Here is a 56467-nt window from a genome sequence, read left to right as displayed (position 1 = left end):
TTGAATTTCTTTCACGTAAGCTGAAGCTTTGGTCATAGTGCATTACCTCCTTTAAGATATTTTCTATTTTAAAGAAATTTTCTGAAATTGCACGCTTTTTTTTAGAATTGTCAGAATTTTTTATCATTCGAAAAAAATCGCCCTCTCCTTTCAGCAGTCATAGGCGATGTGTTACAATCCCAAAGAGGTGAGAAGAATGGAAAAAACCTATGATGTCATCGTTGTTGGTGCAGGTACGAGCGGTATGATGGCTGCGATCACCGCTGCCAAACAAGGTGCTAGGGTCTTATTAATCGAAAAAAACAAAAAAATCGGCAAGAAACTATTGATGACTGGCGGCGGACGCTGCAATGTAACCAATAATCGGCCGGTAGATGATTTAGTTGCTCATATTCCAGGAAACGGCAAGTTTTTGTATAGTACGTTTTCCCAATTCAATAACTATGATGTAATGGCGTTTTTCGCAGACTTAGGTGTCGTCTTAAAAGAAGAAGACCACGGACGGATGTTCCCTGTGACGAACAAATCAAAAACCATCGTCGAAGCGCTGCTTCAAGCAATCAACGATCATCACGTCACCCTGTTGACGAATACGGTCGTAACCAAGCTGATCCATGATGGCAGCCAAATACGCGGCGTACGAACCGAAACCGATGAGTTCTCTGCCCCAAGCGTGATTTTGACGACGGGTGGCCGCACCTATCCTTCCACGGGCGCGACGGGGGACGGCTATAAGATGGCGAAAAAAGTCGGGCATACCATTACGCCGCTTTATCCAACCGAATCGCCGCTTGTTTCAGAAGAATCTTTTATTCAAGAACGGACCTTGCAGGGCATTTCCTTACAAGACATCACCTTGAGCGTCTTGGATCAAAAAGGAAAGCCCATCGTCGCCCATACCATGGATCTTTTGTTTACCCACTTTGGGTTATCTGGTCCAGCTGCTTTGCGCTGTTCCTCTTTTGTGAACCAAGAATTGAAAAAGCAGCAACCAGTGACGGTTGTTCTGGATTGTCTGCCGACGAAAGCCCAGGAAGCCTTGACCCAAGAATTAATTCAGTCTGCGGCTTCGAAGAAACAATTGCCGAATGCTTTAGCTGGCTTTTTGCCTGAGCGCTTGATGACCTTCTTTTTGCAGCAGCTAGACTTGCATGAGCTGGTTGCTGAAAAAGCCTCACCGGAACAGTTGACGGCGCTCGCTTCCTTGATCAAAGGCTTTTCAATCACCATTGTCCGCACGTTCCCATTAGAAAAGTCCTTCGTGACGGGCGGCGGGGTCCATCTGAAAGAAATCAACCCTAAGACCATGGAAAGTAAGAAAATCAATGGCTTGTATTTTGCCGGTGAATTGCTGGATATCAATGGTTATACAGGTGGTTTCAACATCACCGCTGCGTTTTGCACGGGTCATGTTTCTGGAAAAAACGCAGCAGAAACAGCTAGTTATTTCAATTATTGATCGACGACCCGGGTGTTCGCAGCAATATCCTGGCCTGTAGCTGCGAACACCTGGTTCTCCCCCTCTTTTTGCTTATTAGTTGGGTTTTTCTCAAAGTAGGCGTAGACTAAAGATAGCAAGATCGAGGGAGGTTTTTTTTATGAAACGAATTTCAAGAGGTAAATTTGAACGAATGCAAAAACTTTCAAATGAGGACGGTGTGATTGCCGCACTAGCGATCGACCAACGTGGTTCCATGAAAAAAATGATGAATGCGGCAACTGGACCGGATGACTTTACGATGGAACACATTTATGAATTCAAACAGTTGGTTTCCCAAGAACTGACCAAATATGTCAGCAGTATTCTGTTAGATGAGGAATATGGCTTCTTAGGGATCGAAGCAAAGAATCCCAATGCTGGCTTGATCCTTTCCTATGAAAAAACAGGCTATGATGTCAACACGCCGGGTCGTTTGCCAGAGATTTTACCCAATGAATCGTTGCAGCGCTTGGTGAAAAAAGGTGCGGATGCTGCAAAAGTCTTGGTTTATTATAATCCAGATGAACCCCAAGAGATTTTAGATACCAAACATGCGTTTTTGGAGCGTTTAGGTACGGAGGCACAGGCGGCCGATATTCCCTTATTTGTGGAACCGATCGTCTATGATGATGAGATCACAGATGACAAATCACCTGCTTTTGCCAAGATCAAACCGAGCAAGGTCATCCGAACCATTCAGGAATTGACGAAAGATCACTACCATATCGATATTTTGAAAGTCGAAGTACCGGTTCAGTTCGACTTAGTGGAAGGCTTCCAAAAAGAAGGCTTAGAGGCCGTCTATACGCAAGAAGAAGCAGCCAATTACTTCAAAGAAGCCAGTGACGCCGCGACTCGGCCATTTATCTATTTGAGTGCGGGAGTTCCAGCGAATGTCTTTCGCGATGAATTGACCTTTGCTGGTCAACACGGTGCTAAATTCTCAGGAATCTTAGGTGGGCGAGCAACTTGGCGCGATAGTGTGGAAATTTATGGGAAACAAGGTGCCAAAGCGTTGTTGGAATGGCTGGACACCCAAGGGAAAGAAAATGTTGAAGAATTAAACGCCATTCTAAAACAATATGCCACTCCATGGTTTGACTTTTATGGTGGTTTAGAAAATATTGAGGTTTTCGATATTGAAGTAATGGAATAAAATAGTACAAAATAATCCCCGTGAACGGCATTTCAAGATGGTTCACGGGGATTTTTTATTCGTGTTCAGGTGCCAACAAATCGGCAAAGATCGCCCTAGTCAATTGTTGTAACGCTTGTGGGGCAAGCCCCATCTGCAACCCGCGCTTTCCTGCAGAAACCACGATTTCTTCCAGTGTCTGCGCCCCACGATCAATATAAGTAGGAAAGAGCTTTTTCATCCCGATCGGCGAACAGCCGCCGCGAATATAGCCAGTCGTTTCTTCTAAATCTCTCAGATGCAGCATCTCTACTTTTTTGTTTCCACTGACTTTGGCTAACTTTTTCAGATCCACTTCTCTGTTTCCAGGAATCACAGCCACTAGCGGACCTGTTTTGTTGCCCACTGCCACCAGCGTTTTGTAGATGGCTTGCGGGCGTGCTAGTTGCACAGCGACGGATTGCGCATCGAGATGGTCTTCCGACCACTCATAGGTGTATTCGTTATAAGCGATTTTCTGTTGTTCTACTTGACGGATCGCATTGGTTTTTTGTTTCTTCTTCGCCATTTTATCCCTCTTTTGTTTTGGTTTCTTTTAAGAGAAGGCCTTGGCTGGTCTTACTCATTGAGTGAAAATTCTTGTAAGTAGTTGGTCATTCGTTCGATCGGTATTTGTCCAGGTGCTGAAGCACCTTGCAACGAAGCAAAAGTAAAGACCGAACCAGTCAATGCCCCACTAACCCGGCTGATTTTCCCCAGCTCCCCCATCGACATGATCGCCAACGGCAGTTGGTTGAAGCCACGCGCTTTAGTAATGATCCCCATCAAACGTAAAACATCTTGGACTTGCTTGGGCATCATCGCTAACTTGCCAACATCGGCACCAAATTGATTCATTACGCCGATCTTTAAAATCAACACAGCATCTTCTGGCGTTTTCTCAAAATCATGATTGCTCAATATCAGCTTTACCTGTGCCTTTTTGATTTCTTGAATAAAGGCTCGACCTAAAAATTCAGCTTTCTCTAATTCGACATCGATCCAATCGATCAAGCCTGAATCAGCAGCAGCTAAACACAATTCTTTGTACTGGGTCAATGTGAACGCCCGCTCGCCCCCTTCTTCCAAGGTTCGAAAAGTGAAGAGCAGCTCTTTGTGCTTTAATGTCGTGCGAATATGTGATAACGCATCTAAGACCGCTTGCTGGTCTTCGACATGTTTGTAATGATCAACACGCCATTCGACGATCTGTGCCTCTGATTCCTCAGCAGCAATGGCTTGTTTCAAGATCTCTTCATTGGTTTTCCCAATCAATGGCACACAAATCAACGGTGTTTTCCCGTCTAACGTTACTGGTTTTGATCGGCTCATCTACTTCACTCCTTTTTCATTTGATAAAAGAATACTTTCAGATAGTTCCCTTCGGAAAAATGCTTATCTACCGCAAAATCAGCTGGTAGACGATAACTTTGAATACATTCATAAGCAACGTGTGCTTTCTCTAAGGATGCTTCGATCATTTCTTGAAACTTCCTCGGTGAAAGATTGGCCGCATTCGTTGAGGCGATCAACAAGCCATCAGGCGCTAAAATCGCCAAACTATCAGTGACTAAGTCGCCATAATTTTTCGCAACCGAGAAGACCTTTTTCTTGTTGCGGGCAAAACTCGGCGGATCTAAAACGATCACATCAAAGCGCAAGTCTTTTTTGCTGGCATAATTGAAGTAATTGAAAACATCCATGACATGGATACGCTGGGTATCTGGATCAATGCCGTTGACTGCAAATTGTTCGCGGGTCTTTTCTAGACTGCGTTTTGCCAAATCGACGCTCGTTGTTTGAGCAGCGCCACCGACAGCAGCAGCGACAGAAAACGCCCCCGTATAACTGAACATATTTAAAACCGTCTTGCCAGCTGCCAAGCCATCAACAAGTTGCCCACGAACTTCTTTTTGATCCAAAAAGATGCCCGTCATTAGTCCTTCGTTCAAATACGTCGCATACGTGACGCCATTTTCCTTCACCAGTAAGGGTTCAGGTGCCGTTTTTCCATAGACCCATGCTGATTCAGGCAGCTCAGACGTAAAGCGGATTTTTTCATAAGCCCCTTTGATCTCGGGAAAGATTTGACGAAAAGCCGCCACGATCGCTTTTTTATGTTGATAAAGGGTGGCATTGTACCAAGAAAAAACGACATACTCGCCATACAAATCTACGGTAAGTCCCCCCAATTGATCCCCCTCGCCATTAAACAGACGAAAGGCATCTGTCAGGTCATCTTGATAGTAAGCAATGCGTTTGCCTTTTGCTTTCGCAAAGCGTTGCGCAAAGAATGCTTGGTCGATCACTGTTTCTTCAAAGGATACGACCCATCCGATCCCTTTATTTTGTTCCCCAAGATAGCCGACACCTAAGAAATGGTTGGCCTGATCAATAAAGGTGACCCACTCCTTCGTCTCGATTGCTTGTTGAAGATCTTCTCGTTGGATCAACGGATTCTTTTTGCGAAGCTTCGCTGATCCTTGCTTCGTTAGTTTTATTTTCATGTTCATCTGCTCCATTCATTCTCCTTTTTAGTATAGCAAAAAGCGACAGTATTGTCTGTATCCTTGAAAGTAAAGAAATACTTAATTCCGCGTCATGACAAGGAATTCATTTGACACGTCTTTCACAGCCTAGTAAAATGTACTGTGATGTAAAATCGTAATTTACCGGTTATACTGGAAAAAGAGAGGACGATTCCTTTGAAAAAAAATAAAGTATCCACCTTTGTGAATACAAGAATGGGCTTTTTTTTCCTATTAGCCCTATTATTTTGGCTAAAAAATATCTTTGCCTATATGGTGGACTTCCACCTAGGTATTGAAAGCAGCATTCAGTACTTCATCTTATTCATCAATCCGATCGCAACGACTTTGTTGTTGCTGTCGATCGCATTGTACGTAAGAAGAACCAAAGCAGCTTATATCACGATGCTTGTGATCTATTTCTTGATGACTCTGCTGTTGTTCTCTAATGTTTCGTACTATCGAGAATTCACTGACTTTATCACCATCAACACGATGCTCGGTGTAGGAAAAGTGGCAAGTGGTCTAGGAGAAAGCGCAATTCGCTTGTTCCGTCCCTACGATGTGTTGTACTTCATTGACTTTATCGTGCTGATTGCAGCCTTTTCAATGAAAAAAATCAAAATGGACACTCGTCCTGTGCGGGCACGGATGGCTTTTGCGATCTCAACCTTAGCTGTCATGGTCTTTTCTGCCAATCTTTTCTTAGCAGAAGCGGATCGTCCTGAACTGCTTACTCGAACGTTTTCTCGTGACTATTTAGTGAAATACCTTGGGATCAACGCCTTTACGGTTTATGATGGGATACAAACTTATCAAGCTTCGCAAGTACGTGCCGAAGCGAGTCCCAACGACATGAACGAAGTAGAGAGCTATGTTAAAGAACATTACGCAGAACCAAATGATGATCTGTTCGGTATCGCAAAAGGCAAGAATGTCATTTATATTCACTTAGAAAGTGTTCAGCAATTCTTGATCGATTATAAATTGAAAGATGAAGATGGCGTGGAACATGAAGTCATGCCGTTTATCAATAGTTTATACCATAGCGATAGTACCTTTAGTTTTGATAATTTCTTCCACCAAGTAAAAGCTGGGAAGACCAGTGATGCCGAAACATTATTCGAAAATTCCCTGTTTGGATTGAATCAAGGAGCGTTATTCACTCAACTGGGTGGGAAAAATACCTTTGAGGCAGCTCCAGATATTTTAGGTCAAACGCAAGGCTATACCAGTGCTGTTTTCCACGGAAATACCGGTACCTTCTGGAACCGAAATGAAACCTACAAACGGTTTGGCTATGATTATTTCTTCGACGCATCTTATTATGATGTCAATGATGAAAATTCATTCCAATACGGCCTACATGACAAACCATTCTTTGAACAATCCGTACAATACTTAGAACGTCTGCAACAACCGTTCTATTCAAAATTCATTGCGGTTTCTAACCACTACCCATATTCTGAATTTACCAATGAGGAAGGCGGCTTCCCGCTAGCGAACACTTCTGATCAAACGATCAATGGCTATTTCGCAACCGCGAATTATTTGGATAAAGCCGTGGAAGAGTTCTTCAATTACTTGAAAGAAAGTGGCTTATACGAAAACTCAGTCATCGTTTTATATGGTGACCATTACGGAATTTCCAATTCTCGTAACCGTAACTTAGCAGAATTGCTTGGAAAAACAAGTTCTACATGGACAAACTTTGACAATGCCTCGTTACAACGTGTGCCTTATATGATTCATATTCCAGGACAATCAAACGGCGGCATCAATCATACGTATGGTGGCCAAGTCGATGCCTTGCCAACCCTATTGCACTTACTGGGTGTGGATACATCAAACTATATCCAATTAGGACAAGATTTATTCTCTGATCAAAACGAACAACTGGTTGCTTTCCGCGATGGCGACTTTGTGACACCAGACTACACCTACTACAGCAGTACATTGTATGACAATCGTACCGGCATGCCGATCAACGATCCATCCGATGAATTGCAAGCCAAAGTCGATGAATGGAAAGCCAAAGTCGACAAGCAGCTTTCGGTTTCTGATCAGATCAATAATGGTGACCTTTTACGATTCTACGCGAAAAGCGGTCTAGAAGAAGTTGATCCTTCGACCTATAACTACAAAGACGCCCTTCAGCAAATGATGGACATTGAAAAGAATCTAGGCAGTGATTCAACTAGTGCCTTTTCTCAAAATGGCAATCAATCGACCGTCGATCTGTATCAAACAAAAACCTTCCAAGAATACCAGCAGATGACGGAACAAGATAGCGGCGAGTAAAGTAAGAACAACCAATAATCAATCCAGTAAGGCACCTGCCTTGCTGGATTTTTTTGCACTATTTGATAGGAAAAAGTCGAACTTTCTTGCCACTTTTTTAGCTTCGATATTTTACTACAAGAACTTCATACTTTATTCAAACTCCCCTTTTATACTATGTACTAGGATGAGGTGACTTAGATGAAAACTATACATTTTGCGATTGCCAGCATTTTTTATCATAAAAAAGCCATGGTGCTTTATACGCTTGTATCCTTCTTTGCCGTGATTGGCTTGATCGTGACGTTTGCCTTGATCTATTCGATGGATCAAGTGATCGCTCAAACAAGAGATCTCTTGGCGACAGAAGATCTGCAAACGAAAGTAGCCGAAGAGATCCAACCAGTCACGACAATCTATCATCAACTGTTCTATTTGATTTTTAGTGCCTTTACACTGGTCTTTATTGGCTTTCAAGTTTACTATCAATTATATAAACGCTCGGAATACACAGCTTGGTTAGCAAGTGGCGCCACCACCAGACAATGGGTAGCGATGCAGATCATTGAAATGCTCTTGCCGCTCTTAGCAGCCGCTGTGATCGCCTTTGTCTTATTGCTACTCTTCCAGCCTTATTTCCAGCGGGAATTACTCAGTGGGCATATCATTGCCCTTGATCGAGAGCGTGCTTCTGATAACTTTTGGGAGGCTGTACAAAGTCTTCCTGGACAAGAATTCGCCATTACGATTCCGCAGAATAGTCAAATTCTGGTCCAAAATGTCGATTTGAACAGCACCACTTGGCTTGCTATTTTATTTGAAAGCACACGCCACACACTTGTCGTCTTACTTGCCGCTGTTACCAGTTTTACTGGTTTGATTGCCAGCGGACATAGTCTGTATTGGAGGAAAAAACAATGGAAAAACCAACTCAGCTAACGAAACCAATTGGTTTCTATTATGTTTCGAAAGACAATGAAACAAAAACTTCTGAATTAAGTTTGCTGCTTTCACAAAAAAAAGCCATCTTGATTCGTGCTCAATGGCCTTCCGTTCCCTTTTTATCCGTCATGGACAATGTATCTCTTGCAAATAAAAAAGGGGGCGATTTAGAGGGTGTTCTGCCTTATGTTCAGCTTCCCTTATCGGCTTTGAAAAAAGAGCGGACAGAATTAGGCCCCTTTGAGGAGATCAAAATTCAGCTGCTCTTAGCGTTACTTTCAGAAAGAGAAACCCTTTTAATCGAAAATGTCTTGAGCACGTTAACAACAGAAGAGGTCCAAATCCTGCTACCTTTGTGCCAAGAAATCGCCGAACAATTTGCTGTTGCCATCTATTTGATCCATGAAGACGAATGCTTTGCCCATACGCCCTATACCACTTATCTATAGTTTACATAGCCCTCATACAAAAAGGCTTGCTTGCAAAAGCAAGTCTTTTTGTTTGGGCTGCTGCCAATGAACCGCAAAAAAATCGACCGGCTAAGCGAATTGCTGCCGGTCGATTCCTTATTCTTCATTTAAGTCGATATCTGGAAAAGAGATTTTAAAGGTCGTGCCTTTGCCAAGTTCACTTTCTACACTGATCTTTCCTTTGTGCAGGCGTACGAGCTGTTCAACGATTGATAAGCCTAGACCTGATTCGCCAAATTGACGGTTTTTACGGGACGGATCGACTTTGTAGTAACGATCCCAAATATTTTTGACTTGTTCTTCAGACATACCGATCCCCGTATCACTGATTTCGATAATCGTTTCTAAATAGCCTTTTTCTATTCGGACCCGAATTTCTCCATCTTCCGTAAACTGGATCGCATTTTGTAAAATATTGACCATGATCTGGACGAAACGATCATAATCCGCGTAGACATCGATTGGCTCGGTTGTTTCTAAAATCAGCACATCTTTGGCAATTTCTGCCTTGCTCTCCAGTTGCGTCAACAGATTTTTGATGGTTTGCGTCGCATCAAATTTTTTGATGACCATCGAGATTTGGTTGGTTCGGATTTTTTCGTAGTCAAGGTTTTCGTTGACAAGACGAATCAAGCGATTGGTTTCATTTTTCATCAAGCGGATCGCATTGTCTTTTTGATTCTCAGGAATTGCGTTGTACTCTAAGCCCTCCAATAAGCCATTGATGGTCGTCAACGGGGTACGCATCTCATGAGAAGCATCCGCCATAAATTGCCGACGACGTTCTTCTTGCCGTTCAATTTCTTCTTGGGATTCTTTTAAGGATTTCGTCATTAAATTAAAATCTTCGGCTAATTCATCAAATTCATCCCGATTATGCACCGGCAAGAAAATATCAAAATTGCCATTAGTAATTTCTTTGGTTGCTCGTTTCATTCGATTGATCCGTCTTACTTGGAACGTAGCGAAAAGGTAACTGATCAATAATGAGACAACGATCGAGATCAAACAAACTTTAAACAAGTTTTGATTAAAAGCACTGACAAGATTCAAAATACTGCTTGCCGATTGCGAAACCACCATTACACCGTAAAAATCCGTGCGATTGACAGAAAAAGGTATCAACACATAGGAAGTCAGTTCTTTTTCCCCGTATAAATTTGTGGCGGAAGTCAGTTGTAGACGCGCCCCATTTTCTAAGGATTGCCAGTCTTTTTCAGAGATCGGAAAATCAACAGCATGAGCGGTATCTAGTGGATAAATAATGTCATCAGGACTTTTAAAGAAAGCAAAGGAGATATCTTGGTTGCTCAAAATATTCTCAGCCAAACGCAAGGAATACTGTAGATAGCCATCCCGGGTCATATTTTGCTGTAAATATTCTGAATCACTGATTTGCGAAATCGTCGCGACCGACGAAGCATACCCCATTAACTGCTCATAATTCCGTTCTTGTAACGTTTGGCGTGTCATTTGAGTAAACGCAATACCAATCGTCATCAAGATCACGAAGATCACCACGAAAAATGCAATCAGCTGTTGATACAGGTAGCGCATCAAGCAGCACCCGCATCATCAAATTTGTACCCAACGCCCCAGACGGTTTGAATGATCTGTGGCCCCACTTTTTCAATTTTTTGTCTTAGTTTTTTGATGTGTGCATCAACGGTCCGTTCATCGCCAAAGTATTGGTAATCCCAAACCAGTTCTAACAGCTGTTCTCTCGAAAACACTTGTCGCGGTTTTTTTGCTAACGTATAAAGCAAATCAAATTCTTTCGGCGTCAACCCATCGATGGGTTTGCCATTTAAATAGGCTTCCCTTGTTTTTGTGTTCATTTTGAAATGATCGGTGACGATATCAAAGGTAGCATCGGAAGCTTCAGGTGTTGTTTTTTCAACCAATTCACTGCGGCGGTGTAATGCCTTGATCCGTGCAATCAAGGTCAATGGACTAAAGGGTTTCGTCACATAGTCGTCCGCCCCCATCTCTAACCCGATGACTTGGTCGCTTTCCGAATCACGGGCCGTCAACATAATAATAGGAACTGTACTAGAGATTTTACGAATTTCGCGCGCCACCATCATGCCGTCCATGGAAGGAAGATTCAAGTCAAGGGTGATCATATCCCACTTGTCTGGTTCAGCAGCAAAGGCCTCTAGTCCTTCTTTGCCATCGTATTTAAATACTGCTTCCCATCCTTCATTCAAGAAAAACATTTGCATCATTTCAGAAACAGATTCATTGTCTTCAATCATTAATATATTCATTTTCTTCACCTCTATGTTCTTTATCAAATCGTTGCAGATTTTCTTCGATCAGGCCAAAGATCGGCACGATGAACCAAGGGATCACGATCATTTCAACTAGAAAAAAATTGGTCCATTCTTGCCATTTCAAGACAAACCCAATGAGCGCCATGATTCCGCCAAAAAGCAGAAAGAATCGGGCAGATAGTTTTTGGGCCTGTCGCCAATTGCGTTCATTTTGTTTTGCTAGATAGGAACGGTATCCATAAATAAGGTTCATTTTTTTTGATGGAAAAAGAAAAAAAGTGAGACCAATCAAGAAAAAAATGCTGCCAATTACTAAAAAAATCATCGTTTCACTCCATTCTTCCTATAGTATACTCGAATTTCTTTCTTCTACCAACAACTTCACCGATTATTCATAAAGGTTTGCCTTTTTTTCAATCTTTGATAAGATTGTGAGTGGACTATGACTATAAACCTTAGGAGTAAGATACATGACCTATAAAGCATTAACTTTTTTTGATCTTGACGGTACACTTTTAGATGCGCACTCGCAAATCACTTCGGAAATTGCTGAGGCGATGGCGAGGTTGCGAAAAAACCAAGTACTGCCGATCATTGCAACAGGCAGAACCGAACCTGAAGTTACCGCTATTCGTGAAGCAGCTGGTATTACCTCGAACATCGTCATGAACGGTGCTTTTATCCGCATTGATGGCAAAGAAGTTTTTTCCGATACCCTTGAGCCTGAGCTTTGCGCAAGGATGTACCAAGCCGTCAAAGACAATGGCGATGAGCTGTGTTATTACAATGAGAAAGGCTATTGGGCGACTGGTCACACCGAGGAAATGGTTGGTGCATATAACTACGTCCGTAGCCCTCTACCAGAAATCGATCCTCTGCATTATGAAACTGATCGGACCAATATGTTGTTGGTTTTAGGTGTCGGCAACGATGCTTATTATCATGAGCGTTTTCCCGAACTAACTTTTTATCGTAATACGCCCTTTTCAATCGATGTCGTAAAATCCGGGACTTCTAAAGGGACTGGCGTAAAAACCTTGGTAGAATTATTGGGTCTAGAAGATGTACCTACCTTTGGCTTTGGTGACGGCAGCAACGATTTCGCCCTTTTAGAAGCTTGTGACCACAAGATTGCAATGGGAAATGGGATTCAAGAGTTAAAAGAGCTGGCAGACTTCGTGACCTTGAAAAATACCGAAGGCGGGATCGTACACGCCCTGAAACATTTTGACTTAATCTGATTCTTTGCACATGCACGAAAATATGGTATACTAGTGAATGGTAGCGATACCCCTTTTATCAAGGGGATGTTACGGATTCGACAGGCATAGTTGAGCCTGAATTGCGCTTCGTAGGTTACGTCTACGTTAAAACGTTACAGTTAAATATAACTGCTAAAAACGAAAACTCTTACGCTTTAGCTGCCTAAAAACAGTTAGCGTAGATCCTCTCGGCATCGCCCATGTGCTCGAGTAAGGGTCCTATTCTAAGTGGGATACGTTTTATCTTTCCGTCTGTAAGATAAAAAAGAGATCATCAGACTAGCGATACAGACTGCCTGTCACTCGGCAAGCTGTAAAGCGAATCTACAAATGAGTTGACTATGAGCGTAGATTTTTAGGTAGCAATATGTTTGGACGCGGGTTCGACTCCCGCCATCTCCATTTTAAACTGTCAGTAAGTGACACTAAGAGCCAAAACCTTGATTTTACAGGGTTTTGGCTTTTTACTTGTGCCAGTATGTGACACTATTTGACTACCAATCTAAATAGTTTTTTCAAAAGCACGCAAAAAAAATCCCGCCACTCCGAAAAGTGGTGGGCTAGAAGTGATGCCGTCCGCTGGCGTGCTTCCTAAATCCTTCTGTGTCGCCTTCTCTGATTTCTATAGGATATAAAAACAAAGAGAACCTTAGAATAGTCACGTCGCTACAGTGTGATTACGATATTCTAAGTGTTCTCTTTTTTGCCTTAGCCTACTTTTCAAAAAGTTATTTTTTCGTGAGTCTGATAATTTCTGAAATATCGTCAATTTCTAATGCATTAGCGATTCTTTCAATATGTTGAAGGTAAACTTTCTCTCGTTTTCCATTTGCCAGCTTATTAATAATCGAAGGTTCAATATCCGATAAGCGTGCTAACTCTCTTAGAGAAATTCCTCGGCTTTTTACAAGCTCTTTTAAGCCTATTTCTATTCTTCTGTTCATGTGTTCCCCACCTTTTCTGCAAACAGATGTTGTTCCTAGAGACATCATATAGTAAAATAGGATTAAAAGTGGTGTCTATACAAACATCAATAAAATCAGAATGGAGGCGTTACGTTGAAAGAAATAGAAAAGATGGGTATTAAGACGAGTAATAAGCAGCCGGTAAAAGAAATTAGCTACCAGGACATATATGGTTTAGGAGATACTTTGGAGCAATTGAAATCTTGGCAAGAACCACTCGGTGTATTAGAAAAATTTTTCAGTGACAAAAAAAGACCCGTGAATAAGCAGAAAATCATCCGAGATTATCATGCCTGCTCCTTATTATTCCATGTTTTTCTCACAGACTTAGGTAGCTCCCTCGAAAAACTGGAACTCCAGATTGGTGATTTAAAGACTCGAAGAAAAGTTTAATACCAGAACGATAGGTTGAGCTCCTATCAAGGTATAGACTATCGTTCTCTTTGCTAATTGGTTTGATAATTGAAAATGTTTAACAGCTTATTCCCTTAGTTCTTCCCATTTGATATGATGAAAGCATCAAACGAAGGACGTGATTAGATGAAACTAACCTTACTGGCTCCCTCTTTTTCTGTCATCCAAGTAAAGAGTATTGATCCTTCGATACTGAAGATTGTTCCTCTTTTTTTTGCCCATACGTCAGAAGAACTTTCTTTGGTGTTACCAACTGCAAACGTTCCAGCTGAAACGCTAAACAGAGAAGATGGATGGAAAGCGATGAAAATAATTGGTGTGCTGGATTTTAGCTTGATTGGCATTATTGCAAAAATCTCTTCCCTTCTAGCCGAGGAGTCAATCAGTATTTTTGCTGTTTCTACCTTCAATACTGATTATATTTTAATCAAGGAGCATCAGGTAGAACAAGCTCGTACTGTTTTAACCGCCAATGATTATTCTTTTGTCAATTGAGAAAAAACTTTTTCTTCCTTACTACAAGTTACTCTCGATCGCTTTATGAAATACAAAAGAACGACTGAACCAAAGAAGTTCAGTCGTTCTTTTGTATTTCACTTGTCGTTGAAGAAAGATAAGAGTACTAGGTATCCCAAATAAAAGACTTCCCCAAGCTTTCATCTGCCCCAGTACTCTTCATTGCTCGTTGTTAAGATAATCATAATACAAAAATGATTTTTATTCAATAAATATGTCTATAAATTACATTAAATACCTTTTTATGACAATTTATAAGGTTTTCAATTCATTTCTAATAACATCTCTCCAATTTCTATTTATATTCTGAAGAGGTCCTTTAGCTTCGCTCCTAAGTGAATGACCTCTTAAAAAGAGACATTCTTGTTTCCTAAGTATTGAATTTGAGCGATTTTTGTCTTGTCAATCTCGCCTTCCCATGCTACCATGGTTATGCAAACGTTAACATTAAAATGCACACGTGAACATTAGTTTGAGGAGGATTTTTAATGGCAAAAATTACAGATGTACAAACAGCGTATTATCGGATACCTCTTCCGGAAATCATGGAAGATGCGAAGCACGGCTTACACACCCACTTTGAAGTGCCTATCGTCAAGATCGTTACTGATGAGGGACGTGAAGGTGTGGGCTATACGTATACTGGTGGCTTCGGTGGCGAATCGATTGCCAAACTGATCGACAAAGAACTAAAAGCAATCCTCTTAGGGAAAGATCCAGCATGTGTGGAGGCCTTGTGGGATCAGATGAACTGGGGCATTCACTATGTTGCCAGAGGCGGTTTAGCGAGTTTCGCCATTGCGGCTTGTGATATTGCCTTATGGGACTTACGCGCGAAAAAAGCACAAGAACCCCTCTACAAACTTTTAGGCGGCGCAAGTAACAAAGTCAAATGCTATGGTGGTGCGATCGATCTAAACTTTTCTCTTGAAAAACTCTTAGCCAATAATCAAAAATATTTAGACATGGGATTAAAAGCGGTCAAAATCAAATTGGGCCAAAAAACACTTGCCGAAGATATTGCTCGAATAAAAGCGGTCAGAGAATTGATTGGTCCCGATGTTGTCTTTATGGTGGATGCCAACATGAGCTGGTCTGTTGAAAAAGCGATCAAAGCCGCCAAACTGATGGCGCCTTATGACATTTTGTTCCTTGAAGAACCAACAATCCCCGAAGATTACGAAGGCTACGCTCGTATCGCTAAAGAAGGGCAAATTGCAGTCGCAGGCGGGGAAAACTTGCGCACCCCTATTGAGTTTGCTCATATGATCAAGTATGGCAATGTCGATTTTCCACAACCCGACGCTTCCAATTGCGGTGGGATCACCGGCTGGTTGAAAATTGCTGCCTTAACACAAACAAGTAACTTATCTGTTTCTACACATGGCATGCAGGAATTACACGTCAGTCTACTGGCGGCGATGCCTAATGCTGGGTATCTTGAAATGCACAGTTTTCCAATCGATCAATACACCACGAGACCATTAGTGATCGATCCATCCGATGGCCGTGCGATTGCACCAGAAGAACCAGGGATGGGTGTCATATTTGACTGGGAGAAACTTGCTCCTCATAAACAACCCTTTTAACTGAAAACCCACGATTATTTCCTTTAGGATTAGGAAATAATCGTGGGTTTTTATTACAGAATCAATGGCTTTTCTTCAAATGGAAGCCACCGTTCATCAATAAGGGAACGATACCAAGCGGCTGATTTTTTTAATGACCGGGTCCGTTCTTCATTTAACTCAATTCGGACGAGACCATAGCGGTTCTTAAATGCATTCATAGGTGAAACACAATCGGTAAATGCCCAAAGCATATAGCCTTCGCAGTTGGCGCCTTCCTCGACGGCTTTTAGCAGCCAGTAAAGATGTTCGGTAATAAACTGAATCCGATAATCATCTTGGACTTGACCTGTGGCATCCATATACTGTTCTTCATTTTCCCGCCCCATACCATTTTCAGTGATCAGCCATGGAATATTGCCATAATTTTCTTTAAGATAATTAGCCATATCGTACATGACCTTCGGATAGATTTCCCAGCCACGGGAGTTATTCATTTGTTTTCCTGGCAAATCAAATGTCTCATAAAACATTTCTGGATGAAATGGTGTATCCGAATGCCATTGATATCGTGGTGCCCGCACGCGTTTCGGGTAGTACTGATTGACACCTAAGAAATCCACCGTATGGGTGCGGATCGTTTCCAAATCTTCTTCTGTCGGATCAAAGTAGATGTCATAGGTTTGGCAAAGTGTGATAAGTTCCTCTGGATAATGACCTTTGACCATTGGATCAAAAAAGATCCGGTTGAAAAAGAGATCATACATTTTTTGCGCGTTTTGATCCTCCGGTGAGGAAGAGCGTGCGTAAACCATTTCTGGATTTAGCACACAACCGATGCGCCCCTCGTAGCCCTTTTCATGATAGACAGCCACCGCTTGGGCGGACGCCAATACTTTGTGATAGTTCCAAAGCATCCATTTTTTTGTGTTTTGCTCATGGGGCCAGCGGATCGCATCGAGATAGCAACGAGTCTGAATAACGATCGGCTCATTGAAGGTAAACCACTGTTTGACTCGATCACCGTAACGCTCGAAGGCGATTTCGGCATAACGGGTATATAGATCGACCACTTTCCGCGAGCTCCAGCCATCATAGGCATCCATCAAACTAGCTGGCAGTTCATAATGTTCCAAACAAAGCATCGGTTCGACGCCAGCCGCAAGCAATTGGTCGATAAGCTGATCGATATGAGCAGCATAGTCTTCGTCAACGATCAGCTGTTCATGGTCGGTAAAGAAGCGCGCCCAGTTGATCGATGTTCGGTAATGGGTCAAATGAACCTCCTGCATCAGTTCAACATCCTCTGAAAACTTTTCCATAAAATTCGTCGCAACAGCCGGCCCGTAGCCATTATGCCAGACAAAGCGTTCTTCTTTGTACCAGCGGTCGAGATACGAATCTTGCCCTTCTTTCTTTCCTTGCCAGCCTTCTGTCTGCCAAGCAGACGAAGCAGCCCCTAAAATAAATGTTTCAGGTATTTTTACCATTTTTTTAAAACTCCTTTATGCAACTTCATTGGTCGTACGATTCATTACCAAAACAAAAGGTAGATAGATCAAAATCGCCACGACAATACAGATCACTTGCGTGATCACAGCCCCGATATCCCCAGCAGTAGCTAGATAAGCATTGACGATCGGTGGCATCGGCCATGGGACCATTACCACCGCTTTAGCGGCAAAGCCTAGACTTGTCGCCACGTACCCAATCGTTCCTGTTACTAACGGTGTCAGGATAAAGGGAATCGCCAAAATGGGATTCAGCATAATTGGCATTCCGAAGATCACTGGCTCATTGATATTGAAAATCCCAGGTGCTAATGACAATTTAGTGATTTGGCGCATGTCCTCCCGTTTACCGACGATCAAAATTGCAATCAGCAAACCAATCGTCACGCCAGAGCCGCCCATACTCATATACATATCCCAAAACGGCATCGTAATGATATTGGGTACTTCTTTCCCAGCTTCAAAAGCTTCCGTGTTGACGGCGATCGCTGCCAGCAACAATGGTTCTCGAATGGGTTTGACCATCTGGTTCCCATGAATCCCGATGACCCAAAAGACTTGTGCGATAAACATCAACAACAAGATGCCTGGTAAGCCTTGGACGATTCCTTCCAGTGGTCGTTGGACGACATTGTAGATGATATCGTAGGCATACATCCCTGTGAGTGCTTTGATAGAAAAACCAGCGGTGGCGATGATGGTCACGGTGAAAATCGTTGGAAACAATGCCGAAAAACTTGCCGAAACATTCCCTGGAACACTATCAGGCATCGTGATCTGCAGCCGTTTTTGTCTTCCTAGCCACGCATAAAGCTCGATGGAAACGATTGCAACGAACATGCCTAAAAATAGACCTTTCGTGTCCGTGTATTGCTTAGCCAGCACGTTTTCGGCAACCACCGTCGCATCTTCGTGCAAAAATTCAAAGATCATTGGATTAACAGAAAGATAAGACATCACGGCGATGATTCCTGGAAAGACCCCAGAAATCTTATTTAGTTTTGCTAGCTCAATCCCAATCAAAAACACTGCATAGATCGTTAAGAAACTCAATGTCACATAACTGACCGCAGATGAGATTGGTTTTAAACTTTCTAAAAAGCGCAGTACCTCGATTTGTGCCAATCCATTTTCAGCATCAAAAACCATTGCTGAAAACAATGTACCAAATGCCCCTGTAATGATTACTGGAATCAAAGCAGCAAAGGCATTTTTAATGACCATGATGTAGCGTAAATTGTTGATCCTGTTGGCAAATTTTCCCAAAACGTCAGCGAGTCGATCCATAAATCCTTGCATAAAACTCCCTCCTATACCTTATTCTTCAATTGATGGAAAACGATTACATTACAAATGTAATTCATTTATTGAAGAATGTAAACGCAGGAAAAGCCTTTAAAACAGGGTATGTAAAGCTCCACGTTTACATACTTCGTTTTATCACTTATTATTATTTTGAGGTGAAGCAAATGGCGAACTACCATGACATCGCTGCCGATTTACGGAGCAAAATCAATCACGGGTTTTACGAAGAAGAGAAAAAATTGCCGAAGCAATCCGAACTGGCTGCGGATTATCAAACGAGCCGCGTGACGATTCAAAAAGCATTGAATATTTTACAAATGGAAGGCATTATTTACGGTAAAAAAGGCACGGGTACGTTTATCAGGGATTCCTATTCAACCTTCGATTACAACGCCAAGATCAATCGCGGGCTGACCAAGCGCCTTGGAGAAACAGGAAAGATCACCAGCAAGATCATTTCTTTTGCCATTCTTTTTCCAGATGAGAAAGAACAAGAAAAACTAAACATTCGCAGTGACCAGCAAATTTATGATATCGTTCGTTTGCGTCTATTTGACGATATACCCGTTGTTTTAGAATATACCATCATGCCGCTTCATGTCATTCCTGGCATTACCGAAGAAGTCTTAGCCTCTTCCGTCTATAGCTACATCACGAACCAACTCCACTCCTCGATTGGAACATCTGTCCGTCGTATCAAAGCGGATCGTGCAGACACCTACGACCAGCAATACTTAGCTTGTGCTGCCACCGATCCCATTTTAGAAGTGGAACAAACGGTTTACCTCGGCGATGGGACGCCTTTTGAATTTTCCCAATCACGGCACCGCTATGATATGGGGGATTTTATTGTTGTAAATAATTAATACGCTGCGTATCGATCCTCACTCAGAGGCACTCGATACGCAGCGTATTTTACTTAAAATACTGCTGATAGACTGTTTGACCAATTTCTCTTAGCCAACTGATCCCTCGGCCACTACCGGCTTTATCATAGGAAAATGCCGCTATGATGATCGTCGTTTCATTGGCTTGCAAATATGCTACATCGTGTTCGATGCGGTCAAGACGACCTGTCTTATTAAAAATGCGGCAAGAAGGCTGCGCAGTTTCAGCAAAATTCCCCGCTAATCCATCTTGAAATTGCTGCTGATTTAAAGGTGAAAATCCTAGTGCAGCTTCTTCTCGTTCCACACACCTTAGTAGCAGTTTGGCAGCCACCGAGGGTGTCAAGCGGTTCTCTTTGTCTTTGATCGGTCGCATCATATACCGTTCAAATTGGATCTCCGGCTCCTGAATCCATGCCTGAAGCGTGGGCAACCCTACTAAGTCCAATAGTACATTGGTCGCAGTATTATCAGATACGGCGATCATTGCCGTGAGAAGTTCACTGATGGTCCAACCTTTCTTCTGAGGAAAAAGACGGATCACCCCAGCACCCCCTGTCAGATCAACAGGGCTCACACAAATTACCTGTTGGGGATCGATCTTTTTTTCGATGATTTGTTCAAGATAATACGCGTACAAAACAAGCTTACTAATACTCGCTGCCGAAAACGACTTTTGACCCTGATAGTCAACAAGACATTCCGTTGGCGTACCGATCCATACCCCCATTTCCAACGTTTCCTGGTAGTTTTTTAGAATAGGATCAATTGCTACACGCAAGTCATCTTTTCCCATCAAATGCCCCTTTCCTTATGATCATGAAAAAAATGTTCATGAGCATTCCTGTGATTCATTCGGTTGGTTCTACCAATAGCGCGCCACAACTGCGAGCTCTGGTTCATAATTAGAGCCAGTAATTTTGGTTTTCATGACCCGTGATCCGGGTGTTCTTGAATGAATCATTTCGTCATCCCCCAAATATAGACCGACATGATGGACTTCGCCTTTTCCTTCTTCATAAGCAAACAGCAGCAGATCCCCCGGTTGTGCCTGACTGTAAGGCACAGTCTTTGCTTGTTGTGCTTGCTCGATCGTATCTCGGGGGATCAAAATACCATGAAGTCGATGCAGCGAATACATGAATCCAGAACAGTCAAAGCCACTGCCGCTAATGCCTGCCCAGACATAGGGCTGGTTTATAAATTGTTCTGCCAAGGCTATTATTTTTTCTGGGAGCTTTGCCCATGTGTCCGATAGGACGTGAGCAAAAGCTTTAGCGATCGTTGCTGGTCCATTAGGCGTAGCCACTTGATAGGAATCTGCGGTTTCCCCAACAAGTGGTAAAACTGTTCCAAAAGAAACAAGTCGTGTGGTCGAGTCAAAAACAAGCACGGCTTCTTTTGCAATCACACCAATCCTTCTTTTGGCTGTTGCATAGTCTGGTGACAATGGCTTCAATACCTCGTTCGGCAGATAACCCGGATACCCGAGTGGGTGTTTATTGCTTATTTGATCCAAGACGATCACATGGGACCAACGATCCGTTTGGGCGATGACTTCTACAATCGTCCCATATAATACTTCGGAGTCCACTAAGCTTTCCTGATAAAGCCGCATCGTATCTTCATCAGTCAAAAAAGTGTGCAGTGCTTCTAAAGGAAATGCTTTGATTTTTGCTAGTACTTTGTTTTCTTTGGGTTCCTTCCATAAGAAGGAAGAGCCAGCCTGAACAATTTGTTTCATCTTTGCTCCTCTCATAACTGTTTATTCGTTGATTCCTAGTCCGATGCGTTCGGTGACGCTCAAGCTTCCTGGACGCTGAAGAATCCCTTGCATTTCAGGGGAAGTCGTTTGGGTCTCCCACATAAAAGGAACATCCAGATCATAAAATTGGACATCCGCCATCCCCAAGGCAAAATGGGCGGCTGCAGCCATTCCCCCATACCCTTCAATCATCGAACCGACCATCACCGGCATTTGATGCTCTTTTGCCAATTGATAAATTTTTTGTCCCTCTTTGATCCCGCCGCTTTTCATCAATTTAATGTTCATATAATCGCAGCAGTTTTCAGCAATCAAACGTTTGGCATCCTCATAGGAAAAAAGACTTTCGTCTGCCATGATCGGAATCGTCGTCCGAGCAGTCACATAGCTAAGTCCAGCAAAATCATTGGCTTTGACGGGTTGCTCAACAAACTCGATCGGAATGTCTTGCCATTGGTCTAAAATCTGCACCGCTTCTTCTTTGGTCCAGCCTTGATTGGCATCAATTCGAAAGGGGATCTTTCCTGCCAAACGTTCATTGATGCGGCGAATTTTCGCAACCTCCTCTTCGATCGCGTCTACTCCCAGTTTGATTTTCAAGGAGCGAAATCCCGCCTGGATTTTCGCTTGGGCATCATGCAGCATCTGCTCCTGTGAACCAACACTGATCGTATAGTCGGTTGTCAGTGTATTGGCAGAACCACCTAAATAGCGGTAAAGAGGCAAGTTTGCCGCTTTTGCCAGTGCATCATGCAACGCGATATCAATCGCCGCTTTAGGGCTCGTATGATGCTGGATCAACGCATGAAGCTCATCCATTACCAGCAATTGGGCATCTACCTTTCTTCCTAACAGGAACGGGGTAAAGACAGTTTCGATATCTGTTAAAATACTTTCTTTTGTATCACCGGTGATCACTTCGGTAGGTGCTGCTTCTCCGATGCCAACGATCCCATTGTCAAAAGAAAGCAGCACTCGAATCACTTCGACGGCGTGCACTTTTCTGAGCGCCGTTTTAAACGGTGCATTCAGCTGGATCGGAATTAGCTTCGTTTCAACTGCTGTGATTTTCATTCGTGTTCCTCCCAAAAGGAAAAGCCGTTCTTATCTAGCTGGAATGAATGATTCCTCTTCACTGCTAGATAAAGAACGGCTTTATTCCTTGCTCTAGTTGCTGAACGCTTGGCGTTCCTCTTTTCTGCAGTACTGTTTGACTACGTCAGTCGGTAGATGTATGAAAGAATTGTTTTTTTTTACTTATTCTTCGACAAACACATTTTTATAATCATAGGCAGCACCGACACTATGAACGATGAGGCCTTTGATCTTAGGCGACCGCAGATGTGCTTCTGCACTTTGGAAAAGCGGTATAACGCCCAAATCTTCATTTAAGATTTTTTCTGCTTCCACCATATTTTCCCAACGGGCTTCTGGGTCGTTGGCATTTTCATTGGAGGCTTGTTCGATCAATTGGTCGTAGTCATCATTTAGCCATTTCCCACGATTGTAGGAACTGTCTTTTTTGAACAATTCCAAAAAGTTGATTGGATCTGCATAGTCCCCGATCCAATTGTTCATGACCATCTCAAAATCGCCGCTATTGGAACGATCCAAACGAACAGAAAAAGGAACGTTTGTGACTTCGACAGTCAATCCATCCAGTGTTTGCTGCAAGGTTCCTTGAATGTATTCCGCCATTTTTTTCGATTGGTCGGTATCTGAGGTCAGCAGTTCAAAAGACAATGTATCGATACCCAGTTCTGCCTTGGCCTTTTCCCAATACTCTTGGGCTTTTTCTTCGTCAAAGGCTAACTTGGTTGCCGCATCCTCAACAAAGTCAGCTTTTGTCTCTGGATTGAAGGCTAGGTCAGAAGGAACAAAACCGACAGCCGGTAATGAGCCGTTGCCTAAAATATTCTCAACGATTTGTTGCCGATTCATCCTATAAGAAATGGCTTGCCGCAAATTTGCATTTCGAAAAGGCGAATCTTCTGGTGCTTGATTCATTTCTAAATACTGAGTGGTTGCACTAGGCTGAACAATGTAATCAGGATGATTCACATTCTGCATCGCCAATTCACCGCTTAAAATAATGTCATCGGCTTGTCCGCTTTCGTACAAGTTATAAGCAGTCGATGAGTCTTTCACGACATCGAAATTAACTGTTTCAAGTTTGACTGAATCGGCATCCCAATAATCCGGATTTTTTTCCAATGACCACTGGATATCGGTGCCTGGGCCAGCATAATTGGTCAATAGGAATGGTCCATTGTACGCCGCGTTTTCACTTGTTAAGGCGTATTGATCACCAAATTCCTCCACGACACGTTCGTTTTGTGGGAAGAAGGTTGGAAAAGCCAGTAAAGATAAAAAGTAAGGTGTTGGTTTTTCTAACGTGATTTTCAACTCATGATCATTGACTGCTTCGATCCCTAACTCGCTTTTATCTAGCGTCCCATCTGAAATAGCGGCAGCGTTTTTAACGGGTGCCAGCATATAGGCATAATTGGAAGCAGTGGCTGGATCAACTGTTCGCTGCCAACTAAAAACATAATCAGCCGCAGTAACTGAATCGCCATTGGACCATTTTGCCTCTTCCCGCAGTGAAATGGTGTAGGTCAGCCCATCTTCACTGACTTCAGCTTCTTCACTTGCCCCGGCAATCACTGGAACATTGTTCTCATCCAAGCGATAAAGGCCTTCATAAGCATTGTTCAGAGTAATAAAGCTATAAGAGTCGGTTGCTAAAGAAATATCGGCACTGCCCATCTCCGCCGAAAATTGCACATTGATCACTTGCTCTACAGAAGAAGCTGCTGATGAATCCGTCTCGTTTTCTTGATTGCGATTTTGACAAGCTGTTAAAAATAAGCTGCCTAGTAACACAAGCGATACTGCATATTTGCTACGTTTCCCCATTTCTACTCATCCCCTTCTAACATTCAGATAATTCAAAAAATTCTGTTTGTTGTACCGAGTTTACCGCATGTTTATGCAGCCTGTCAATTTAACTCGACCAAAAAATGTAAGAGGTTACATAGTTGTGTCAGAAGCGCTCTTCTGAATGTAAAAATTAGAAAAGAGCGATTTCATGCTAAATATCGTTGAAAGGAGTAGTTCCAAGAAAGCATACAAAAAAGTTCTGATCTCCTAGCGATCAGAACTTTGGCTGCTCTCTTATACATCATTTCGAAGAAAAATGGATAAAAAAACTCCCACTATTTTCCTAACATTTCGCAAAAAAAAAAGAAGACACAAATTTTGTCTTCATAGTGCTTTCTCAGAACCTTCCCACTTTTTCGGCTTTCACTTCAAGGAACAAAAGAAATCTCCTCAGAAAGTAAAATAAACGTATCTATTTTAAAAAGAGAGTGGTACACTAAACAAACGAAGAGTACTGCACGTGAGAAAAGAAAGACTTCCCCAAGTATCCATTTTCTCCAATACTCTTCGGACTCTTCAGTACGTATATTAATTATACGTACTTTTTTCATTTGTTCAAGGCTTTTGAGGAATTTGATCAAAAAATGACTATCGATAAAAAGATTACAAGATTCCATAGCTAATTGACAATCATTCTCAATTAGCGCTATACTAAACCAAATCGTCCCGAGTCAAAGGAGGAATTTCATGTATATCCGTACCGTTGCGTTTGAAGTCATTCCAGAAGGTAAAGACATTTTTCTTGCTAAAATGAAAAAAGATTCCGCCTCAATGAAAACATTTGCTGGCTGTCACTCTGCTGAAGCATGGTTTTCAGAATCAAAAAACAGCCTCGTTTTCCAGTTGGTGTCAAAATGGACTGAGAAAAAAGCCTTTCAAGCTTGGTTAAAACGTCCCGAACATTTGCAAAAGCACCGAGAGGCGTATCGAGCAGAAAAAGAAGGAACTGCAAAACCGAACCTTGTTTTGTCCAAGACCGGTCAAGAATTTGTCTTGATCAATGAAGAACCTACTACTCCTATTTAATGAAAAGAACACCTCTCAAACGCTCAAAGATTGATCGAGCATTTTGAGAGGCGCTTTTTTCTTCTGTGCTTCTTGGCAATTCTACTCCACCGTTCGCTCGTTCAAGGTTCTTCCTTGCTGATCTTTTAATTGTAGCCAACCATTGGTGCCCCCATAGTAAAGAAACATGCCTACCTCGTTGACACTTTTTAATACAACGTCTTCAATCGTGTGTCCCTCTTTGATCGCCGCTTGGTTTTCTTGCCGAATTTTTTCCGCTAAACGAGCAGAAAAACCAACCGATCCGTCTTTATTCAAGGGAATCTCTTGACTCAAAATTGCGCCTTTTTCAATTCGAACCTCGTTGCGTTTTTGCCAATAGACCCTTGCTTTACTTCCTTGATAGTCAACCATGAAGGGTTCATCTTGTAATTCTTTTGACCATTTGTGTCTTGGTTTGCCCCCTTTTTTTGCCTCTTTTGTCGTCTTTTTGCTCGTAGATCCATAGCCAAGAAAATCGATAAATCGATCAAATGGTTTTGCGCTAGCAGCAATGGTTTGCTGCAACTCTTGTGGGATGCCGATGGATGCTTTGGACCCATTGGTTAACTGATATTGTTCTTGATAATAGGCTACTAAGTAAGGAGCCATGATCTCCCAAGGTGGTGTGAGGATCATCAAGCGGTCGTATTCTAACTGGTCGTCAAAGGTTTTATCGTCTGCTACTGAGAAAATTTGGCCGTCTTTGATAAAAAATAGCACAGTATTTTCTTTGACTTGCGCTAAACTTCCCTTAACAATTTGCAGTTGGCCTGCTTCATTCGGCCATTCAAAAAGCAACTGCTGTTCCTCAACCATCGTCTTTTTTAGTTCCATCCTATTCCCTGCTTTCTGTTGTTTTCTCGCCTATTATAGCACTTCTTTTGCTAGGTACCTGAGTCTAAGAATCAAAAAAGAGACTGCTTCTGAGAAACAGTCTTTTTTTAAGGGAATTGGTTTACATGCATGGTTTCATTTTATTTTGATTGGGTGATTACCAATGGATCAGCTAAAAAAGCATTCAACTAGCGCTGGTTGATAGATCTCATTGTATTTTGCAACTACTCGTCCGCAACGTTCTTCGATATCTTCATGATCGATCCCATCGTAGCGGATCACATTTAATACGACACACCGTTCCATTTTTCTGACCACTTCACCGATCACGCGGCTTTGTAAGCCGACTGGTTTACATTCATATGCTTTACCTAATACAATAGTTTCTGCTTCCATAATTCTCTCCTTAAAAACTCATTTTTCTAATTGTATTATCATTTTATCATCTAATTTTAATTAAATAAAGTAATATGCCCGACATTTTTAAATAATAACTAAAAAAAGCGTTCATTATTCAATGAACGCCCCACTTAAAAACATTATGTTGTTTTATAGTTAAAATTAAAAAAAAAGTACTTTATTGACGGCTTGCTACCAATAAAGCAGCAAATTCTTCCAGATATTTCTGATCGATCGCATCATAGCTGTTCGTTTTTCCACTATCGATATCCAGCACTCCAAGCAACTGATCATCAACCACCATGGGAACTACGATTTCAGACATCGCTGCTGAGTCACAAGAAATATAATTTTCATGTTCTTTGACATTGGGTACGATCAATGTGGTTTTTTTCTCTGCTGATTCCCCACAAACCCCTTTGCCTAATGTGATTCTGGTGCAAGAGACTCTTCCTTGGAATGGACCTAAAATCAGTTCGCCTTCTTCAAACAAATAATAGCCGGCAAACACTGTATCTTCCAATGTTTCATTCAGTAAAGCAGAAGAGTTGGCTAGGTTGGCGATCCAATTACTCTCCGCTTCTAGCAACCCTTTTAATTGCAGAAGCATCAATTCATACGCTTCGATTTTTTTATTCATTTTATCACCTCTGTCCTTGATTATAAGCAAAGACAGAGGATTTGTCTTGTCTAAATTATTGGGTATTGGAAACAAAAATTGTGAAAAAAGAAGTTGCCTGAAAAAGTCTAATTGCCAACCTATGCAGCTATCGATTCTGATCGATTGGGTCAATCATTTGTTGAACCTACTCTGCATCAATCACAGTAAAACGAGTATTTTCATGTTGCACTGTTTCAATTTCATCAAGAATTGCTTTGGCTAACGTACCGCTGGAAGTTACTGATTTCTTTTGGTCGTTGAAAAGCAAGTGATCTTTGCCTAAAATCGCTGGTTTAGCTGGTCCCTCTTGAAATAGATTCCCTGGAGAAATCCCGACCCAATGAACATTTTTGACGGTTTCTAAAAAGAGATATTCATCTAACTGATTTTCTGGGATCGCGATCCAGCTTTCACTTCCTGGGGCTTTTTTCAATTCGGTAAGATTGCGTTCACCCGCTTCGTTGAACAGGCTGCCAGCTCCTAAAATGAAGAACAAGCGTGTGTTCTTTTCTCGAAACAGGTGCACTAATTTTGCTGCCAGATCCACATGCAAGTACGCTTGGTCAGGACTTGTCGCAAACGCATCGACCAATACGTCAAACCCGTCGAGGTCTCCTTCTGTTAACGAAAAAGCATCTTTTGTAAGTGTTTTGACTGTATCACCAAATTGTTCTTTGGCTTTAGCTTCATTTCTAACGATAGCAGTCACCTCATGTCCTCGCTGTACTGCTTCTTGATAAATAGCTGAACCTGCATTTCCTGTTGCGCCAATAACACCGATTTTCATGATAATCATCCTTCCTCATCTTTTGTTTGACTAAAACAGTTGTTACTAATCAAGTTACAACTAGAGTATAAAAGAAACTTTCTTTCCTGTCAAGAAATTGCTTAGCAGGTGAAAGTTCTTTTTACTGTGTTGTGTCCGTTCAATCTACTGTTTGGCTTCTCCTCGAATGCCTTCAATGATTGATTGCAACGAGATGGCACTCATCTCCTGCTCGATTTTCTTTTGCAGCACATCATAGGTTTCTTCTAATACCCCTTGAATATTCCCCCCAATTAAGCAGTTGGGGTTGGTTTTTTTGTCTGCATGTAAAAGATGGTGATCTTTTTCAACACTCGCATAAATGTCTAACAAAGAAATCTCATTTGGGTCCTTCGTTAGTTTAGGGTTTGGTTTTCCTCTTTGGCTTTCGATCAATCCAGCAACCCGTAAATCACTCATAATCCGGCGAACATAAGCAGGATTCGTTTCAACGCTCTGGGCGATCCGATCACTTGATAAATCAGTTCCTTTAAAGAGGTGGATGTAAGCGAGGATGTGAATGGCGTCGCTGTATTTGGTTGAATATTTCACTTCGTCTCCACTCCTTTTTCTTGTATCATACCTCTTTTTTAGCATTTAGACAAAGGGGACTGATCAATCTTACAAAACTCAAGAATCCCGTCAAAAAAAACAGCCCTCAAAAAGTTAGCACAAAAGCCTAACTTCTTGAAGGAACTGCATACTGAACCACTTTTTTACTTTTTATTTAAACGATCACTTTGCTAATAGCCATTCATCCATGCTGATTCAAGCTGATTGCCATCGGGATCAACGATTTCATAGCCGACCATCATGTCTTCTGGAATCCCCATGTCAACTTGGAACGATTGGCCGCCATTTTCTTCTGCAATCTTCGCAAAATTCTTCGCTTCTTCTGGCGTATCAAAGCTAAACGCGATCAATGCACTACTCGTGTTCTTCGTATCCCCAATACGTCTGCCATTCAGAAACTGTTGATAAAACTCATGTTCTAACAACATTATCCAAATCGATTCACTCCAAACCATTCCGCTGCTAGTCTCGTTTGAGAACTCTTCATTTTTGACAAATCCCAACGCTTCATAAAAGGAGGTTGCGCGTTTGATATCAGTGACAGGCAAATTTATAAACACCATTTTATTCGCCATTTTCTTGCCTCTTTTCTTTGATAAGTTGTATTGATGAATCCGCTCTCATTATAGCATCTATCGTTGGATTCACAAAAACATCAGACCTTATCCTACGCCGTTGATTTCTATCAGCTCATTCAAAACTCGTTTTTCCAAGCAAAAAAACCTTTGCATGAAAGGCCTTTTGCTTTTATCATCTATGGAAAAGTAACCAGATACGCATCGCATAGAAGCCATTTTTTCGCTAATCAATTCAACTGCAAGCTGATCTGTTTTTTTCAATACTTAAAGCTCAAGTCTTGAATCGATCACGGTAGCTTTCCCACGATAAATTTTTCGATACTCTTTTGGCGTATAAGTAGTTGCTTTTTTAAATTTCTTACTAAAATAATTTGGATCATTGAATCCTGCTCTGACAGAGATTTCACTGATTGATCGATCACTTGTTGATAGTTCTTTTTTGGCAACTTCAATACGATAAATCATCAAGTACAATGAAAAGGTCATTCCTAATGTATTCTTGATCAAACGACTGGTGTGATACCGGCTTAAATGCAGGTGATCTGCTAAAGTATCTAACGTAATATGTTCTCTATAATTTTCATGAATATAGCGCAATATCTTATGTCTTAAAGAAAGCGAAGGAGAAGCCTCATTATTTTTCTCGATGTGTAGCAAGGAAATCTGATTGATGGATTGAATTCCCCGATCCAATGCATAAACAAAATCATTTGTGATCGGTTCGACCAAGTAATCAATCAAGCCGTAACGCAACGCTTTTTGAGCGGTAGCAAAACTTTCTACAGCAGAATACAAAATTGCTTTTGCATTAGGGCAAAATGAAAGCAATACTTTATATAATTCAAAAGAGTCCTCTTCGCCATCCGCATTAATCACTGCAATTTCAACCGGCTGCTCAAGACAGGTACGCTGAAGCGCTTTTTTTGAACAAACCGTCGGAAGCAAGATGACATTCGGAAAATGACGATCGATCAAACGAATCATATCGTTAACTGCTCCATGCTCTTTGCTATCAATGATCAATAAGTTACACACGAAATCTTCTCCTTCGTTTAAAATTCACCCGTTGGTTTTTCTATTTATTTCTCTTGAAAATCAATGACCATTCGCCCTTTGATTTTTCCTGAAAGCATTTCATCAAAAATATCATTGATCTCTTCTAACTGACGCATGACAACTTTAGGAACGACTTTTCCTTCAGCTGCGAATTGGAAAGCTTCTGCTAAATCAGTCCGTGTTCCAACAAGGGAACCGACGATTTTAATACCGTCCAATACAAGTCGAGGAATGTTCAAGTCCATGCTTTCTGGTGGAAGACCAACCGCTACAATCGTACCGCCCGCACGAACGGCATCGACAGCAGAATTGAAGGCTGCTTTTGAAACAGCTGTTACTACAGCTGCATGTGCGCCGCCGGTTGCTTCTTGAATAATTTTTGCCGCATCTTCTTTCGCAGGATTGATCACAAGGTCAGCGCCATGATCTCTTGCAAAGTCCAATTGTTTCTCGTTGATATCAATCCCAATCACTTTTGCATTAAAGACATTTTTTGCATATTGCAAGGCTAGGTTTCCTAATCCTCCTAAACCATAAATCGCGATCCATTGACCTGGTTTAATGTCAGAAACTTTTACCGCTTTATATGTGGTTACACCTGCACAAGTAATGCTGCTGGCTTCAGCAGAACCTAAGCCCTCTGGTACCTTCACTGCATAGTCAGCTACAACGATACACTCTTCAGCCATACCGCCATCTACAGAATATCCGGCGTTTCTAACGGAACGGCATAATGATTCATTCCCGTTCACACAGTATTCGCATGATCCACAGCTTTCATATAACCAAGCGACACTTGCACGGTCACCGATTGCTAGAGAAGTAACATCATCACCGATCGCGACCACTCTACCGATTCCCTCGTGTCCAAGTACGATTCCAGATGCATCTCCGAAGTCACCATCTTTTACATGCAAGTCCGTATGGCAGACACCACAACACTCCATTTTCAATAATGCTTCATTCGGACGAAGCGCTCTCAATTCTTTTTCCTCAATTTTTACAACCTTATCGTTTGATACTACAGCTGCTTTCATAAAGACACCTCTTTCAATTCATTTAAATAAAGAACTTTCTTTTATTTGTGAAGTAATTAACTAACACGAAGAGGTCAGCAATAGCTAGATAAAAGAAAGTTCCCTATCGAGAAGGTTACCATAGAAACCATCAAAAAAAGGGGAATATATTGCTTTTTTTCTGTAATCATTTATGAGAAAAAAATAATGAAATAATTCAAGTTTTTTTCTTAGATTTCAAATTCCATAAACTACAAGGACTAAAAAAACGAAAAAAAATCATCATATAAATAACAAAAGTTTTAATAAAACCTATCAAGAGGAAATTACATAAACATGTAATCTTGGTCTTCCCCATTATTCTCTAATCCTTTTTTTATCAATTCGGTGATTTACGATTTATTTTCTTTCAGGCACTGAGTTTCATATTGGTATTTAACGTGATGTCCCTCATCAGTGTTTTCCTAACAATTTTCACTCCCTTTTTCTCCTTCTCTGCACATAAAAGCAAATAATGCTGAAAGGTGATCGATCAAACAATCTTCAACCTGCAATCTGTCACTATCGGATAGCCGATAAATGACCACAAAAAGTTTCAGTCGATGGCATTGTGTTTCACTCAGACGACTGTTCCCATCAAAATACAAGTTTACCCAGTGGTATGCAGCAATGATCCCCTCCTATTCTTATAGTCGTTTCATGATTTTATCACAACGAATAGAAAGTTTTTGTCACCTCAGACAAAAGAAAAAAGCCCTTGAAATCAAGGGCTTTTGCTTCATCTGATAATAAATGATTAACGACGAATTTCTTTGATACGAGCTGCTTTTCCGTGTAATGCACGTAAGTAGTACAATTTTGCACGACGTACTTTACCGTAACGAACAACTTCGATTTGTGCAACACGTGGTGTGTGCAATGGGAAGGTACGTTCAACACCTACACCGTTTGATACTTTACGAACTGTATAAGTTTCGCTGATACCAGCACCGCGGCGTTTGATAACAACACCTTCAAATAACTGGATACGTTCGCGAGTTCCTTCGACAACTTTCGCGTGAACGCGAACAGTGTCCCCAGGACGGAAAGCTGGGATGTCAGTACGTAATTGTTCTTGAGTTAGTTCTTGAATCAATGGATTCATGTTTATCATTCTCCTTATTCCCAAACATTCTTAAAGCATGAAAGCTCCAGCGGAACATCGTAATAGTTGAGTTTACACTCACTGAAACATCTTACCACAGTCGACCACAGGCTGTAAAGAGAATTTTCTTGTCATCGCGCAGAATATCAAAAAAACTGGCACTATTTTAGTTACCAGCTTTCGCTTCTTCTTCAATTTCTTTTAAAAGCTTCTGCATTTCTTCCGTCAACGGATAATTTTCTAGCATATCAGGTCGGCGCTGAAAGGTGCGGCGCAATGATTCTTTTAATTGCCACTGCTCGATCAATTTATGATTGCCATTCATCAAAACTTCTGGTACTTTCATGCCTTTAAACTCTGCTGGACGTGTATATTGCGGATGTTCTAATAAACCAGTGGAATGAGAATCGGTTTGTGCGGAGGTTTGATTGCCTAAAACTTCTGGTAATAGTCTGACCGTCGCATCGATCATGACCATTGCACCCAATTCGCCGCCAGTCAAGACGTAATCTCCCAGTGACACTTCATCAGTGACCAATGAACGGATTCGTTCATCGTATCCTTCATAATGACCACAAATGAAGACGAGGTGCTCTTCGGTAGAAAATTCTTCTGCCATCTTTTGATCAAAAGGTTTCCCCGCTGGGTCTAAAAGGATCACGCGTTTCTTCGTTTCTGGTGCTGCTTCTTCGATCGCTTTGATATTGTCATAGACAGGTTGGACTTTTAATAACATTCCTGCTCCGCCACCATAAGGATAGTCATCCACTGTTTGATGTTTGTTGTCGGAATAGTCACGGAAATTTGAGACGTTGATTTCTAACAGTCCCTTTTCCCTTGCTTTGCCAATGATCGATTCTCCTAGAGGACCTTCGAACATTCGCGGAAATAGTGTCAATACATCAATTCTCATCGTCTAACAACCCCTCTGGGATTTCCACAGTGACCTGACCATTTTCAAGATCGATCGTGTGGACAACCGACTCGATATAAGGAATCAAGGCATCCTTCTTCCCTTTTCGTTGAACGACCCAAACGTCATTGGCACCTGGTGAAAGGATCTCTTTGACTTTACCAATGATTGTGCCATCTTCTTCGACGACTTCCAGACCAATAATTTCATGGTAGTAAAACTCATTTTCTGCTAAATCCACCAAATCATCCTTGGTAACTTTTAAAATGCCGTTACGAAACGGTTCAACATCGTTAATATTGGGATAGCCCTCAAACGTCACTAAATCAAAGTTTTTGTGTTTGCGATGACCTGAAACAATCAATGTTATTGGCTCTTTATTTTCACGAAAAAGTGTCAATTCGGCCCCTTTACGGTAGCGTTCTTCTGGAAAATCCGTTTGTGATATCACACGTACTTCTCCACGGATTCCATGTGTATTGACGATTTTTCCTACGTTTAAATATTCTGTCACGTTCGTTCCCCATTTCTTCTAACTTCTGTTCTATTTTAGCATAGCAAAGTAGCGAATTCTAGCCGTTTCCTAGCGCCCCATGTTTTCCTCAAAATCATCGCGCGAAAAATGCCCCTTCGACGCTTGATCAAAGGGGCATTGTCCTAATATGAACCTTATTGATTCATAGAAACGGCCATTTTCAATGCTGAACGTGCATCTTGATGTTGCACCGTTCGAAGGGTCTTTTCTTGTTGCCAAACCACTGTAGTTGCTGTATGGTCATTTTTTCCCATATCGATAGTGATTTGACCGACATCAGGCGCTGGGAGCATAGCTTCTTCCAGATACGCTACCACTTCTTTGGCAACCGGAACTGGATCTTGTTCCTCTTGATTGACTGCTCGAACAGTCAATGACCAATTTCCTTCTTGCCAGCTCAAATAACTGGAGCCAGCAGCTCCTTGCATATGCCCAGTAATGCCATATCCGAGATCAACGGCTTGTCCGCCATCATCAGCTGTTACATTGACCGCTGCAGCAGCTTCATCCGCTGATTGATAGTCTTTTGATTGAAAAGCAGCAATCGGTGTTTCCTCGTTCAAAGCCTTGTCATTGAGAGGCAGCTGCTTATCAAGTCCATAATAAAGAATCGAAGCATCGGACTGACTGCCAGCTGTGGCCGCATTCAACACTTTACCTGAAGCAAGTGGAATGTCCTTGGGCAAGACAAGATCAGGGAATGCCGCTTGTATTTGAGCGTAGATATCTGCAGTACTATTCGTGTTTGAAGAATCCCTAGAAGCCGCCTGACTAGAAGACGTACTTGATTGACTTGTTTCTGATTGACTACTTGCTTGCGTTTGGGTACTTTCCACCATACTCGTCGCTGTTGTTTCGGCACTACTGGCTTGACTGGTTTCTGGTTCCTGTTGATTATTGCAGCCAGCTAAGGCGCCCATCGTCAGCAGCGTAACGAATAATCCTAGTTCTTTTTTCATGATGTTCCCCTCCTTATACAAAGAATACCCCTCAATAAAAAAAATGACAAACAAGTCAGATTGTCTGTCATTTTTTTGTTGATTTTTTAAAGATTTGTCACCCAATTTTGCAGTGATTGAAAGCCATCCTTGATCCATTGCCAAACTTGATTGGCGATCGTCGATAGGTCGCCCCAACGAAAGTTTTGTGTCCATTGGTTCAATTGCGTCATGATCTCCTCACGATAGACCCAAATTAAAAAGAGCAACAACAAGATCCCTAGCGTTCGCCAAAGAAAAGAACCAATTTTATAAATAAAGACGAGGATCAAAAGAACGACGATCCATGCGATTAGTTGAGACATACAAGCACCTCCTCCTTTTGATTATCTCAAAACCACCTTTTTTTGTCCTCCATCTTAAGCATGAATTTTACAAAAAAAGCATTCCTCAAAGAGAAATGCTTTTCATTCTTGCTTATTTACCATCAATGATATTCAAACGAACTTTTTTTGGTCCATTTGTCCGTACACTGTAAACGATTGTTCGAATTGCTTTGGCAACCCGACCTTGTTTACCGATGATACGACCAATATCCTCTGGTGCCACAGTAAGATTATATTCCAAGAAATCATCTGACTCTACCAACTCAAGCTTGATATCCTCAGGTTTGGTAACAAGTGGTGAAACGATCGTTAAGACTAATTCTTGCAAATCTTTCATCCAAAGTCACCTTATTTCTTAGTGAATTTTGCTTCGTGGTGTTTTTTCATAACGCCTTCTTTAGAAAGGATGTTACGAACTGTATCTGAAGGTTGCGCACCTTTAGATAACCAATCAAGAACTAAATCTTCTTTGATTGTCACTTCAGCTGGGTCTAGTAAAGGATTGTAAGTACCAACTGTTTCGATGAAACGTCCGTCACGAGGAGAACGTGAATCTGCTACGACGATACGGTAAAAAGGTTTCTTTTTAGAACCCATGCGTTTTAAACGAATTTTTACTGCCATTATTTACACCTCCATTGATTTAATCACAAGAGCTAGTTTAACAGGTTTTTTCGATGGTGTAAAGAGTTTTTTCTTTACAGCTAAAAAAAGTTTCTTCTTTCTTATTTTCTAAGCATGGTTATCTTTTGCCAGAATGAATCAGGACGCGTATCATTAGTAATAGAGAAACTTTTTAAAGTCAAATCGTTTTATTTGCACCATCCACTTACTTTTGGTAAGCTTAATGAGTAGAAAACAACAAGGAGGAAATTTACATGACAAAAAAAATTGGTTTTATCGTCGGCAGTTTACGGGAAGGATCATTTAATAAACTCGTAGCGAAAAAATTCGCATCATTATTACCAGAAGGTTTTGAAGCATCTTTCATCGAAATCGGCAACTTGCCTTTTTACAATGAAGATTTGGAAGTTGAAGGAAAAGTTCCTGCTGAATGGACAGCATTTCGGGAAGCATTAAGCGCCGTTGACGGGGTCTTCTTCTTTACACCAGAATACAATCGTTCTGTTCCTGCAGCATTGAAAAATGCATTAGATGTTGGTTCTCGTCCTTACGGTGCTAGCAGTTGGGGTGGCAAACCAGCTTTGGTTGTCAGCGTTTCTCCAGGAGCGATCGCTGGGTTTGGTGCAAACCATCACCTACGTCAATCATTAGTCTTTTTGGATATGCCTACTCTACAACAACCAGAAGCCTATATCGGTGGAATCACCAACTTGATTGATGAAAACAACGAAATCAACCCAGATACAGTAAGCTTCTTTGAAACGATCATTGCAAAATATATTGAACTCTTTCAACGATTCAACTAATTAAGAATCCAAACAAAAAGACCAAGAAACTCGGCACTGAGTTTCTTGGTCTTTTTACTGTGAAGAATAATCGTTTGCGCTTTTTACTCGCTGCCTGACACAGACTTTCGGACAAAATGAAGTTCTGTCAGTTCCCCCATCTGTTTTGTTTCAACAAACGTCAAGCGTCTCGCATAATCCCCCGGTTCAAACAGTCGCTTGCCCTCTCCTAAAAACACCGGCGCGATTTGAATAAACCATTCATCGATCAAATCAGCTTCCAGCAATGGTTTTAATAAGGAACCCCCACCTACTACCCATACGTTTTCCTCTTGTTTTAATGCTGAAACAAATGCAACTGGATCCGTTGACACTAGGGTTGCATCCGGCAGCGGCTCTTTTCGGGTACGAGAAAAAACATAGTTGGTCTTTTCAGGATATAGCAGTCCATCATCCATCAGTTTTTTTGCTTCTTGATAGGTCTTTCTTCCCATCACGGTCGCGTCGATGGTTGAAAAAAATGCTTCATAGGTCGTTGCAACACCGGTATCAGTTTGAAACAGCCAGTCCAGTTGATCCTCCATACCTGCTAAATAGCCATCGAGGCTGATTGCACCATAAAATACCACTTTTCCCAATTAGGCTCACTCCTTTATTTTTACGATTGCTTCTGACCTTCGACAAACACAAGTGACTAAGTGATCATTAACCATGCCGACCGCTTCCATAAACGCGTAAATAGTTGTCGTTCCGACAAATTTAAAGCCTCGCTTTTTCAAGTCTTTTGCTAGCTGATCGGAGATTTCCGAATGGGTCGGTACATCGGATTGCTGCTGAAATTCATTGATGACTGGCTCATGATTGACATATCGCCACAAGAATGCGGAGAAACTGCCGTATTCTTGCTGGATTTTTAAAACTTCTTGGGCATTGATGATCGCTGCTTCAATCTTTCGTCGATTGCGAATGATTCCTGGATTCATCATCAGTTCTTCCACTTTTTCTTCCGTATAGTTCGCTACTTTTATGATATTAAACTGATCGTATGCTGCATCGAAATTCGCCATCTTGTTTAAAATCGTTTGCCAGCTCAATCCTGCTTGATTCATATCTAACACCAGTTTTCGAAACAACTGCTGATCCTCATACTCAGGTTTTCCCCATACCGTATCATGATACTCCTGCATTGCTGGTGTACTGTTGGCCCATTCACATCGCTCCATTGTCCTCATCAGCTCCTTTTTGTTTATTTTATCATAAATGACTTTACTTCCACCAGTGTACTACGTATACTAGTACACATAAATGAAAGGAGCTGATTTTGTGGTTCGCATTAACAAAGCCAGCAGCAAACCTTACTATGAGCAATTGGTTTTAAGTATCAAAGAAGATATTCTGAACGGTGTTCTAATCGCCGGAGACCAAGTACCTTCGGTTCGTGAAATGGCCAAGCGCCTGTTGATGAATCCAAATACCGTCAGCAAAGCCTACAAAGTATTGGAAAATGAGCAAGTACTTGTGTCCATCAAAGGAAAAGGCACCTTTGTGAAAGTTACTGAGGATCTGCCACGCGATGAGATTCGGATCTTACAAGTGAAAGAACGTTTGAAAGAATTGGTGATCGAAGCACGCCATTTACAGATCAGCATGCGTGAGCTGAGCGATTGGATGAATGGCTTTGAACAAGAGTTAGGAGGCGATCCACAGTGAAGATCGAGCATGTGACCAAGAAAATGGAACAAACAATTGTCTTAGAAAACGTGAACTTCTCTTTGGAAAAAGGAGAGCTCGTAGGATTAATCGGCCGCAATGGTTCTGGGAAAACCACGTTGTTTCGGACGATTGCTGGGCATTATTTACTAGATGATGGGGAGATTTCCATCGATAACCAACGCCTGGATCAGCATCCGCAATTAAAAGAACAACTTTTTTATATTGATGAAAAAGAAAACTTTCTTTCGGCCTACTCTTTGAAAAAGCTCAATCAATTTTATCGGCTTGCTTATCCAAATTTCGATCAGAATCTTTACTTAGAATTGATGCAAAGTCACGGTCTTCCTCTGACGCTTTCCTACCGACGGATGTCAAAAGGTATGCAAGGTCTTTATAAAATGATTCTTGCGATCGCCTCAAATGCGACGTTCTTACTGTTAGACGAACCTTTTGATGGGCTTGATGTGATCGTCCGTAAAAAAGTGATTGGATTATTGCTGGAAAGCCTCAGCGAGTCGAATCGTACCGCCTTAATCGCTTCTCATAATCTAAATGAATTAGAACATATTATTGATCGTGCCTTGTTGATCAAAGGGAAAACGATTGAAGGAGACTACCGTTTGGAAACGATTCGCGAACAATCTCGCAAACTCCAACTCGTCTTTCGCAGCAAACTGATTCCTCCCCTTATCAAGCAGCACTCCAAGCTGATTCAAAAACAAGGTCGAGTCTTGACTGCTTTGTTTGACAATTACACAGAGGAGCTGGCGGCTGAGATCCAGCAACTTGATCCTTTGGTTTTCGAAGAATTACCTTTGACTTTGGAAGATCTGTTTGAAGCAAATTTACGACAAGAAGCATTGGTGGAAGGATAGAGGTGGAAAACGATGTTAAGCAATATATTTAAAGAACGCTACGGTAAGCTGTTGATCGGTTTTTGTTTTGTCGTGCTCTTCATGTATCTTAGTGCTGGCTGGCAATCACAAAATTCTTGGCACCAGCAAGAACGTTATTTGGCATCTGAGGAATTTATCAAAGATTTTAACGAAAATCGAGAATACTATGTCAAAAGCTACAACGGTGAAACCCCGGTTTACTTTGATTCGGCAGCAGAGTACCGCGATACGGTATTGACAATCAACAAAGAGTACTCAGATGATTTTTATTACAATCGCCCGTATATGACCACCATGAATCAATTTGTGATTGTCTTCCTGTTTATTTGGGGCTTTTTGTCCTTTTTTGTCGATGGCCGCACCAATTTCAATCGCTTTTTATTTGCTTTACCCTTTAGCAGAAAGCACGTCTTTCGAAAGAAACTGCTTTTTATCGGCTTACCCTTGACCGCTTGTTTAGTGTTGGGCCTGTTAGGTCATATCCTGATCGAATACACAATGATCCCGGCTCGCTATCTCGCTGTGCCGCTTCAAGACGTGCTGCTTTCCGCCCTTAGTACTTTGGCAACGAATCTACTCGTATTTGCTGTCGGCATCTTGTTGGGCGTTTTACTGGGGAATCTGTTTACTGGCGTGCTGTCGGTGTTCTTCACTCTTTCTCTAGGAACAATGGGGTATAGCTTTTTCCAATGTACCCGCGAGTTTTTTAGTTTTGTATTTCTTGGTCATGGGGATTTTCTGCTTCCTTTTCAAACGTGGATCGATTGGCCGCAAGGATATGTCTATCCTTGGTGGCTACTGCTCCTTTACCTCGGTTTGAGCGGCTTGCTGATTCTTGCTGCCGAAAAAGTGTTCTCGAAAATTTCTTTAGAAAATGACGGTGATTATTTAACGATCCCTAAATTGCGCGCCCCGGTTTATTGGCTGCTTTCTTTAGGAACCTGGTTCTATCTATCCATGATTTCTTATTACCCGCTAGAAATTTTTTACCGTGATCTCTATGAGGGGTATGATGTCAGTCTTTGGAACATCATCCTTCGGCTTGGCTTGTTGCTGGTTGCTTGCTTATTCATCAGTTTATTGCTTGTCTATCCTAAAGCACTGATGAATTGGTGGTACAAACGAAAAAACAAACAGGTCAGCAATATTTAAAAAAGCGTCCCTACAACAAGAAATTGTTGCCGGGACGCTTTTATGTTTAATGTTTAGGTTTGTCGTCGTCTTTTTTGTCAAAGAAGTCATTTACTTTGCGAGAAACATCATCCGCAAAATCTTCAACCTTATCTTTGGCTTTCCCATATTTATTTTGGGTTTTCCCTTTTAACTCCTCGGAGTCATCTCCTGTAAGTTTCCCTTTTGTTTCGGTTACTTTTCCTTCAATGCGATCCTTGTTTGTCATCGTAAAAACTCCTTTCATACTTGCTATAAATTAATAGTAGCATCATTTGCCAGAAAGCACGAATGTTCTGCTTCTATCTTATCCTTTGAGTTGTCCGCAACGATAGTTCTTCGCTATTTTTGACTCTTGGACGATTTAGGATATTCAGTAGAAAGCTGGCTTTCTCTATAAAAAGGGATGTTCTTTAGATGTTCTATTTGATGTACTTTGAAGGAGTTCATTTAAAGAGGACACTGTGAACATAAAAAAACCATGACCTGAAAGAAGGCAATCTGAGGAGCTGCAGCTGCTAGAATCAGGAGGTACAGCTTCTCGATTTGGTGTCTTTTCAGGTCATGTTTTTTTTAATTGTACCCTAAGAGAAGGTTCGGTTCTTAGTTCCTATCAGCGTTAAACGATTATTTGCGTTTTTTCTTTTTCTTCTTTTGTTTTTTGACCATACGATTCATGGCCATTTTTCCAAGTTTCCCTTTGACACCGCCGCCAAACATTTGATCCATGCCAGGAATGTTCATATTCCCTTTGCTCATTTGCTGCATCATTTTGCGGGATTCTTTAAATTGTTTGATCATGCGGTTGACTTCGACGACACTGTTGCCAGAACCGGCGGCAATCCGGCGACGACGGCTTGGATTTAACAAATCAGGATTTTCACGTTCTGCTGGTGTCATGGAATAAACCATGGCTTTTTGACGGGCAATTTGTTTTGGATCAACTTTGACGTTCTCGATGCCAGGCATTTGGCTCATTCCCGGAATCATTTTCAAAAGATCTTCAATTGGGCCCATGCCCATGACTTGATCGATCTGTTCAACAAAGTCATTGAAGTCGAAGGAGTTTTCCTTCATTTTTTGAGCAAGTTCTTCTGCTTTTTTCTCGTCGTAATCTTGCTGTGCTTTTTCGATCAAAGTCAGCATATCACCCATACCGAGAATCCGACTAGACATCCGATCTGGATGGAATACTTCAAGGTCGGTTAATTTTTCACCGGTACCAGTGAACTTGATTGGAGCGCCAGTAACTTGACGAATTGACAATGCCGCACCGCCACGAGTATCGCCATCTAGTTTGGTGATGACTACCCCTGTGATCCCCAGTTGTTGATTGAAGCTTTCCGCCACGTTGACAGCATCTTGTCCTGTCATCGCATCCACTACCAGTAAAATTTCATTTGGCTGTGCCAAGTCCTTGATTTGTTTTAGCTCTTCCATCAAGTTTTCATCGATATGCAAACGACCTGCTGTATCGATCAAGACATAGTCATTTTTCTTTTCCCGCGCCAAAGCCAATCCTTGGCGTACGATTTCAACTGGACTGACATCAGTTCCCATATCGAAAACAGGTACATTCAATTGCTGACCTAATACTTTCAATTGGTCGATCGCGGCTGGACGGTACACGTCACCGGCAATCATTAATGGACGTGCGTTTTCGGTTTTGATCAAGTGATTGGCTAATTTCCCAGCAAAGGTGGTTTTCCCTGCCCCTTGCAGACCAGCCATCATGATAATCGTTGGGATCTTTGGTGATTTTTCAATCCCAACTGTTTCTGATCCTAACGTTTTGGTTAATTCTTCGTCAACGATTTTAACGATCTGTTGCGCTGGAGATAAGCTTTCTAATACTTCTACCCCAACTGCCCGTTCACGGACATTTTTGGTAAACTCTTTCACAACTTGCAGATTGACGTCGGCTTCTAATAAAGCTAGACGAATCTCACGCATCATTTCTTTTACATCTGCTTCAGATACTTTTCCTTTTCTGCGCAGTTTGCTCATTGCCTGCTGGAGGCGTTCAGTTAAACTTTCAAATGCCATTTTTTTTCATTCCTTTATTCTTCAATTTCTTGGAGCTGTTGAATAAACCCCTGTAAGGTTTCGTCTTTTGGATAGTGAGTTTTCGTATACTCGCTTAGCTGATCCAGCAAGTCTTCCCGCATGATATAGTCCGAAAACATATGTAGTTTTTTTTCATAGTCTTCTAAAATACGTTCGGTGCGTTTGATGTTGTCATAGACTGCTTGACGGCTTACTTGATACTCTTCAGCGATTTCTCCTAGAGAAAAATCATCTGCGTAATACAATTCCATGTAATTCATCTGTTTTTCTGTCAATAACGTGGAATAAAACTCAAACAACGCATTCATGCGATTGGTCTTTTCAATTTCCATTTGCTTCCTCCTGTTTTGCAAGCCATTCGACATCGGACAAAACAGTCATGCCTTGTTGCCGAAAATACGCACAAGCGACACCGATCCCTGTTCTTTTGATTCCAGTAAAATTGCCATCATAAATCATCTGACTGCCACAAGAGGGACTTTTCTCTTTTAGGATCAGTTGAGTGATGCCTTGCTCTTGTAATTTTTGATAAGCAATTTTCGCGCCGGTAGTAAACTGTTCGGTCACGTCTTCCCCTGAGATGGTGACGACCTTCGCTCGTTGCGCCCAAACGTCCACCCCATCGCCACCAACGATTTCGGCCGGTTCCCGTGGGATCGGCAAGCCGCCAAGAACTTCTGGACAAACCATCATTGCTTGACCTGCTCTTACCAGTTCGATCAATGGTGGCACTGCTTGGTGTTTTCCATCATAACGGCAAAGTACACCGCCTAGACACGCACTGATTCCGATCATATAGCACCCTCAGCTTTCCTATGAAATCGTCCTTTATTATAGCATTTATTTAGTGGTTGCAATAGTACCAATTGTCTATTCATGCTAAAATAGGACTTGTTCGTTGAAATTTAATCGTTTCTTGAAAAAAAGAAGCTAAAGGAGTTTGCCATGAAAAAAATACTCGTTGTCGATGATGAACCTTCCATCGTCACACTTTTAACCTTTAATCTAGAAAAAGAGGGCTATCAAGTCGTTTCCGCCTCAGATGGTCAAAAAGCCTACGAATTAGCCTTGTCTAAGCCTTTTGACTTTATCATCTTAGATGTCATGCTGCCGAATATGGACGGCATCGAGATCACGAAGAAATTGCGTCAAGAAAAAATCGAGACCCCGATCCTCGTCTTGACCGCAAAAGATGATCCAATCGATCGGATCTTAGGCTTAGAGATCGGCGCCGATGACTATTTGACGAAGCCTTTCAGTCCTAGAGAGGTATTAGCTAGAATGAAAGCCATCTTCCGTCGTTTAGAACCCCGTCAACAAACACGAGAAGAAGATCAACCTGCAGAGATTCTGCAAGTCGGTGGGATCCAAGCAGACCTGACGAATTTCCAAGTCAGTGTGAATGGTGAGAAAATCTTCCTAACGCCAAAAGAATTCGAGCTGCTAGTTTACTTTATGAAACGAAAAGGCCGCGTAATCGATCGCGATACCTTGCTCAATCGCATTTGGAACTTCGACTTTGATGGACAAAGTCGAATCGTGGATGTTCACATCAGTCATTTAAGAGAAAAATTGGAAGCTGATCCAAAACGGCCGGAATACTTAGTAACGGTTCGGGGATTCGGGTATAAATTTCAGGAGCCAGTCTAATGAAAAAACGCTATGGCTATGGTTTATGGTCGATCGGTCTATTGCTGATTTTTTTCCTGTGCTGGCAAGTTCTAAGCAGTTTTTACCGTCAGCAAGTCATTGCCCAGCAAGTGGCTTTTCTCCAAGAGAAAGCCACCGTATTTTTGAATCTATCAGATAATCAAACCGCGGCCTTAGAACAGTTTGCGGATACCTATGTTGAAGATAGCAATAGTCGCATCACTTTGTTAGATGACCAAGGTCAGATCATTTTCGATACCTATGATCATACACTGCATGAAAACCGCTCCAATCGTCCAGAAGTCCAAGCCGTTTTGCGCGGAAGCTCCGTCGGTCAATCGCTGCGGGAAAGCGACACCTTGCATGAAGAATTGCTTTACGTGGCGATTCCTGTCAAAGAGGATGGAAACTTGACTCAAATCTTGCGAATCGCCGAACCGACCGCGGCTTTTTTTGCAAAAAATGAAGGAATCAAGCAGTCGATCTTGATTGTCTATCTTGTTTTTTGCTTTTTGATCAGCCTATTGATTTTCCATACCTTGCGCCAGCGAAATCGGCCGATCCAAACGATTCTGCCCGTCGTAAAAAAAATGATCACCTCGCCCGATCAACAAGCAATCATTATGCAAGAAACCCCTGAACATGATGAGTTGTATCAACTGATTAATCAGCTGAGCGAGCAAATGAGCCAGACCTATCGTGCCTATGCGGCTTCTGAACAGCAACTGTACGGCTTGCTCAGTGAACTGATGATCGGTGTCTTTATCATCAATGAAGAAAATCAACTGCTGCTGTTGAATCCGACGATGCAAGAACAGCTAGGGATGGAAACCGCACCGATCTTACCGCAACCTTTTACTGAAGTGATCCATGACACACAATTGATCCAGTTGATCTATCAATTTAACGACGAGACCCCTATTTTCCATGCGGAAACCACCCTTAGTGGGGAACGTTCAAAAGTCTTAGATGTTACCTTGCGAAGCTTCCAAGAAAACCAGTTGATTGGTATTTCTTATGACTTGACACGCATCCGACAATTAGAAAAGATGCAAAAAGATTTTGTCGGCAATGTTTCCCATGAATTAAAAACGCCGGTAACTTCCTTGATTGGGTTTACTGAAACACTGCTGGATGGCGCCAAAGAAGACCCTGAAACGTTGCAGACCTTCTTAGAGATCATTCAAAAAGATGCTTATCGCTTGAAAAATCTAATACAAGATATCATCCAATTGTCTCAAGACAGTGATTCTTTCCAGTATGTCGACCAACCGATCAACTTTTCTGAGCTGCTGCAACAAGTCGTTCAAACCTATGGTCCCGCAGCTGTTAAGAAGCAATTGACCTTTCAATTTGAAGGACCCGAACAATTCATTTTATCTACCAAAAAAGAGCTGCTGCAGCCCATCGTAAAAAATCTAGTTGAAAATGCGGTCACCTATTCAAAACCTGGTGGTGTCATCACATTATCCTATTCCGAGCAAGATGACCAGCTGCTTTTTCAAGTGCAGGATCAAGGCATCGGCATCGATGAAGAAGATCAAGAACGGATTTTTGAGCGGTTTTATCGGGTGGACAAAGCCCGTGCTCGCAATTCTGGCGGCACTGGACTTGGGCTGGCTATCGTCAAAGACTATACCAAATTATTAGGCGGCAGCATCAAGGTTGACAGTTTCCCTAAAATTGGTTCTACCTTTACGGTGACTTTGCCGCTTCATGAAAAAAGATGATTATTGATAAAAAACAGCCGATAACAGGTGAATAAAGGTTATCGGCTGTTTTTGTAATCATTTTTAGTTGGTATTCCCCACTAGATGAAGTGCCATCCGATAGTATCTTCTTGATTGTTTAAATAAAAAAAGAAGGAGATTCCTCCTTCTTCGTCCATTCATTTCACTATTCAACATTCGTTACTTCGCCGTCTACACTGCGTTCTACTTTCATATCAGTGATTGGCAAGTATCCTAATTCGATAACGATTCCTTGTTGGACATCGTCTGTCATGATGTAATCAAGAAAGGCTTTGACGTTAGCATCTGGTTCACCATTCGTGTACATATGCTCGTAAGACCAGATTGGCCATTTGTTATCTGCAATATTTTCAGGGGTCGCTTCTACCCCATCAAGAGATAGCGCTTGGATTGAATCATCTAAATAAGATAAAGCAAGGTAGCTGATTGCTCCGGGTGTTTCAGCAACGATTTTACGGACTGTTCCAGAAGAATCTTGTTCTTGTGTTTGGATCGTCTCTGCACCATCTAAGCCCCATTTTTCAAAGGTCGCTCTCGTACCGCTGCCTGATGCGCGGTTGATTACAGAGATTTCTTGATCTGCTCCACCTAGTTCAGACCAATTCTTCACTTTGCCTGTAAAGATATCGATTAAATCTTGTTGGCTAAGATCCGTAACGCCTGCGTCTTTATTCACTACTGGTGCCATACCAACTACAGCTACTTTATGGTCAACTAATTTGCTGGCATCCACACCATCTTTTTCATCCGCAAAAACATCGGAATTACCGATCGTCACAGCGCCTGCTTCTACTTGACTTAAGCCAGTTCCGCTACCGCCACCTTGAACAGTAATTGTATAATTGGGATTGTCTGCTGAGAAGCTTTCACCTGCTGCTTCAACCAAGGGTTGCAATGCAGTTGAGCCTACCGCTAAAATTTCTACATTTTCATTTGATGCGGCACCTGATGAAGATCCGCCTGATGCTTGACTGCTCTCAGTGCTTGCGCCACCGCTCCCACAGCCAGCTAATAATAAACCAGTTGCAAAAAATAAAAGTCCCAATTTTTTCATTTAGTAAATCTCCTTTCGTTATATGCTTAGTTTAGCAAGGCGGTGTAAACCCTTGATGGATTTCATGTAAAGAATCGATAAAGCGATGTAAATCTTTTGTAAAGTTCGTCGATTGCCTATAAAAGCCCCCACTGAATCCATCAGAGGGGGCTTACTTTATCTAAAAACGAAAGAAACGTTTGTAGAATCAATTGCTTTGCATATAGCGTGTCAAGCGATCCATCGCTTCCACCAAGTTTTCCATACTTGCCGCATAGCTTAAACGAACATAGCCTTCTGCTTCGGGACCAAAGGCGATACCCGGGATGATTGCTAATTGATTCTTTTCGGCTAAGTCGACACAAAAAGCCATGGAATCTTGGTTGAAACCAGCTGGTATTTTGGCAAAAATATAGAATGCACCTGATGGCTTCGCCATGTCAAAACCAAGGGCAGTCATCTTTTCAAACAAGTAATCTCGGCGTTCACGGTAATCGGCTTTCATGACTTCTGCATCATTGATGCCTTCGATCAATGCCCGCACTGCGGCTTTTTGAGAAATCGTTGATGCCGCAGTCACTAAGTATTGGTGGACCTTAATGATCTGAGCAGTCAACGCTTCTGGTGCAAAAATGAAGCCGACGCGCCACCCAGTCATCGCGTGAGATTTCGACAAGCCATTGATCACGATCGTTTGATCCCGCAAGTATTCAGCAATGGACACATGGGTTTCATCATAAGTCAACTCACTATAAATTTCATCGCTAATAACAAAAACGGGGTATTTTTCTAAAACCTCCGCCAATGCTTTGACTTGTTCTCGGGTATAAACGACCCCTGTTGGATTGCTAGGATAATTCAAAATGACTGCCTTGACTTGCTCCCCATGCTCTTTTAAGGCTGCTTCCAAAACTTCTGGCGCTAAAACAAAGTCATTGTCCGTCGTATCAAGATAGATCGGTTGGGCATGGGCTAAATGGATGACTGGTTCATAGCCTGGATAAATTGGTGCCGGTAGGAGAACTTTATCGCCAGGTTCCAACGTGGCTAATAAAGAAGCTGAGATTGCTTCCGTTGCACCGATCGTCACTAATACTTCTGATTGAAAGTCGTAATCAAGCTGATATTTATTTTTCAAAAAGAGGCTGGCTGCTTGCCGAACATCTGCTAAGCCGGCCATTCCAGAATAGTGGCTAAAATTTTGTTCGATTGCTTGGACACCCGATTTTTTCACGTGCTCTGGTGTGTTAAAATCCGGCTCGCCTAACGTTAACTTTAAAATATCAGGAATTGAAGAAACCCGTTCATCAAATTTACGAATCAATGAAACAGCTATATTGTACACTTCGTGATTGAAGCGTTGGCTTACGTCTGCCATAGTATCACTCCTTTGAATTAAGCAAATTCATTCGCTATTGTTGTTAATCCTAACACAAAAAGGCGACAATTTTAAGCAACGGATGAAATTAATCTAATAACCACAATTCCGTTTGCTTATTTACAAACAAAAAAATTTTATGTTAGTATATAATCAAACAAAAAAAGGAGAACCCAAAATGAAACCTTATCAAGAGTTTACCATTTCTGATTATCAGCAAGGATATGTCGAAACAACAACGGATTATTGTTGCGTATTTTGTCAGGAGACCTTCGACAAAGAAGAAATCTATCCCGTTGACGGCGCCTTTTTTACGGCAAAAAAACGAATGATACAACATATCACTGAGCATCACGGAACCGTTTTATCCGCATTATTGGCTTTACCCAAAGAACAAACAGGCTTATCAGAAAGCCAGCAGGAGATTTTACAACTGTTTGCCCAAGATGTTAGCGATACTGTGATTGCCCAGCGCTTAGGTATCTCTTCTTCGACTGTCAGGAATCATCGCTTTAAGCTAAAAGAAAAGCAGCGACAAGCGACTGTTTTTCTAAGTATCATGTCCTTGTTGCAAGAAACCCCGTTGCTGCCGCCTCACAAAGGGGCGACGATGCTTGATGATCGCTATGCCATTACGGCTAGTGAAAGAGAAAAGATCATTGCTACTTATTTTGATGAAGCGGGGTTTATCAAACAGTTTCCGAGCAAAGAAAAGCGCAAGATCGTTGTCTTAAGTGTGCTGGCACAAAAATTTGATCCGAAGAAAAATTATTCAGAAGCTGCCGTAAACGATGTATTAAAACAAGCGATCACCGATTATGTCACTGTCCGACGATATTTGATCGAGTATGGATTTATGCAACGGACGAAAGACGGGAAAACTTACTGGCTGACTTAAAACCCAGTCTGTAGTTGGATGGAATTTTTGTTGGTTGGATGGACAGTATCTTTCACAGTTTTGATAAGTTAACAAGCTCCAGTTTTTTACAAAAAAAGACAAAGTACGAAAACACCCGTACTTTGTCTACTGTCTGAAACGCTGGGACAAGTTCCAGCGTTTATTTTTCTTTTAGAAAGATTTTTTTGATGATCAATTTATCAAATAATTGCGTTTGATTGTCTTGTTCCCCAATGACTTCAGCAGTCACTGATTTGCCGTCTTGTTTTTTGCGCAACTGATAAACAATCTTGCCTGTTTCTTTCAATTCGTTCACCATGTCGACGACACCGCCAAAACCTGTTTTACGAGTGATGAAGCCTAACGCCACCATCCGCTCATCTAAATTTTTTGCCGAGATGCTGGCACCGGTGATCAGTGCTTGCCGCATGATTTGTAAGAATTCTTCTAGCCCTGCCACTGGCGGCTGTTCAGGCTCTTCTTCCATCAGCGGTCGCTGACGCAAATAATCTAATTCCTGCAATAACGTTTCGTACTGCTCTTGTGTCAACATGACCCCCGCCACTTTTTCACGATTGAATACATATACTGCTGTTCCTGCTTCTCGCGCTTGATTAAATACATCCATCGGAGATTTTTTTACTTCAGTAATTGAAGTAGTGGGAACATCCAACTTCTTCAGTTCCATAATCAACGTCCTCCTTGTCTCAACGAACACATTATAGCATAAATCCAGAAGCAGATTATAGAGGTATTTCACTGCTCCTAGGAAAAGAAACAAAAAAGCGGCTAATCGCCGCTTTTTTCGATTGATAAGGTCATTGCATTGATGGCAACGATGATCGTACTCATAGACATCAAGACAGCTCCGACTGCTGGGTTCAAAATGATCCCGATTGGTGCGAGCACGCCAGCTGCCAAAGGAATAGCAAAAATATTGTATCCTGCGCCCCACCAGAGATTTTGAATCATCTTGCGCCTTGTTTTTTTCGCCAAAGTCAAGAAGTGCAAGATGTCTTGAGGTTCGCTATTCGTCAAAACGACATCGGCTGAATCGATCGCTACATCGGTTCCAGCTCCGATCGCAATCCCGATCGTCGCTCTTGCAAGACTTGGGGCGTCATTGATCCCATCGCCTACCATTACGACGCGCTTGCCCTCTTTGACATAGTCACTGACTAGACGTTCTTTATCGTCTGGTAACATTGCCGCATGGAAGGCTTCGATTCCTAGGTAATCGGCTACGGCTTGCGCCGCTTCTTGGTTGTCCCCAGTAGCCATAACTGGCGTGATGCCTAAGTCTTTCACTTTTTGAATAAATTGACTCGCTTCTGGTTTCACCTTATCCCCTAATGCGACGATTCCTTCCACTTTGCCGTCATGAACCAAATAGCTAATGGTATTGCCCTGCTCTTGATAATTTTTCAAGGATTTCCCTTGATACTGGATGGTTAATTGCTCCAATCCTTTTTGATTGACGATCAACCACTTTTGTCCATCGATTACGCCTTCCAGGCCAATACCCGTCCTTGTTTGAACATCAGTCGCCTTTTTGGCTGTGATGTTTTCCTTTTCTGCTTGGGCTAAAATGCCTTCTGCGATCGGATGATTGGCGGTTTTCTCAAGACCTGCTAGGTAAGCTAGTACTTCTGATGCAGAAAGGCTGCCTGTCGCCTCGATGCCAGTTACGGTAAACGTTCCTTCTGTTAACGTACCGGTCTTATCGAGGATCAGATAATCAACATGATGCGCATTCTCCAGTGCGTTGCGATTTTTTAAGAGCAAGCCGTTTTTGGCAGCGATCGATGTTGAACGAGCCACGACGAGGGGAATCGCTAGGCCTAACGCATGGGGACAGGCAATGACGAATACCGTGACCATTCGATCAAGAGCAGTCGGTAGGTCAGCAACAAACAGCCATACAGCAAAGGCCAAAACACCAGCAACTAAGGCGATATAGAACAACCATTTCGCCACTTTGTCCGAAAGTGCTTCTAAGCGGGATTTATCAGCTTGGGCTTTTCGTACCATTTCCATGACTTTTGCCAAATAGCTGTCTTCGCCAGTCCCTGTGACTTCCATCGTAATGGTACCATTGCCGTTGACAGATCCTCCAATGACAGTACTGCCGATGGTTTTAGGTACCCGTCTGGATTCACCGGTAACTGCCGACTCATCGATCGTTGTTTCCCCTTCAAGAATCGTTCCGTCTGTAGGAATCTTATCTCCTGAGCGAACGATCAGCTGTGTTTTGTTGGTCACTTCTTCTAATGGAATCTGTTCTTCTGATCCATCTGCATTTTTCCGAATCACTTCTTTTGGCAACAGTTCTGCTAATTTCTGTAATGCATTGCCGGCATTAGAAACGGCATTCATCTCGATCCAATGCCCCAACAACATGATCACGATCAGAGTCGCTAGTTCCCAGAAGAAATCCATTACATGAGGAACAGCAAGAAAATGATTAGCGATAAACGCGTAAAGACTATAAAAATAAGAAACCGTGATCCCCATAGCAATCAAAGTCATCATGGCTGGGCTTTTTTGTTTCAATTCCATTTTTGCACCACTTAAAAACGGCTGCCCCCCATAGAAAAACAGGATCGTTCCTAAAATCAATACAACCCAATCTGAGCCGGGAAACGTGAACTGAAAGGGCAATTCGATACCCATCATTGGTGATAAAATGACGATTGGAATCGCCAAAACCAAGGATAGCCAAAACTTTTGCTTAAAATTTCCCATATGCATACTATGATCCATACCAGACATCTCATGATCCATATGACTGTGATCCATGCCAGACATCTCATGATCCATGTGGCTGTGATCCATGCCAGACATCTCATGATCCATGTGGCTATGGTCCATACTGGAAACCTCATGATCCATGTGAGCATGGTTACTATCGGCGCTTTCATGCTCCTGCAGTTTTGATGTCGCCCCTTGATGATCCACCCCATTCATCTCATGGCTTCGGGGCTCAGGGACTTCCTCCGCCTGTGGGTGTGTGAGTCCTTCTTGCCCTTTATTATCCTGCTCATTCCTAGGTTCATGCCTATGATGGCTTGACGTCTGACGATTGTCTGCAGGTGACGTTTTTTTCTGATTCATCCTAGTATTCCCCTTCCTATTTCACTGAATATCCGTACAGTCTTGCGCCTTCATACAAAAGCTTCAAGCGGCTGGACTTTCTAGATTTTTCTCCTTATCACTTTAGCGTTTGCATCGCTTATTCAAAAACACCTTGATAACCAGCTTCAGTTATTGCACTGATTAAGGCTGTTTCTGTCACTTGCGACTCGTCAAATTTGACCGTCCCACGAGCTTTTTTCAAGTCGACTTTAGCTTTTTTCACACCCGGTACTTCATTTAAGGCTTTTTCAACTTTTGCGGCACAATGGGCGCAATTCATTCCGCTGATTTGCATATTTTTTTTCATTACTATTCCTCATTTCTTTTAACAGTTTGTTGGCTACTTATTTTGTTGCATGGGTTTTGCATTGGCACTGACCAGGAATACAATTACACGAAATCGCTGCTACTGGCACTTTTTGGTCGACTGCTGCTTGGAGCATCGCCAAATCTTCTGCCGTCAATGCTGCTTCTTGGATCATTTCTGCTAATGTTTGTCCGACTTTTTTGGCACAAATATGAGAAAAAAGATTCTCAACTGCACTGCGAACAGTGGCTTCTTCTGAAACAAGTGGCGAGTAAACAAACTTTTTCCCTTGGCTTTCTGTTTTCAATACGCCTTTTTTAACAAGTCGTCCTAAAAGCGTTTTGACTGTCGCTGCTTTCCAATTTTTATTTTCGCTTAACAAAGCGGTGATCTCTTTCGCATCGGATTGGCCCAATGTCCAAATCACACGCATGACTTCCCATTCAGAATCGCTGATTTTGATTGGTTCGACCACTGATTGCATTTGTCCACTTCCTTTCATAACTGATTCACATTTTTAAGTTTACATCTGTAATCGTATTTTGTCAAAAAAAAGCATCGCCAAACTTTCTGCATTTTGGCAATGCTTTTTTCTATTTCGTTAAAAATGGTTTGGTTCCAACGTTTAAAAGTGGACCTGATACGTCGTCACAGAGTGGAAGGGTTCTTCTGGGCGCAGCACGATCTCACCAAAGTGGGTGAATTTCTCAGAGCCAGGAACACCTTGTGTTTCGATCGCCATCCCGCCATGTTTGGCAAAAGGACCGGTCTTCATTGGGGCCCCAGCTTCTCCCTCACCTGTTGTGTAAATAACAACAGCAGGACGGTCAGTAGTAACAGTCAGCTGCACTTTTTGATCGGGACTGGTTACTTTCAGATCCCACTCTTGCTCATGATCCAATAAGAATGGATCATCCAACATGGTCGTTCCCATTGGGCGTTCTTGTCTAAAATCAAACTTTGTGCCTGCGACAGGCGTTTTTTCACCGGTGGTCGTCACGTCATCGTTCGTTTCAGCCACATGTTCGGCATTGATTTGAACCAAGTGGTCATCGATCGGCTGTTGGGTATCACCTGTCAAATTGAAATAACCGTGGTTCGTTGGGTTAAATAAAGTCGCTTTGTCTGTGTTAGCGTCATATGCAAGCAATAGTTCATTGACATTAGTCAACGTATAGGTGACTTGATAACGAACATTTCCTGGAAAGCCGCCGTCGCCATCTTGTCGTGAGGTAGTAAAAATCACGCCGGCTCTGTCTGCTTCCTCAAAAGTTTCAGCGATCCAGATATCCGTGTCAAGCCCCTTTGAACCACCATGAAGCGTATTGCCGCCATCATTGTCCTCCGTTTGGTATTCTTGCCCCTCAACCTCAAAGCGGGTACCTGCGATCCTTCCCGCTACTGGACCGATCGTTGCACCATAATAGCGTGCTTGGCGATGTCCTTCGATCGTATCATAACCGACCACAATGTCGCGGCCTTCTTCTACTGGAACGACCCAATCCAATAAGCGTGCGCCTTCGGGACTCAGCCTTACGATGGTACCGCTATCATTGGAAAGCTCATAAATCGTTCCCATTTTTTCTGAGGTCGTTTGTTTCACATTTGGCATTCGTTCATATCCTTCTTTCTTTGTTTAGTCTGCTACTCTTTTTAAGTATAGCCGTTAAGGGCTAGATCCGTCAATTCAAGACGGACGGATTCAGTAGTCATTCATTTTATGCCGGGCCGTCTTCACACAAATAAAAAGCGGCAAGAATGCCCAACTGGTTGATTGAATCATGGTCAGCTGATCGTGAGAGAAAGTACTAGGAGAAGCGCTGGCTGCTCCTGTCTTTTCTTCAATAATCAATCACATTCGCTTCGCCTGTTGGGCTCCTATGCCGCAATTGTATCGTTTATTTTTTGTGTTTTGCTTGGTAATGTTTTCTCTTTCGTCGCTTTTCTTTGATTTGAGAAGCACTGGAAGCCAAATCCTCGCTTTCCTCTTCTTGCTTGTCTTGTCTTTTTTCCGCACGTGCCATGAGGACTTTTTGCCTGAATCGACGGTTTCCAAGGAATTTCAGTGCGCACATCAATGGTTGACGATTTTCTCCAACCAAACCAATCAATTCGATAAACAATTCAATGCCGAAGCCTGTACTGATGATCAGTAAAATGATTGCTGTGTTGCTGGCATAATTCATCAATAATGCAATAAATGAAAATACCATTGCCAAGGCATAGATCGTCAAAACTGTTCCTCGATGGGTAAACCCTAAGGAAAGTAAGCGGTGATGCAAGTGCATTTTATCCGCTGATGAGATCTTTTGCTTATTGAATTTTCTACGAATCATGGCATAGACGGTATCAGTGATCGGTACCCCTAAAATCAACATCGGGGTGATCACTGTAATGAAGGTCGCATTTTTTAACCCTTGCAACGATAAGACGGAGATCATAAAACCTAGAAAAAGTGCCCCAGTATCCCCTAAAAAAATCGTAGCTGGATAAAAATTGTAAGGAAAAAAACCAACGATTGCGGCAATTAATGTAAAGATCACCATTGGTACTTCAACTGAATTTGGTAAAAAGAAATAACTGATGATCCCAATGGTCGTCAGACTGATAATGGAGACCCCACTCGCTAGACCGTCCAAACCATCAATCAAGTTGACCGCATTTGTGATCGCCAAAATCCACAAGATCGTCATAGGCAATCCAAGCCAGCCCAAATCAAAAACCCCGAGATAAGGGATCGAAACCGTACTGATTTTGATGCCGGCAACAAAATAGATCTCCAAAGCCGCTAACGTCAAGCCTAGCGTTTTTTGCATAGGGGTCAACTCGAAGATATCATCCAATAATCCAGTAACTACGACGATAGCTGCCCCTAAAAGCATCGGCCAGACGTAGTCAAAGGGAATCATTGCGCGAAATTCCCAAAGCAATGCAAAAGAGAAGGAGAGGAAGATGCTTAATCCCCCTGCGGTCGGCATTGTTTTGGTATTGATTCGGCGATCTCCTGGTCGATCGACTGCGCCGATCTTAAAAGAGATCAATTTAATGATCGGTGTTAGGATTAAAGACACGATCATTGTTATAAATAAGCGCATTACAAATTTGAATGCAAAATCCATCGTTTATTCTCGCTTTCCGTTATTTCTCTTTATTGGTAAATGTATCTTCGATTTTCGAAGAAATCCGCTGAACAGGATCTGTTCGTTCTTTGATCTCTTGTCCTGATACATACTCTTCTACCACTGCGTTGATGATTCCACCCAAGATAATAATCGTCGCAGCAAGATTCAACCAGATCATTAAAACAATAAAACTTCCAATAATTTGATAGCCAATGATTTTAGCAGCAAAGTAACGGGCGTATAAGCCAAACACTTGTGACAGCAACATCCAGCCAATCGTTGCAAAGATCGCCCCCGGCAAAGTCGAACGCAACTTGACCTTTGCATTAGGCACTAACCAATAGATCAGCATCATGATAAACAGCAAAGCAACGATCGTGACTGGCCATTTGACTGTTTGGAACGTATCGATCAGATTGTCTTGAAACTTAAAAATCGGCTGCAAAAAATCAAGAATGATTTTTCCAAGCCCAAATACCATCGTAACACCAACGATCGCAATCATAAAGAGCAGGATGATCACAAATGATACTGCGCGCACCACGATAAAATTGGAACGCTGGTCCACACCGAAGGCTTTGTTCATCGCAATTTGCAAGGCATTGATACTTTGACTCGCAGACCACAACGCAGCCAAGGCGGAGATCGATAACAGTCCGCCAGAGCTTGTGGTGAGGAGGTTTTCGATCGCTGGGCCGATAAAATCATAGATTTGATTCGGGATCAATTCCTGTACATAAGATAAAACCGTGTTCGGATCAATTGAT

Annotated in this window: 62 protein-coding genes and 1 other RNA gene (2 of these 63 only partly in view); 19 read left to right on the top strand and 44 right to left on the bottom strand. The window is 42.0% G+C overall.

Annotated features, from left to right (window positions below):
• A protein-coding gene (gene gdhA, locus IGK63_RS04685; protein ID WP_016613917.1) for an NADP-specific glutamate dehydrogenase crosses the window boundary here: on the bottom strand, positions 1–36 show its 5' portion. The gene continues 1314 nt to the left of window position 1, outside the view; only the first 36 of its 1350 coding nucleotides appear in the window; its start codon is at positions 34–36; its stop codon lies beyond the left edge, outside the window.
• A 160-nt stretch (positions 37–196) separates the two neighbouring features.
• On the opposite strand from gdhA, the gene IGK63_RS04680 reads away from it, so the two are divergent.
• Together IGK63_RS04680 and IGK63_RS04675 are read left to right on the top strand one after the other, a co-directional pair.
• Positions 197–1459, top strand: a complete 1263-nt coding sequence (locus IGK63_RS04680; protein ID WP_016613916.1) for an NAD(P)/FAD-dependent oxidoreductase — start codon at positions 197–199, stop codon at positions 1457–1459.
• 139 nt (positions 1460–1598) lie between these two features.
• Positions 1599–2636, top strand: a complete 1038-nt coding sequence (locus IGK63_RS04675) for a tagatose 1,6-diphosphate aldolase (protein ID WP_429972456.1) — start codon at positions 1599–1601, stop codon at positions 2634–2636.
• Between the two features lie 55 nt (positions 2637–2691).
• Here the strand turns inward: IGK63_RS04675 and ybaK are convergent, their stop codons facing one another.
• Genes ybaK through IGK63_RS04660 form a run of 3 tightly spaced genes read right to left on the bottom strand, consistent with a single transcriptional unit; the run spans position 2692 to position 5161 of the window.
• A complete protein-coding gene (gene ybaK, locus IGK63_RS04670; protein ID WP_005237194.1) occupies positions 2692–3183 on the bottom strand; it encodes a Cys-tRNA(Pro) deacylase in 492 nt (163 codons plus the stop codon).
• Positions 3184–3233: 50 nt separating this feature from the next.
• On the bottom strand, positions 3234–3986 hold the full coding sequence (gene aroD / locus IGK63_RS04665; protein ID WP_005229128.1) for a type I 3-dehydroquinate dehydratase: 753 nt from the start codon (positions 3984–3986) through the stop codon (positions 3234–3236).
• Between the two features lie 5 nt (positions 3987–3991).
• On the bottom strand, positions 3992–5161 hold the full coding sequence (locus tag IGK63_RS04660) for a class I SAM-dependent rRNA methyltransferase (protein WP_010749701.1): 1170 nt from the start codon (positions 5159–5161) through the stop codon (positions 3992–3994).
• 237 nt (positions 5162–5398) lie between these two features.
• Here IGK63_RS04660 and IGK63_RS04655 point away from each other — a divergent pair, with 237 nt between their 5' ends.
• The 3 genes from IGK63_RS04655 (at position 5399) to IGK63_RS04645 (ending at position 8853) form a co-directional block, all read left to right on the top strand.
• Positions 5399–7483 (top strand): LTA synthase family protein, encoded by a 2085-nt coding sequence (locus IGK63_RS04655; protein WP_429972549.1) that lies wholly within the window; start codon positions 5399–5401, stop codon positions 7481–7483.
• Positions 7484–7663: 180 nt separating this feature from the next.
• Positions 7664–8401, top strand: coding sequence for a hypothetical protein (locus tag IGK63_RS04650; RefSeq protein ID WP_005237197.1), 738 nt, complete (start codon positions 7664–7666; stop codon positions 8399–8401).
• Positions 8380–8853 carry a hypothetical protein gene (locus IGK63_RS04645; protein ID WP_005237198.1) on the top strand — a complete coding sequence of 158 codons (474 nt, stop codon included), beginning with the start codon at positions 8380–8382 and terminating at the stop codon, positions 8851–8853. Before IGK63_RS04650 ends, IGK63_RS04645 begins: the two co-directional genes overlap by 22 nt.
• Positions 8854–8970: 117 nt before the next feature.
• On the opposite strand, the gene IGK63_RS04640 is transcribed toward IGK63_RS04645, so the two are convergent.
• Genes IGK63_RS04640 through IGK63_RS04630 form a run of 3 tightly spaced genes read right to left on the bottom strand, consistent with a single transcriptional unit; the run spans position 8971 to position 11475 of the window.
• Entirely contained in the window at positions 8971–10431 is a 1461-nt protein-coding gene (locus IGK63_RS04640) for a sensor histidine kinase (RefSeq protein ID WP_005237199.1), read from the bottom strand.
• Positions 10431–11144 carry a response regulator transcription factor gene (locus IGK63_RS04635; protein ID WP_005237200.1) on the bottom strand — a complete coding sequence of 238 codons (714 nt, stop codon included), beginning with the start codon at positions 11142–11144 and terminating at the stop codon, positions 10431–10433. Before IGK63_RS04635 ends, IGK63_RS04640 begins: the two co-directional genes overlap by 1 nt.
• Positions 11125–11475: an SdpI family protein gene (locus IGK63_RS04630; protein ID WP_005237201.1), complete on the bottom strand. Its 351-nt coding sequence runs from the start codon at positions 11473–11475 to the stop codon at positions 11125–11127. The genes IGK63_RS04635 and IGK63_RS04630 overlap by 20 nt, the downstream gene beginning before the upstream one ends.
• 145 nt (positions 11476–11620) lie before the next feature.
• On the opposite strand from IGK63_RS04630, the gene IGK63_RS04625 reads away from it, so the two are divergent.
• Positions 11621–12391, top strand: a complete 771-nt coding sequence (locus IGK63_RS04625) for a Cof-type HAD-IIB family hydrolase (protein WP_016613911.1) — start codon at positions 11621–11623, stop codon at positions 12389–12391.
• 62 nt (positions 12392–12453) lie between these two features.
• Positions 12454–12817: a transfer-messenger RNA gene (gene ssrA / locus IGK63_RS04620) on the top strand.
• Between the two features lie 323 nt (positions 12818–13140).
• Here the strand turns inward: ssrA and IGK63_RS04615 are convergent.
• Complete coding sequence (locus IGK63_RS04615) at positions 13141–13356, bottom strand: helix-turn-helix domain-containing protein (protein ID WP_034872498.1); 216 nt, start codon at positions 13354–13356, stop codon at positions 13141–13143.
• Positions 13357–13470: 114 nt separating this feature from the next.
• On the opposite strand from IGK63_RS04615, the gene IGK63_RS04610 reads away from it, so the two are divergent.
• The 3 genes from IGK63_RS04610 (at position 13471) to IGK63_RS04600 (ending at position 15896) form a co-directional block, all read left to right on the top strand.
• Positions 13471–13770 (top strand): hypothetical protein, encoded by a 300-nt coding sequence (locus IGK63_RS04610; RefSeq protein WP_016613909.1) that lies wholly within the window; start codon positions 13471–13473, stop codon positions 13768–13770.
• A gap of 147 nt (positions 13771–13917) precedes the next feature.
• The gene (locus tag IGK63_RS04605) at positions 13918–14286 is read left to right on the top strand and encodes an ACT domain-containing protein (RefSeq protein ID WP_005237205.1); all 369 of its coding nucleotides are present in this window, start codon (positions 13918–13920) and stop codon (positions 14284–14286) included.
• Between the two features lie 509 nt (positions 14287–14795).
• Positions 14796–15896, top strand: coding sequence for a mandelate racemase/muconate lactonizing enzyme family protein (locus IGK63_RS04600; RefSeq protein ID WP_429972455.1), 1101 nt, complete (start codon positions 14796–14798; stop codon positions 15894–15896).
• 53 nt (positions 15897–15949) lie between these two features.
• On the opposite strand, the gene IGK63_RS04595 is transcribed toward IGK63_RS04600, so the two are convergent.
• Together IGK63_RS04595 and IGK63_RS04590 are read right to left on the bottom strand one after the other, a co-directional pair.
• The gene (locus tag IGK63_RS04595) at positions 15950–17365 is read right to left on the bottom strand and encodes a glycoside hydrolase family 1 protein (RefSeq protein ID WP_429972454.1); all 1416 of its coding nucleotides are present in this window, start codon (positions 17363–17365) and stop codon (positions 15950–15952) included.
• Between the two features lie 15 nt (positions 17366–17380).
• Positions 17381–18685: a PTS sugar transporter subunit IIC gene (locus tag IGK63_RS04590; RefSeq protein WP_429972453.1), complete on the bottom strand. Its 1305-nt coding sequence runs from the start codon at positions 18683–18685 to the stop codon at positions 17381–17383.
• Between the two features lie 170 nt (positions 18686–18855).
• On the opposite strand from IGK63_RS04590, the gene IGK63_RS04585 reads away from it, so the two are divergent.
• Entirely contained in the window at positions 18856–19557 is a 702-nt protein-coding gene (locus IGK63_RS04585; protein WP_042890247.1) for a GntR family transcriptional regulator, read from the top strand.
• Between the two features lie 49 nt (positions 19558–19606).
• On the opposite strand, the gene IGK63_RS04580 is transcribed toward IGK63_RS04585, so the two are convergent.
• From IGK63_RS04580 to IGK63_RS04565, 4 genes are all read right to left on the bottom strand, one after another.
• Positions 19607–20374, bottom strand: coding sequence for a serine hydrolase (locus IGK63_RS04580; protein WP_144330723.1), 768 nt, complete (start codon positions 20372–20374; stop codon positions 19607–19609).
• 69 nt (positions 20375–20443) lie between these two features.
• Entirely contained in the window at positions 20444–21322 is an 879-nt protein-coding gene (locus IGK63_RS04575; RefSeq protein WP_196044231.1) for a C40 family peptidase, read from the bottom strand.
• Positions 21323–21343: 21 nt separating this feature from the next.
• A complete protein-coding gene (locus IGK63_RS04570; RefSeq protein ID WP_429972452.1) occupies positions 21344–22417 on the bottom strand; it encodes a dipeptide epimerase in 1074 nt (357 codons plus the stop codon).
• Positions 22418–22600: 183 nt separating this feature from the next.
• Complete coding sequence (locus IGK63_RS04565) at positions 22601–24262, bottom strand: peptide ABC transporter substrate-binding protein (protein ID WP_429972451.1); 1662 nt, start codon at positions 24260–24262, stop codon at positions 22601–22603.
• Between the two features lie 711 nt (positions 24263–24973).
• Here IGK63_RS04565 and IGK63_RS04560 point away from each other — a divergent pair.
• Positions 24974–25312, top strand: coding sequence for an antibiotic biosynthesis monooxygenase family protein (locus IGK63_RS04560; RefSeq protein ID WP_422708651.1), 339 nt, complete (start codon positions 24974–24976; stop codon positions 25310–25312).
• 81 nt (positions 25313–25393) lie between these two features.
• On the opposite strand, the gene IGK63_RS04555 is transcribed toward IGK63_RS04560, so the two are convergent.
• From IGK63_RS04555 to rpsP, 15 genes are all read right to left on the bottom strand, one after another.
• Positions 25394–26167, bottom strand: a complete 774-nt coding sequence (locus IGK63_RS04555) for a hypothetical protein (RefSeq protein WP_218193508.1) — start codon at positions 26165–26167, stop codon at positions 25394–25396.
• 168 nt (positions 26168–26335) lie between these two features.
• Positions 26336–26563 carry a hypothetical protein gene (locus IGK63_RS04550; RefSeq protein WP_005237217.1) on the bottom strand — a complete coding sequence of 76 codons (228 nt, stop codon included), beginning with the start codon at positions 26561–26563 and terminating at the stop codon, positions 26336–26338.
• A gap of 181 nt (positions 26564–26744) precedes the next feature.
• Positions 26745–27206: a GAF domain-containing protein gene (locus IGK63_RS04545; RefSeq protein ID WP_008377623.1), complete on the bottom strand. Its 462-nt coding sequence runs from the start codon at positions 27204–27206 to the stop codon at positions 26745–26747.
• Positions 27207–27372: 166 nt separating this feature from the next.
• On the bottom strand, positions 27373–28023 hold the full coding sequence (locus tag IGK63_RS04540; protein ID WP_082741566.1) for an NAD(P)H-binding protein: 651 nt from the start codon (positions 28021–28023) through the stop codon (positions 27373–27375).
• A gap of 135 nt (positions 28024–28158) precedes the next feature.
• Positions 28159–28584: an Rrf2 family transcriptional regulator gene (locus tag IGK63_RS04535; protein WP_429972450.1), complete on the bottom strand. Its 426-nt coding sequence runs from the start codon at positions 28582–28584 to the stop codon at positions 28159–28161.
• A gap of 191 nt (positions 28585–28775) precedes the next feature.
• Positions 28776–29180 carry a VOC family protein gene (locus IGK63_RS04530; protein WP_429972449.1) on the bottom strand — a complete coding sequence of 135 codons (405 nt, stop codon included), beginning with the start codon at positions 29178–29180 and terminating at the stop codon, positions 28776–28778.
• Between the two features lie 267 nt (positions 29181–29447).
• Positions 29448–30167 carry an AraC family transcriptional regulator gene (locus tag IGK63_RS04525; RefSeq protein WP_176285408.1) on the bottom strand — a complete coding sequence of 240 codons (720 nt, stop codon included), beginning with the start codon at positions 30165–30167 and terminating at the stop codon, positions 29448–29450.
• 95 nt (positions 30168–30262) lie between these two features.
• Complete coding sequence (gene adhP / locus IGK63_RS04520; RefSeq protein ID WP_008377614.1) at positions 30263–31276, bottom strand: alcohol dehydrogenase AdhP; 1014 nt, start codon at positions 31274–31276, stop codon at positions 30263–30265.
• A gap of 775 nt (positions 31277–32051) precedes the next feature.
• Positions 32052–32399 carry a 50S ribosomal protein L19 gene (rplS, locus tag IGK63_RS04515; protein ID WP_002357176.1) on the bottom strand — a complete coding sequence of 116 codons (348 nt, stop codon included), beginning with the start codon at positions 32397–32399 and terminating at the stop codon, positions 32052–32054.
• Between the two features lie 166 nt (positions 32400–32565).
• Positions 32566–33312 (bottom strand): tRNA (guanosine(37)-N1)-methyltransferase TrmD, encoded by a 747-nt coding sequence (trmD, locus tag IGK63_RS04510; protein WP_005237230.1) that lies wholly within the window; start codon positions 33310–33312, stop codon positions 32566–32568.
• Complete coding sequence (gene rimM, locus IGK63_RS04505) at positions 33302–33826, bottom strand: ribosome maturation factor RimM (protein ID WP_005237231.1); 525 nt, start codon at positions 33824–33826, stop codon at positions 33302–33304. Before rimM ends, trmD begins: the two co-directional genes overlap by 11 nt.
• Before the next feature lie 155 nt (positions 33827–33981).
• Entirely contained in the window at positions 33982–34806 is an 825-nt protein-coding gene (locus IGK63_RS04500; RefSeq protein WP_429972448.1) for a hypothetical protein, read from the bottom strand.
• Positions 34807–34892: 86 nt separating this feature from the next.
• Entirely contained in the window at positions 34893–35150 is a 258-nt protein-coding gene (locus IGK63_RS04495) for a hypothetical protein (protein WP_005228919.1), read from the bottom strand.
• A gap of 112 nt (positions 35151–35262) precedes the next feature.
• Complete coding sequence (locus IGK63_RS04490; RefSeq protein WP_005228918.1) at positions 35263–35508, bottom strand: KH domain-containing protein; 246 nt, start codon at positions 35506–35508, stop codon at positions 35263–35265.
• Between the two features lie 11 nt (positions 35509–35519).
• Positions 35520–35795 (bottom strand): 30S ribosomal protein S16, encoded by a 276-nt coding sequence (gene rpsP, locus IGK63_RS04485; protein ID WP_005228917.1) that lies wholly within the window; start codon positions 35793–35795, stop codon positions 35520–35522.
• Between the two features lie 254 nt (positions 35796–36049).
• Here rpsP and IGK63_RS04480 point away from each other — a divergent pair, with 254 nt between their 5' ends.
• Positions 36050–36601, top strand: a complete 552-nt coding sequence (locus tag IGK63_RS04480) for an NADPH-dependent FMN reductase (RefSeq protein ID WP_016613846.1) — start codon at positions 36050–36052, stop codon at positions 36599–36601.
• Positions 36602–36684: 83 nt separating this feature from the next.
• Here IGK63_RS04480 and IGK63_RS04475 read toward each other — a convergent pair whose 3' ends face one another.
• The gene (locus IGK63_RS04475; RefSeq protein ID WP_034872479.1) at positions 36685–37218 is read right to left on the bottom strand and encodes a dihydrofolate reductase family protein; all 534 of its coding nucleotides are present in this window, start codon (positions 37216–37218) and stop codon (positions 36685–36687) included.
• A gap of 6 nt (positions 37219–37224) precedes the next feature.
• Complete coding sequence (locus tag IGK63_RS04470) at positions 37225–37803, bottom strand: DNA-3-methyladenine glycosylase I (protein ID WP_016619836.1); 579 nt, start codon at positions 37801–37803, stop codon at positions 37225–37227.
• Positions 37804–37903: 100 nt separating this feature from the next.
• Here IGK63_RS04470 and IGK63_RS04465 point away from each other — a divergent pair, with 100 nt between their 5' ends.
• From IGK63_RS04465 to IGK63_RS04455, 3 genes are read left to right on the top strand one after another with little or no spacing between them, the layout of a single operon-like run.
• A complete protein-coding gene (locus tag IGK63_RS04465; RefSeq protein WP_429972447.1) occupies positions 37904–38290 on the top strand; it encodes a GntR family transcriptional regulator in 387 nt (128 codons plus the stop codon).
• Positions 38287–39168 (top strand): ABC transporter ATP-binding protein, encoded by an 882-nt coding sequence (locus IGK63_RS04460; RefSeq protein WP_016613842.1) that lies wholly within the window; start codon positions 38287–38289, stop codon positions 39166–39168. The genes IGK63_RS04465 and IGK63_RS04460 overlap by 4 nt, the downstream gene beginning before the upstream one ends.
• 12 nt (positions 39169–39180) lie before the next feature.
• A complete protein-coding gene (locus IGK63_RS04455; RefSeq protein WP_429972446.1) occupies positions 39181–40341 on the top strand; it encodes an ABC transporter permease in 1161 nt (386 codons plus the stop codon).
• 46 nt (positions 40342–40387) lie between these two features.
• Here IGK63_RS04455 and IGK63_RS04450 read toward each other — a convergent pair whose 3' ends face one another.
• The 4 genes from IGK63_RS04450 to IGK63_RS04435 all read right to left on the bottom strand — a co-directional run bounded on the left by IGK63_RS04450 (position 40388) and on the right by IGK63_RS04435 (position 43221).
• Positions 40388–40588 carry a CsbD family protein gene (locus tag IGK63_RS04450; RefSeq protein WP_008377398.1) on the bottom strand — a complete coding sequence of 67 codons (201 nt, stop codon included), beginning with the start codon at positions 40586–40588 and terminating at the stop codon, positions 40388–40390.
• A gap of 398 nt (positions 40589–40986) precedes the next feature.
• Positions 40987–42405 (bottom strand): signal recognition particle protein, encoded by a 1419-nt coding sequence (gene ffh / locus IGK63_RS04445; RefSeq protein ID WP_016613841.1) that lies wholly within the window; start codon positions 42403–42405, stop codon positions 40987–40989.
• 14 nt (positions 42406–42419) lie between these two features.
• A complete protein-coding gene (locus IGK63_RS04440) occupies positions 42420–42758 on the bottom strand; it encodes a putative DNA-binding protein (protein ID WP_005228897.1) in 339 nt (112 codons plus the stop codon).
• Complete coding sequence (locus IGK63_RS04435) at positions 42748–43221, bottom strand: DUF523 domain-containing protein (RefSeq protein WP_016613840.1); 474 nt, start codon at positions 43219–43221, stop codon at positions 42748–42750. Before IGK63_RS04435 ends, IGK63_RS04440 begins: the two co-directional genes overlap by 11 nt.
• Before the next feature lie 150 nt (positions 43222–43371).
• Between IGK63_RS04435 and IGK63_RS04430 the strand changes: the two genes are divergently transcribed.
• Both IGK63_RS04430 and pnpS read left to right on the top strand, forming a co-directional pair.
• The gene (locus IGK63_RS04430; protein WP_016613839.1) at positions 43372–44076 is read left to right on the top strand and encodes a response regulator transcription factor; all 705 of its coding nucleotides are present in this window, start codon (positions 43372–43374) and stop codon (positions 44074–44076) included.
• A complete protein-coding gene (gene pnpS / locus IGK63_RS04425) occupies positions 44076–45806 on the top strand; it encodes a two-component system histidine kinase PnpS (RefSeq protein WP_016613838.1) in 1731 nt (576 codons plus the stop codon). The genes IGK63_RS04430 and pnpS overlap by 1 nt, the downstream gene beginning before the upstream one ends.
• A gap of 166 nt (positions 45807–45972) precedes the next feature.
• Here pnpS and IGK63_RS04420 read toward each other — a convergent pair whose 3' ends face one another.
• Positions 45973–46881, bottom strand: coding sequence for a phosphate ABC transporter substrate-binding protein PstS family protein (locus tag IGK63_RS04420; protein WP_016608721.1), 909 nt, complete (start codon positions 46879–46881; stop codon positions 45973–45975).
• Between the two features lie 187 nt (positions 46882–47068).
• The gene (locus IGK63_RS04415) at positions 47069–48238 is read right to left on the bottom strand and encodes a pyridoxal phosphate-dependent aminotransferase (RefSeq protein ID WP_005237247.1); all 1170 of its coding nucleotides are present in this window, start codon (positions 48236–48238) and stop codon (positions 47069–47071) included.
• A 178-nt stretch (positions 48239–48416) separates the two neighbouring features.
• Between IGK63_RS04415 and IGK63_RS04410 the strand changes: the two genes are divergently transcribed.
• Positions 48417–49136: a DUF2087 domain-containing protein gene (locus tag IGK63_RS04410; protein ID WP_034872475.1), complete on the top strand. Its 720-nt coding sequence runs from the start codon at positions 48417–48419 to the stop codon at positions 49134–49136.
• 160 nt (positions 49137–49296) lie between these two features.
• Here IGK63_RS04410 and IGK63_RS04405 read toward each other — a convergent pair whose 3' ends face one another.
• The 7 genes from IGK63_RS04405 to IGK63_RS04375 form a co-directional block, all read right to left on the bottom strand.
• Entirely contained in the window at positions 49297–49824 is a 528-nt protein-coding gene (locus tag IGK63_RS04405; protein WP_005237249.1) for a type II toxin-antitoxin system Phd/YefM family antitoxin, read from the bottom strand.
• Between the two features lie 101 nt (positions 49825–49925).
• A complete protein-coding gene (locus IGK63_RS04400; protein ID WP_420657478.1) occupies positions 49926–52250 on the bottom strand; it encodes a heavy metal translocating P-type ATPase in 2325 nt (774 codons plus the stop codon).
• 118 nt (positions 52251–52368) lie between these two features.
• A complete protein-coding gene (gene copZ / locus IGK63_RS04395) occupies positions 52369–52578 on the bottom strand; it encodes a copper chaperone CopZ (RefSeq protein WP_005237251.1) in 210 nt (69 codons plus the stop codon).
• Between the two features lie 37 nt (positions 52579–52615).
• Entirely contained in the window at positions 52616–53062 is a 447-nt protein-coding gene (locus tag IGK63_RS04390; protein ID WP_034872472.1) for a CopY/TcrY family copper transport repressor, read from the bottom strand.
• A 141-nt stretch (positions 53063–53203) separates the two neighbouring features.
• On the bottom strand, positions 53204–54190 hold the full coding sequence (locus IGK63_RS04385; RefSeq protein ID WP_005237253.1) for an aldose epimerase family protein: 987 nt from the start codon (positions 54188–54190) through the stop codon (positions 53204–53206).
• A 286-nt stretch (positions 54191–54476) separates the two neighbouring features.
• Entirely contained in the window at positions 54477–55697 is a 1221-nt protein-coding gene (locus IGK63_RS04380) for a glycosyltransferase family 4 protein (protein WP_016613834.1), read from the bottom strand.
• 19 nt (positions 55698–55716) lie between these two features.
• A protein-coding gene (locus tag IGK63_RS04375; protein ID WP_005237256.1) for a YihY/virulence factor BrkB family protein crosses the window boundary here: on the bottom strand, positions 55717–56467 show its 3' portion. The gene runs 173 nt beyond the window's last position; 751 of the gene's 924 nt are visible here — the last part of the coding sequence; its start codon lies off the right edge, out of view; it ends in the stop codon at positions 55717–55719.

The organism is Enterococcus sp. AZ040 (assembly GCF_050499185.1).
GTDB lineage: Bacteria > Bacillota > Bacilli > Lactobacillales > Enterococcaceae > Enterococcus_D > Enterococcus_D entomosocium.
The sequence above is the reverse complement of the archived record's forward strand: the minus strand, read 5'-3'. Positions and strand labels throughout refer to the sequence as shown.

Bases quoted from the DNA above. Each gene is read 5' to 3' on its own strand.
- ybaK (WP_005237194.1), bottom strand. From the start codon at position 3,183: ATGGCGAAGAAGAAACAAAAAACCAATGCGATCCGTCAAGTAGAACAA.
- copZ (WP_005237251.1), bottom strand. From the start codon at position 52,578: ATGAAAAAAAATATGCAAATCAGCGGAATGAATTGCGCCCATTGTGCC.
- IGK63_RS04435 (WP_016613840.1), bottom strand. From the start codon at position 43,221: ATGATCGGAATCAGTGCGTGTCTAGGCGGTGTACTTTGCCGTTATGAT.
- IGK63_RS04605 (WP_005237205.1), top strand. From the start codon at position 13,918: ATGAAACTAACCTTACTGGCTCCCTCTTTTTCTGTCATCCAAGTAAAG.
- IGK63_RS04405 (WP_005237249.1), bottom strand. From the start codon at position 49,824: ATGGAACTGAAGAAGTTGGATGTTCCCACTACTTCAATTACTGAAGTA.
- IGK63_RS04480 (WP_016613846.1), top strand. From the start codon at position 36,050: ATGACAAAAAAAATTGGTTTTATCGTCGGCAGTTTACGGGAAGGATCA.
- IGK63_RS04530 (WP_429972449.1), bottom strand. From the start codon at position 29,180: ATGGCGAATAAAATGGTGTTTATAAATTTGCCTGTCACTGATATCAAA.
- IGK63_RS04580 (WP_144330723.1), bottom strand. From the start codon at position 20,374: ATGGGAAAAGATGACTTGCGTGTAGCAATTGATCCTATTCTAAAAAAC.
- IGK63_RS04615 (WP_034872498.1), bottom strand. From the start codon at position 13,356: ATGAACAGAAGAATAGAAATAGGCTTAAAAGAGCTTGTAAAAAGCCGA.
- pnpS (WP_016613838.1), top strand. From the start codon at position 44,076: ATGAAAAAACGCTATGGCTATGGTTTATGGTCGATCGGTCTATTGCTG.
- IGK63_RS04490 (WP_005228918.1), bottom strand. From the start codon at position 35,508: ATGAAAGATTTGCAAGAATTAGTCTTAACGATCGTTTCACCACTTGTT.
- IGK63_RS04635 (WP_005237200.1), bottom strand. From the start codon at position 11,144: ATGAATATATTAATGATTGAAGACAATGAATCTGTTTCTGAAATGATG.
- ffh (WP_016613841.1), bottom strand. From the start codon at position 42,405: ATGGCATTTGAAAGTTTAACTGAACGCCTCCAGCAGGCAATGAGCAAA.
- IGK63_RS04565 (WP_429972451.1), bottom strand. From the start codon at position 24,262: ATGGGGAAACGTAGCAAATATGCAGTATCGCTTGTGTTACTAGGCAGC.
- IGK63_RS04525 (WP_176285408.1), bottom strand. From the start codon at position 30,167: ATGATTCGTTTGATCGATCGTCATTTTCCGAATGTCATCTTGCTTCCG.
- IGK63_RS04420 (WP_016608721.1), bottom strand. From the start codon at position 46,881: ATGAAAAAATTGGGACTTTTATTTTTTGCAACTGGTTTATTATTAGCT.
- IGK63_RS04590 (WP_429972453.1), bottom strand. From the start codon at position 18,685: ATGCAAGGATTTATGGATCGACTCGCTGACGTTTTGGGAAAATTTGCC.
- IGK63_RS04415 (WP_005237247.1), bottom strand. From the start codon at position 48,238: ATGGCAGACGTAAGCCAACGCTTCAATCACGAAGTGTACAATATAGCT.
- IGK63_RS04555 (WP_218193508.1), bottom strand. From the start codon at position 26,167: ATGGAACTAAAAAAGACGATGGTTGAGGAACAGCAGTTGCTTTTTGAA.
- IGK63_RS04495 (WP_005228919.1), bottom strand. From the start codon at position 35,150: ATGTCTCAACTAATCGCATGGATCGTCGTTCTTTTGATCCTCGTCTTT.
- IGK63_RS04545 (WP_008377623.1), bottom strand. From the start codon at position 27,206: ATGAATAAAAAAATCGAAGCGTATGAATTGATGCTTCTGCAATTAAAA.
- IGK63_RS04640 (WP_005237199.1), bottom strand. From the start codon at position 10,431: ATGCGCTACCTGTATCAACAGCTGATTGCATTTTTCGTGGTGATCTTC.
- IGK63_RS04655 (WP_429972549.1), top strand. From the start codon at position 5,399: ATGGGCTTTTTTTTCCTATTAGCCCTATTATTTTGGCTAAAAAATATC.
- IGK63_RS04570 (WP_429972452.1), bottom strand. From the start codon at position 22,417: ATGAAAATCACAGCAGTTGAAACGAAGCTAATTCCGATCCAGCTGAAT.
- IGK63_RS04625 (WP_016613911.1), top strand. From the start codon at position 11,621: ATGACCTATAAAGCATTAACTTTTTTTGATCTTGACGGTACACTTTTA.
- IGK63_RS04380 (WP_016613834.1), bottom strand. From the start codon at position 55,697: ATGGATTTTGCATTCAAATTTGTAATGCGCTTATTTATAACAATGATC.
- IGK63_RS04675 (WP_429972456.1), top strand. From the start codon at position 1,599: ATGAAACGAATTTCAAGAGGTAAATTTGAACGAATGCAAAAACTTTCA.
- IGK63_RS04500 (WP_429972448.1), bottom strand. From the start codon at position 34,806: ATGAAAAAAGAACTAGGATTATTCGTTACGCTGCTGACGATGGGCGCC.
- IGK63_RS04560 (WP_422708651.1), top strand. From the start codon at position 24,974: ATGTATATCCGTACCGTTGCGTTTGAAGTCATTCCAGAAGGTAAAGAC.
- IGK63_RS04410 (WP_034872475.1), top strand. From the start codon at position 48,417: ATGAAACCTTATCAAGAGTTTACCATTTCTGATTATCAGCAAGGATAT.
- IGK63_RS04450 (WP_008377398.1), bottom strand. From the start codon at position 40,588: ATGACAAACAAGGATCGCATTGAAGGAAAAGTAACCGAAACAAAAGGG.
- IGK63_RS04600 (WP_429972455.1), top strand. From the start codon at position 14,796: ATGGCAAAAATTACAGATGTACAAACAGCGTATTATCGGATACCTCTT.
- rplS (WP_002357176.1), bottom strand. From the start codon at position 32,399: ATGAATCCATTGATTCAAGAACTAACTCAAGAACAATTACGTACTGAC.
- rpsP (WP_005228917.1), bottom strand. From the start codon at position 35,795: ATGGCAGTAAAAATTCGTTTAAAACGCATGGGTTCTAAAAAGAAACCT.
- IGK63_RS04390 (WP_034872472.1), bottom strand. From the start codon at position 53,062: ATGCAATCAGTGGTCGAACCAATCAAAATCAGCGATTCTGAATGGGAA.
- adhP (WP_008377614.1), bottom strand. From the start codon at position 31,276: ATGAAAGCAGCTGTAGTATCAAACGATAAGGTTGTAAAAATTGAGGAA.
- IGK63_RS04660 (WP_010749701.1), bottom strand. From the start codon at position 5,161: ATGAAAATAAAACTAACGAAGCAAGGATCAGCGAAGCTTCGCAAAAAG.
- IGK63_RS04680 (WP_016613916.1), top strand. From the start codon at position 197: ATGGAAAAAACCTATGATGTCATCGTTGTTGGTGCAGGTACGAGCGGT.
- aroD (WP_005229128.1), bottom strand. From the start codon at position 3,986: ATGAGCCGATCAAAACCAGTAACGTTAGACGGGAAAACACCGTTGATT.
- IGK63_RS04540 (WP_082741566.1), bottom strand. From the start codon at position 28,023: ATGATTATCATGAAAATCGGTGTTATTGGCGCAACAGGAAATGCAGGT.
- IGK63_RS04630 (WP_005237201.1), bottom strand. From the start codon at position 11,475: ATGATTTTTTTAGTAATTGGCAGCATTTTTTTCTTGATTGGTCTCACT.
- IGK63_RS04385 (WP_005237253.1), bottom strand. From the start codon at position 54,190: ATGCCAAATGTGAAACAAACGACCTCAGAAAAAATGGGAACGATTTAT.
- IGK63_RS04650 (WP_005237197.1), top strand. From the start codon at position 7,664: ATGAAAACTATACATTTTGCGATTGCCAGCATTTTTTATCATAAAAAA.
- IGK63_RS04595 (WP_429972454.1), bottom strand. From the start codon at position 17,365: ATGGTAAAAATACCTGAAACATTTATTTTAGGGGCTGCTTCGTCTGCT.
- IGK63_RS04470 (WP_016619836.1), bottom strand. From the start codon at position 37,803: ATGGAGCGATGTGAATGGGCCAACAGTACACCAGCAATGCAGGAGTAT.
- IGK63_RS04455 (WP_429972446.1), top strand. From the start codon at position 39,181: ATGTTAAGCAATATATTTAAAGAACGCTACGGTAAGCTGTTGATCGGT.
- IGK63_RS04585 (WP_042890247.1), top strand. From the start codon at position 18,856: ATGGCGAACTACCATGACATCGCTGCCGATTTACGGAGCAAAATCAAT.
- trmD (WP_005237230.1), bottom strand. From the start codon at position 33,312: ATGAGAATTGATGTATTGACACTATTTCCGCGAATGTTCGAAGGTCCT.
- IGK63_RS04550 (WP_005237217.1), bottom strand. From the start codon at position 26,563: ATGGAAGCAGAAACTATTGTATTAGGTAAAGCATATGAATGTAAACCA.
- IGK63_RS04645 (WP_005237198.1), top strand. From the start codon at position 8,380: ATGGAAAAACCAACTCAGCTAACGAAACCAATTGGTTTCTATTATGTT.
- IGK63_RS04440 (WP_005228897.1), bottom strand. From the start codon at position 42,758: ATGGAAATTGAAAAGACCAATCGCATGAATGCGTTGTTTGAGTTTTAT.
- IGK63_RS04400 (WP_420657478.1), bottom strand. From the start codon at position 52,250: ATGAATCAGAAAAAAACGTCACCTGCAGACAATCGTCAGACGTCAAGC.
- IGK63_RS04430 (WP_016613839.1), top strand. From the start codon at position 43,372: ATGAAAAAAATACTCGTTGTCGATGATGAACCTTCCATCGTCACACTT.
- IGK63_RS04575 (WP_196044231.1), bottom strand. From the start codon at position 21,322: ATGAAACAAATTGTTCAGGCTGGCTCTTCCTTCTTATGGAAGGAACCC.